This is a genomic window from Streptomyces violens, assembly GCF_000717745.1.
GTDB lineage: Bacteria > Actinomycetota > Actinomycetes > Streptomycetales > Streptomycetaceae > Streptomyces > Streptomyces violens.
On record NZ_JOBH01000011.1, the window covers coordinates 57,672 to 115,342 of the forward strand.

Annotated in this window: 42 protein-coding genes (2 of these 42 cut by a window edge); 27 read left to right on the plus strand and 15 right to left on the minus strand. The window is 72.2% G+C overall.

Translation table 11 applies throughout. The features are described from left to right. From IF04_RS0122320 to hflX, 3 genes are all read left to right on the plus strand, one after another. A protein-coding gene (locus tag IF04_RS0122320; RefSeq protein ID WP_030260710.1) for a RelA/SpoT family protein crosses the window boundary here: on the plus strand, window positions 1-655 show its final stretch. It extends 1,670 nt beyond the left edge of the window; 655 of the gene's 2,325 nt are visible here — the last part of the coding sequence; its start codon lies off the left edge, out of view; its stop codon occupies window positions 653-655. Window positions 656-818: 163 nt separating this feature from the next. Beyond that, window positions 819-2,366, plus strand: a complete 1,548-nt coding sequence (locus tag IF04_RS0122325; protein WP_078600633.1) for a M1 family metallopeptidase — start codon at window positions 819-821, stop codon at window positions 2,364-2,366. Window positions 2,367-2,571: 205 nt separating this feature from the next. After that, window positions 2,572-4,071: a GTPase HflX gene (gene hflX, locus IF04_RS0122330; RefSeq protein ID WP_030260714.1), complete on the plus strand. Its 1,500-nt coding sequence runs from the start codon at window positions 2,572-2,574 to the stop codon at window positions 4,069-4,071. Window positions 4,072-4,180: 109 nt separating this feature from the next. On the opposite strand, the gene IF04_RS0122335 is transcribed toward hflX, so the two are convergent. Next, window positions 4,181-5,395, minus strand: a complete 1,215-nt coding sequence (locus tag IF04_RS0122335) for a trypsin-like serine peptidase (protein ID WP_030260716.1) — start codon at window positions 5,393-5,395, stop codon at window positions 4,181-4,183. A 358-nt stretch (window positions 5,396-5,753) separates the two neighbouring features. Between IF04_RS0122335 and IF04_RS35965 the strand changes: the two genes are divergently transcribed. From IF04_RS35965 to IF04_RS0122365, 5 genes are all read left to right on the plus strand, one after another. Next, window positions 5,754-7,250, plus strand: a complete 1,497-nt coding sequence (locus tag IF04_RS35965; protein ID WP_037960372.1) for an aminotransferase class III-fold pyridoxal phosphate-dependent enzyme — start codon at window positions 5,754-5,756, stop codon at window positions 7,248-7,250. A gap of 419 nt (window positions 7,251-7,669) precedes the next feature. Then, complete coding sequence (locus IF04_RS0122350) at window positions 7,670-9,538, plus strand: IucA/IucC family protein (protein WP_245654478.1); 1,869 nt, start codon at window positions 7,670-7,672, stop codon at window positions 9,536-9,538. A gap of 54 nt (window positions 9,539-9,592) precedes the next feature. Then, window positions 9,593-10,399 (plus strand): GNAT family N-acetyltransferase, encoded by an 807-nt coding sequence (locus IF04_RS0122355; protein WP_030260723.1) that lies wholly within the window; start codon window positions 9,593-9,595, stop codon window positions 10,397-10,399. A gap of 103 nt (window positions 10,400-10,502) precedes the next feature. After that, window positions 10,503-12,395, plus strand: a complete 1,893-nt coding sequence (locus IF04_RS0122360) for an IucA/IucC family protein (protein ID WP_051831459.1) — start codon at window positions 10,503-10,505, stop codon at window positions 12,393-12,395. Window positions 12,396-12,471: 76 nt separating this feature from the next. Next, window positions 12,472-14,475 (plus strand): ATP-dependent DNA helicase, encoded by a 2,004-nt coding sequence (locus IF04_RS0122365; protein WP_037960325.1) that lies wholly within the window; start codon window positions 12,472-12,474, stop codon window positions 14,473-14,475. Window positions 14,476-14,628: 153 nt separating this feature from the next. Here IF04_RS0122365 and lexA read toward each other — a convergent pair whose 3' ends face one another. Then, on the minus strand, window positions 14,629-15,420 hold the full coding sequence (gene lexA / locus IF04_RS0122370) for a transcriptional repressor LexA (RefSeq protein WP_030260732.1): 792 nt from the start codon (window positions 15,418-15,420) through the stop codon (window positions 14,629-14,631). A 541-nt stretch (window positions 15,421-15,961) separates the two neighbouring features. Between lexA and nrdR the strand changes: the two genes are divergently transcribed. Both nrdR and IF04_RS0122380 read left to right on the plus strand, forming a co-directional pair. After that, complete coding sequence (gene nrdR, locus IF04_RS0122375) at window positions 15,962-16,483, plus strand: transcriptional regulator NrdR (RefSeq protein WP_030260734.1); 522 nt, start codon at window positions 15,962-15,964, stop codon at window positions 16,481-16,483. A gap of 120 nt (window positions 16,484-16,603) precedes the next feature. Further along, a complete protein-coding gene (locus tag IF04_RS0122380) occupies window positions 16,604-19,480 on the plus strand; it encodes a vitamin B12-dependent ribonucleotide reductase (RefSeq protein ID WP_030260736.1) in 2,877 nt (958 codons plus the stop codon). 134 nt (window positions 19,481-19,614) lie between these two features. Here the strand turns inward: IF04_RS0122380 and IF04_RS0122385 are convergent, their stop codons facing one another. Further along, entirely contained in the window at window positions 19,615-20,151 is a 537-nt protein-coding gene (locus IF04_RS0122385; protein ID WP_030260738.1) for a TerD family protein, read from the minus strand. Window positions 20,152-20,337: 186 nt separating this feature from the next. Between IF04_RS0122385 and IF04_RS0122390 the strand changes: the two genes are divergently transcribed. Further along, window positions 20,338-20,943 (plus strand): YdbC family protein, encoded by a 606-nt coding sequence (locus IF04_RS0122390; protein WP_030260740.1) that lies wholly within the window; start codon window positions 20,338-20,340, stop codon window positions 20,941-20,943. Window positions 20,944-20,998: 55 nt separating this feature from the next. Here IF04_RS0122390 and IF04_RS0122395 read toward each other — a convergent pair whose 3' ends face one another. Further along, a complete protein-coding gene (locus tag IF04_RS0122395) occupies window positions 20,999-21,655 on the minus strand; it encodes a TetR/AcrR family transcriptional regulator (RefSeq protein ID WP_051831460.1) in 657 nt (218 codons plus the stop codon). 214 nt (window positions 21,656-21,869) lie between these two features. Here IF04_RS0122395 and IF04_RS0122400 point away from each other — a divergent pair, with 214 nt between their 5' ends. The 4 genes from IF04_RS0122400 (at window position 21,870) to IF04_RS0122415 (ending at window position 25,313) form a co-directional block, all read left to right on the plus strand. Next, window positions 21,870-22,529: a histidine phosphatase family protein gene (locus tag IF04_RS0122400; protein WP_030260746.1), complete on the plus strand. Its 660-nt coding sequence runs from the start codon at window positions 21,870-21,872 to the stop codon at window positions 22,527-22,529. Between the two features lie 10 nt (window positions 22,530-22,539). Next, entirely contained in the window at window positions 22,540-23,454 is a 915-nt protein-coding gene (locus IF04_RS0122405; protein ID WP_030260749.1) for an ADP-ribosylglycohydrolase family protein, read from the plus strand. Between the two features lie 437 nt (window positions 23,455-23,891). Next, window positions 23,892-24,593, plus strand: coding sequence for a ribonuclease HII (locus IF04_RS0122410; RefSeq protein WP_030260753.1), 702 nt, complete (start codon window positions 23,892-23,894; stop codon window positions 24,591-24,593). 66 nt (window positions 24,594-24,659) lie between these two features. Then, window positions 24,660-25,313 carry a hypothetical protein gene (locus tag IF04_RS0122415; RefSeq protein WP_030260756.1) on the plus strand — a complete coding sequence of 218 codons (654 nt, stop codon included), beginning with the start codon at window positions 24,660-24,662 and terminating at the stop codon, window positions 25,311-25,313. A gap of 148 nt (window positions 25,314-25,461) precedes the next feature. Here the strand turns inward: IF04_RS0122415 and IF04_RS0122420 are convergent, their stop codons facing one another. The 5 genes from IF04_RS0122420 to IF04_RS35970 form a co-directional block, all read right to left on the minus strand. Continuing rightward, entirely contained in the window at window positions 25,462-26,115 is a 654-nt protein-coding gene (locus IF04_RS0122420; protein WP_030260759.1) for a hypothetical protein, read from the minus strand. 434 nt (window positions 26,116-26,549) lie between these two features. Next, complete coding sequence (locus IF04_RS0122425) at window positions 26,550-28,721, minus strand: RecQ family ATP-dependent DNA helicase (protein ID WP_030260763.1); 2,172 nt, start codon at window positions 28,719-28,721, stop codon at window positions 26,550-26,552. A gap of 609 nt (window positions 28,722-29,330) precedes the next feature. Beyond that, window positions 29,331-29,819 (minus strand): hypothetical protein, encoded by a 489-nt coding sequence (locus IF04_RS0122430; RefSeq protein ID WP_030260766.1) that lies wholly within the window; start codon window positions 29,817-29,819, stop codon window positions 29,331-29,333. Further along, window positions 29,816-30,691, minus strand: a complete 876-nt coding sequence (locus IF04_RS0122435; protein ID WP_037960332.1) for an isocitrate lyase/PEP mutase family protein — start codon at window positions 30,689-30,691, stop codon at window positions 29,816-29,818. Before IF04_RS0122435 ends, IF04_RS0122430 begins: the two co-directional genes overlap by 4 nt. A 68-nt stretch (window positions 30,692-30,759) precedes the next feature. Then, window positions 30,760-31,101 (minus strand): thioesterase II family protein, encoded by a 342-nt coding sequence (locus IF04_RS35970; protein WP_157847695.1) that lies wholly within the window; start codon window positions 31,099-31,101, stop codon window positions 30,760-30,762. A 378-nt stretch (window positions 31,102-31,479) separates the two neighbouring features. Here IF04_RS35970 and IF04_RS40415 point away from each other — a divergent pair, with 378 nt between their 5' ends. Beyond that, entirely contained in the window at window positions 31,480-31,638 is a 159-nt protein-coding gene (locus IF04_RS40415; protein WP_425428440.1) for a LuxR C-terminal-related transcriptional regulator, read from the plus strand. A gap of 104 nt (window positions 31,639-31,742) precedes the next feature. Here IF04_RS40415 and IF04_RS0122450 read toward each other — a convergent pair whose 3' ends face one another. Continuing rightward, complete coding sequence (locus IF04_RS0122450; RefSeq protein ID WP_051831483.1) at window positions 31,743-32,747, minus strand: DMT family transporter; 1,005 nt, start codon at window positions 32,745-32,747, stop codon at window positions 31,743-31,745. 327 nt (window positions 32,748-33,074) lie between these two features. Here IF04_RS0122450 and IF04_RS0122455 point away from each other — a divergent pair, with 327 nt between their 5' ends. From IF04_RS0122455 to IF04_RS0122485, 7 genes are all read left to right on the plus strand, one after another. Then, the gene (locus IF04_RS0122455; RefSeq protein ID WP_051831462.1) at window positions 33,075-34,604 is read left to right on the plus strand and encodes a DUF4192 domain-containing protein; all 1,530 of its coding nucleotides are present in this window, start codon (window positions 33,075-33,077) and stop codon (window positions 34,602-34,604) included. 104 nt (window positions 34,605-34,708) lie between these two features. Further along, window positions 34,709-36,796, plus strand: coding sequence for a glycogen debranching N-terminal domain-containing protein (locus IF04_RS0122460; protein WP_425428439.1), 2,088 nt, complete (start codon window positions 34,709-34,711; stop codon window positions 36,794-36,796). Window positions 36,797-36,844: 48 nt separating this feature from the next. After that, entirely contained in the window at window positions 36,845-37,609 is a 765-nt protein-coding gene (locus tag IF04_RS0122465) for an NUDIX hydrolase (RefSeq protein WP_030260778.1), read from the plus strand. A gap of 289 nt (window positions 37,610-37,898) precedes the next feature. Further along, window positions 37,899-40,133 carry an ABC transporter ATP-binding protein gene (locus IF04_RS0122470; protein WP_030260780.1) on the plus strand — a complete coding sequence of 745 codons (2,235 nt, stop codon included), beginning with the start codon at window positions 37,899-37,901 and terminating at the stop codon, window positions 40,131-40,133. A gap of 229 nt (window positions 40,134-40,362) precedes the next feature. Then, window positions 40,363-41,337, plus strand: a complete 975-nt coding sequence (locus tag IF04_RS0122475) for a FadR/GntR family transcriptional regulator (RefSeq protein ID WP_078600639.1) — start codon at window positions 40,363-40,365, stop codon at window positions 41,335-41,337. A 652-nt stretch (window positions 41,338-41,989) separates the two neighbouring features. Continuing rightward, window positions 41,990-43,549 (plus strand): RNA polymerase sigma factor, encoded by a 1,560-nt coding sequence (locus IF04_RS0122480; RefSeq protein ID WP_030260787.1) that lies wholly within the window; start codon window positions 41,990-41,992, stop codon window positions 43,547-43,549. Between the two features lie 136 nt (window positions 43,550-43,685). Continuing rightward, the gene (locus IF04_RS0122485) at window positions 43,686-44,513 is read left to right on the plus strand and encodes a S1 family serine peptidase (RefSeq protein ID WP_030260789.1); all 828 of its coding nucleotides are present in this window, start codon (window positions 43,686-43,688) and stop codon (window positions 44,511-44,513) included. Between the two features lie 248 nt (window positions 44,514-44,761). On the opposite strand, the gene IF04_RS0122490 is transcribed toward IF04_RS0122485, so the two are convergent. Next, the gene (locus tag IF04_RS0122490) at window positions 44,762-44,992 is read right to left on the minus strand and encodes a DUF7455 domain-containing protein (RefSeq protein ID WP_030260793.1); all 231 of its coding nucleotides are present in this window, start codon (window positions 44,990-44,992) and stop codon (window positions 44,762-44,764) included. 433 nt (window positions 44,993-45,425) lie between these two features. Here IF04_RS0122490 and IF04_RS0122495 point away from each other — a divergent pair, with 433 nt between their 5' ends. From IF04_RS0122495 to IF04_RS0122505, 3 genes are all read left to right on the plus strand, one after another. Beyond that, window positions 45,426-47,546 carry a DNA gyrase/topoisomerase IV subunit B gene (locus IF04_RS0122495; protein WP_030260797.1) on the plus strand — a complete coding sequence of 707 codons (2,121 nt, stop codon included), beginning with the start codon at window positions 45,426-45,428 and terminating at the stop codon, window positions 47,544-47,546. A 212-nt stretch (window positions 47,547-47,758) separates the two neighbouring features. After that, entirely contained in the window at window positions 47,759-48,295 is a 537-nt protein-coding gene (locus IF04_RS0122500) for a DUF485 domain-containing protein (protein ID WP_030260799.1), read from the plus strand. Next, window positions 48,292-49,956, plus strand: coding sequence for a solute symporter family protein (locus IF04_RS0122505; RefSeq protein ID WP_051831463.1), 1,665 nt, complete (start codon window positions 48,292-48,294; stop codon window positions 49,954-49,956). The genes IF04_RS0122500 and IF04_RS0122505 overlap by 4 nt, the downstream gene beginning before the upstream one ends. 34 nt (window positions 49,957-49,990) lie before the next feature. Here the strand turns inward: IF04_RS0122505 and IF04_RS0122510 are convergent, their stop codons facing one another. The 3 genes from IF04_RS0122510 to IF04_RS0122520 form a co-directional block, all read right to left on the minus strand. Further along, entirely contained in the window at window positions 49,991-50,665 is a 675-nt protein-coding gene (locus IF04_RS0122510) for a DUF7342 family protein (protein ID WP_030260805.1), read from the minus strand. Next, window positions 50,662-52,389: an ATP-binding protein gene (locus IF04_RS0122515; protein WP_078600642.1), complete on the minus strand. Its 1,728-nt coding sequence runs from the start codon at window positions 52,387-52,389 to the stop codon at window positions 50,662-50,664. Before IF04_RS0122515 ends, IF04_RS0122510 begins: the two co-directional genes overlap by 4 nt. A 147-nt stretch (window positions 52,390-52,536) precedes the next feature. Further along, window positions 52,537-53,475 (minus strand): ferredoxin family protein, encoded by a 939-nt coding sequence (locus tag IF04_RS0122520; RefSeq protein WP_030260811.1) that lies wholly within the window; start codon window positions 53,473-53,475, stop codon window positions 52,537-52,539. 571 nt (window positions 53,476-54,046) lie between these two features. Between IF04_RS0122520 and IF04_RS0122525 the strand changes: the two genes are divergently transcribed. After that, complete coding sequence (locus tag IF04_RS0122525; RefSeq protein WP_078600644.1) at window positions 54,047-55,225, plus strand: CobW family GTP-binding protein; 1,179 nt, start codon at window positions 54,047-54,049, stop codon at window positions 55,223-55,225. Between the two features lie 148 nt (window positions 55,226-55,373). Here IF04_RS0122525 and IF04_RS0122530 read toward each other — a convergent pair whose 3' ends face one another. After that, window positions 55,374-57,671, minus strand: partial view of a DNA gyrase/topoisomerase IV subunit A gene (locus IF04_RS0122530; protein ID WP_030260817.1) — the 3' portion only. It continues 171 nt past the right edge of the window; the window shows 2,298 of its 2,469 coding nt (coding positions 172-2,469); its start codon lies off the right edge, out of view; its stop codon occupies window positions 55,374-55,376.

Here is a 57,671-nt window from a genome sequence, read left to right on the forward strand (position 1 = left end):
CACCGCGCATCCGGGGGCGGAACGCGGGGAACGGGACGCCGGTACGGAGACCGTCGAGACTGCTGCGACGCCGGAGAGCGAGAACGACGGGACGGACGAGCGGAGCCCCGCCCTGGAGGCGGGCAACGCCGACCCCGTGGACGCCGACGAGGCCCCCGGGGCGCGCCGCCCCCGCCCGCCCGTCCCCGCCGTCGCCGACCTCCCCGACGCGACGGTCCGGCTGGCCGGCTGCTGCACCCCCGTGCCGCCCGACAAGGTCACCGGCTTCGCCGTACGGGGCGGCATCGTGACCGTGCACCGCGCCCTGTGTCCGGCCGTGGCCCGGATGGCGGCGGCCGGGCGGGCGCCCGTAGGAGTGCACTGGCAACGCTCGGCCGCGCCGGACCAGGGCTGCCGTGTCACGCTGCTCGCCGAGGCGTTCAGCAGGCCCCGGCTGCTGGCCGATCTCACCGAAGCCATCGCCACGCAGGGTGCCGCCGTCGTCTCCGCCGACGTGGAGCCGCCGCACGAGCAGCGCGTACGGCACACGTACACGCTGCACCTCCCGGACGCCGCCGAACTGCCGTCCCTGATGCGGGCGATGCGCCAGGTACCGGGCGTCTTCGACGTCCTGCGCGCGGGCCGCAGCCGCCCGGCCGCGACCATCCGCCTCTGAGGCGCGCGTGGACGAAGTGCCCTCGCTGAGGCGCGCGTCTCCGAGGGCGGCCCCCGGATGCGGCGTGCGGCGACGCGCCCGGGAAGCGACCGGAACCGCTCATTCGGGTGCCGCCCTGCCGTGCCGCCGTTCACAAGCGCGGCCGTACTGGTAGCGGTAACGCATGCCCTCTATGTCCCGCCGTACCGCGTCCCTCATTCGCCAGGCGCCGGACCTGCCGCGCCCCTCCGCGCCGCGCCGCCTCAAGGCCCACCGCCGCGCCGTCCCGGCGGTGCTGGCCGTCGGCGCCCTCCTGGCGGCGGGCGCGCCGGAGCCCGGCCCCCAGGGGCTCGGCGACCGCCTCTACCCGCACCTCGGCAACCCCGGCTACGACGTCGGCGCCTACGACATCGCCATGACGTACTCCGGACGCAACGACGCCCCGCTGGACGCCGTCACCACGATCACCGCCCGGGCCACCGGCCACCTGGACCGCGTCAACCTCGACTTCGCCCGCGGCACCGTGCGGTCGGTGCAGGTCAACGAGGCTCCGGCGCGGTACGCCACGCACGACGAGGACCTCGTGGTCACCCCGGCCCGCCCCGTCGAGCCGGGCCAGAGCATGCGGATCGTCGTCCGGCACACCAGCAACCCCAAGGGCGGCAAGGACGGCGGCTGGGTCCGTACGGGCGACGGACTGGTCATGGCCAACCAGGCGGACGCCGCGCACCGCGTCTTCCCCGGCAACGACCACCCCTCCGACAAGGCCGACTTCACCTTCCGGATCACCGCCCCTCGTGGCATCACTGCCGTCGCGAACGGCCTGCCCCTCGGGCGCAGCGCCCGTGGACCGGCCACCACCTGGACGTACCGTTCGCTGCACCCGATGGCCACCGAGCTGGTCCAGGTCTCCCTGGGGAAGTCCGCCGTCGTCCGGCGCCAGGGCCCGCACGGGCTGCCCCTGAGGGACGTCGTACCGGCCGCCGAGCGCAAGAAGCTGGAGCCCTGGCTCGCCAAGACGCCCGGGCAGATCGCCTGGCTGGAGCGCCAGGTGGGCCAGTACCCCTTCGAGACCTACGGGGTGCTGCTGGCCGATGCCTCGACCGGCTTCGAGCTGGAGACACAGACGCTCTCCCTGTTCGAGAAGCACCTCTTCACCATGGACCGGATCCCGTCCTGGTACGTGGAGTCACTGATGGTGCACGAGCTGGCACACCAGTGGTTCGGCGACAGCGTCAGCCCGCGCACCTGGTCCGACCTGTGGCTGAACGAGTCGCACGCCACCTGGTACGAAGCGCTCTACGCGGACCGCGCCAGCAAGGGCAAGGCGTCCATGGAGGACCGCATGAAGCGCGCCTACCAGGAGTCCGACGGCTGGCGCGCGGCCGGCGGGCCCCCGGCGGCCCCCAAGCCCCCCGAGAAGGGCCAGAAGATCGGCATCTTCCGGCCGGTGGTCTACGACGGCAGCGCGCTGGTCCTGTATGCGCTGCGCGAGCGGATGGGTGCCGCCGCCTTCGACCGCCTGGAGCGCGCCTGGTACGAGCAGCACCGCGACGGCGTCGCCGGCACCGCCGAATTCGTGGCGCTGGCCTCCCGCATCCACGGCAAGGACCTCTCCGGCTTCCTGCACGCCTGGCTGTACGACACCCGTACGCCGCCGATGCCCGGCCACCCGGACTGGCACGTCAAGAAGGCGCAGGCGAAGCCGGACCCGAAAGGCCGCGCATCCTGACCCCGGGCCCACCTCCGCCGCGCTCACCAGGGACAATGAGAGGGCAGGAAAACTCGCGTGACGGGCGTCACCGGCCGTGCGACCATCGACGGACCGACGCCGGGACCGCCGGGAATCTCCCGGGGCGTCCGGACGTTGTCACGATCGAGAGTCCCGAGGCCCTTGAAGGGCCTTCGAGGGACGTCCCAACGACACAAAGGATCAAATGACCTCCTCTTCTTCCCTTCCTCAGCAGGACCGACAGCGCCTCCACGAGAGCCTTCGGGCCGACGCCCTGATGGAAGAGGACGTCGCCTGGAGCCACGAGATCGACGGGGCGCGTGACGGCGACCAGTACGACCGTTCCGAGCGCGCGGCCCTGCGCCGCGTGGCGGGCCTGTCCACCGAGCTCGAGGACGTCACCGAGGTCGAGTACCGGCAGCTGCGCCTGGAGCGCGTGGTGCTGGTGGGCGTATGGACCTCCGGGACGGTCCTCGACGCGGAGAATTCCCTCGCGGAGCTGGCCGCACTGGCCGAGACCGCGGGCGCGCTGGTGCTGGACGGTGTGATCCAGCGCCGTGACAAGCCGGACCCGGCGACGTACATCGGCTCCGGCAAGGCCCAGGAGCTGCGCGACATCGTGCTGGAGTCCGGCGCCGACACCGTCGTCTGCGACGGTGAGCTGAGCCCCGGCCAGCTGATCCACCTGGAAGACGTCGTCAAGGTCAAGGTGGTCGACCGGACCGCCCTGATCCTCGACATCTTCGCCCAGCACGCCAAGTCCCGGGAGGGCAAGGCGCAGGTCGCGCTGGCACAGATGCAGTACATGCTGCCTCGGCTGCGCGGCTGGGGTCAGTCGCTGTCCCGGCAGATGGGTGGCGGTGGCTCCGGTTCTGCGGGCGGCGGCATGGCCACCCGTGGTCCCGGTGAGACCAAGATCGAGACGGACCGGCGGCGGATCCGCGAGAAGATGGCGAAGATGCGCCGGGAGATCGCGGAGATGAAGACCGGGCGCGACATCAAGCGCCAGGAACGCCGGCGCAACAAGGTCCCCTCGGTAGCCATCGCGGGATACACGAACGCGGGCAAGTCCTCGCTGCTCAACCGCCTCACCGGCGCCGGTGTCCTGGTGGAGAACGCCCTGTTCGCCACCCTGGACCCGACCGTCCGGCGGGCCGAGACGCCCAGCGGGCGGCTCTACACCCTGGCCGACACGGTCGGATTCGTCCGGCACCTCCCGCACCACCTCGTCGAGGCGTTCCGCTCCACGATGGAGGAGGTCGGCGACTCCGACCTCATCCTGCACGTGGTCGACGGCTCGCACCCGGTGCCCGAGGAGCAGCTGGCGGCCGTCCGCGAGGTGATCCGTGACGTCGGTGCGACCGACGTGCCGGAGATCGTGGTCGTCAACAAGGCGGACGCGGCCGATCCGCTGGTGCTGCAGCGCCTGCTGCGCCAGGAGAAGCACGCCATGCTGGTGTCGGCCCGTACGGGCCAGGGCATCGAAGAGCTGCTCGCCCTGCTCGACGAGGAGCTGCCGCGGCCCAGCGTCGAGATCGAGGCGCTGGTCCCGTACACCCACGGCCAGCTGGTCTCGCGGGCGCACGCCGAGGGCGAGGTGATCTCCGAGGAGCACACCGCGGAGGGCACGGTCCTCAAGGCCCGCGTCCACGAAGAGCTGGCGGCGGAGCTGCAGCCGTACGTACCGGCGGCCGCGGGCGGCTGATCCGCACGCGCCCGCGCTCGGAGGGCCGTACGACCGACGCACGAGGGCCCGCTCCCCACCAAGGGGAGCGGGCCCTCACGCATGTCCGTTACGGGGACTGTCGCACCGGCTACTGGTTCGCGAACTTCTCGCTGACGCCCTCGTACACGCCCTTGGCCTCCGCGCCCAGGTGCGGCCCGGCCAGCCAGTCGGCGGTCACCGGCCCGATCGAGGTGTTGGACACCAGCGCAGTCCGGCCCTGCTGGTCCTTGGCGAACCACGGCCCGCCGGACGAACCGGCCGTCATCGTGCAGCCGATGCGGTACATCGTGGGCTGCGCGGTGTCCAGCGAGAGCCGGCCGGGCCTCCCGGGGCACTGCTGCAGCGTCTGCCCGTCGAACGGCTTGGCGGCCGGGTAGCCCTGCGCGGTCAGCGACGCGATCTTCGGCACGGCCGGCGCGTTGAACTGCACCGGGTAGGCCGTCCCGACCGTCTCCTCCAGCGACTTGGTGTTGCCCGCCTCCGGCTTCACGTGCAGCACGGCGAAGTCGTACGGCGCGCCCTGGCCACCGGTCTTCGCGCCCTCGTCGATCCACTGCTGCGAGGTCTGCGCCGCGTCGGCCCAGAACACGCCCTTCGGGGCCAGCTGCTCCTTCGTCGCGCCCTGCAGCTCGGCGGCGGACCTGCCGCTGTCGTTGTACGAGGGCACGAAGGCGATGTTGCGGTACCAGCCGCCGCTCTTGCCGGCGTGCACGCAGTGGCCCGCCGTCCACACCATGTTCGACTTGCCCGGGTGCGCCGGGTCCTCGACCACCGCGCCCGAGCAGACCATCGAGCCCTCGGGGCTGTCGAAGAACACCTTGCCGACGCCGGGCGCGCTCTCGCTGTACGGGGCGCTCACCGGCTGCGCCCGCACGGGTGCCGGCTCGGGATCGGTGACGCCCTGGTCACCGGAGATGTCCTCCGGCTCGACCGGCTCGGTGGGCTGCTCGGCGTCCTTCATCCGGTCCGGGTCCCACAGCCCCTTGATGTAGGGGTTCACGAACTGGCCGGCCTCACGCAGCCACTTCTTCTTGTCCCAGTTCTTCCACTCGCCGTGCTTCCAGTCGTCCAGGTTCACGCCGAGGTCCTTGAGCTTGTCCTGCAGCTCCTTGGGGATCTTCAGCTCGCCGCCGCCCGGCTGGTCCACGGCCGACTGGTCCGGCTGCGAACCGGCGCTGTCGTCCGAGGGGCCGCAGGCGGTGGCGGTCAGCGCCAGCGCGCCGACCAGCGCGGCCGCGGCGACACCGCGCGTGGTTCGGCGTCCGGCACGTGGCCGGGCGGCGGACAGGCGGATGGATCGCATGACTGGATTCCCCCTGGGTGTGTTCGTCGACCGCTGCGACGATCGTCCGGCGAGCGCATTCGCGACCGTCCGGCGACTGTTGGCGATCGGTATGGACTTGTTCGGACCGATCCGTCGGTTCTGGTGGCCGGTCCGGAATGCAGAGCCCCACTATGCCGGTGCCGTGGGGGACGGCACCGGGCGGGTCCGCGGTTCCGGTCGCCAAGGATCTTTGGTGAGGCCGTGATCCGGTGCTCGTGACGTCGTTGGTACGTACGGGGGACGGCCGGTCCGTGTTCACGGGGCGGCTGACAGAGCCGGTGACCGGCGCCGACGAGCGCGCCGGGAGCCCGTGGAACAGCAGGAGGACAACACCGCCGTGGCCCTGACTCAGCCTCCGCCGATGGCACCGCCGCTGGACCGTGAACAGATCCTGCGGAGGCAGTCGCTCCGCGAGTCCGCCGCCCGCACGTATGCGCGTTCGCTGCCCGTCGTCCCGGTCCGCGCCCGCGGGCTGACGATCGAGGGGGCGGACGGCCGCCGTTACCTCGACTGCCTCTCCGGCGCCGGCACGCTCGCGCTCGGGCACAACCACCCCGTTGTGCTCGAAGCGATTCGCGCCGTCCTGGACTCCGGTGCGCCCCTGCACGTCCTGGACCTCGCCACCCCCGTCAAGGACGCCTTCACCACCGAGCTGTTCGCCACCCTGCCGCGGGAGCTGGCCGAGCACGGGAAGGTGCAGTTCTGCGGCCCGGCCGGCACGGACGCGGTCGAGGCCGCGCTGACGCTCGTACGGACAGCGACCGGACGCGACGGCCTGATGGCCTTCACCGGCGCGTACCACGGCATGACGGCGGGGGCGCTCGCCGCGTCCGGGGGCGCGCGGGACACCTCCGTGACCCGGCTGCCGTATCCGTACGCCTATCGCTGCCCGTTCGGGACCGGCGGAGGAGGCGTCGGGGACGGCGTCGGCGTCGGGCAGGAGGCCGGGAGCGCGGGCGCCGGGATCGGGGGCGCAGGCGGGCACGCCGCAGGGGGCGCGCACGCCGCAGAGCGCGGCGCGGAACTGGCCGCGCGCTGGGCGGAGAACGCCCTCACCGACCCCAAGAGCGGGGTGCCGTGCCCGGCCGGCATGATCCTTGAGCCCGTCCAGGGCGAGGGCGGGGTGATTCCCGCGCCCGACAGCTGGCTGCGCCGGATGCGTGAGCTCACCGCGGCGCACGACGTCCCGCTCGTCGTCGACGAGGTGCAGACCGGCGTCGGCCGCACCGGCGCCTTCTGGGCGATCGACCACAGCGGCATCGTCCCGGACGTCCTCGTCCTCTCCAAGGCCATCGGCGGCAGCCTGCCGCTCGCGGTGATCGTCTACCGCGAGGAGCTGGACACCTGGCGCCCCGGCGCGCACGCCGGCACCTTCCGCGGCAACCAGCTCGCGATGGCGGCCGGCGCCGCGACGCTCGCGTACGTACGCGAGAACGGCCTCGCCGCACACGCCGCCGAGCTGGGCGCACGGATGCTCGCACGGTTGCGCGGCCTGGCCGCGCACCACGACTGCATCGGCGACGTCCGCGGCCGCGGCCTGATGCTCGGCGTCGAACTGGTCGATCCGGAAGGGCCGGTGGGACCGGACGGCGCCCCGCCGCCCGGCTCCCGGCTGGCCGCCGAGGTCCAGCAGCAGTGCCTGGACCGCGGGCTGATCGTGGAGCTCGGTGGCCGCGGCTCCGCCGTCGTCCGCCTGCTCCCGCCGCTCACGCTCACCGACGAACAGGCCGACGCCGTACTCGACCGCCTCGCCGACGCCATCGCGGCGGCGGTCCGCCCCACCCCCGGACCGACGGGTTCGCCCCTCCCCACCATGCGAGGCACCACCCCATGACCGAACGCCTTGGCCCTGCGACGAACGGGCCGGCCGGCCCCGCCCCGGACGCCTCACCCGCGGCGCAGCCCCCGTCCGACGGACCGCGCGCGAGCGTGTCGCGGACGGAAATGCCCGGCGGGGGCACGGAGTTCCCCGGCGAGGGCGTCTCTTCGGAGCGCGGGGCGCCGGCTGCGCCGTCGGGGGGCGGCGCAGCCGGCGGCGCGACCGACGACGCGGCGAGCGCGTTGGCCCCCGAAATTCCTGAAACAGCGGAGCCGTCGGAGGTATCAGAAGAGCCGTCCGGGGCGTCCGAACCGTCCGAGTCGGCCGACGAACCCAGCGTCCCGCGCCAGGCGCGTCGTATCGGCCACGTGTGTGAGCCGGGGACGCTCGGTTCCCGGGCGGGCGTCGGGATGGCCTTCGGTGTCGGGGCGGCGATGCGGGACAGGCGGCAGCCGCCCGGTACGGAGCGGGACGCCGACCTCGATCCGTCGAAGTGCCCCGACCCGTTGGAGCACCCCGACCCGGCGGTGGCCGCGGACGCGGCGGGCGTCGAGAACCTGCTGCGCTGCTGGGTCCGGGAGAGCGGCACGCCGCGCCCGCCCGGCGACCGTCTCCGGCTCCCGCTCGACGCCATCGGCAACGCCCTGCGCGTCCCCGTCCGTTACTGGTCGGCCACCGGCTGCCACCGCTTCGGCCTGCCTGTACTGGAGCAGGCTCCGGCGGATGCGCCCTCTGTGGACGCCGTCACCTTGGCCGCTCTGCTGCGCCGAGAGACGGCGTTCGCGGACAGGGCCGCGGAGGCGACTACGGAGGAGGCCGCAGAGGGGAGTGCAGAAGGGGCCGCCGAAGGATCCCCCGAAGGCGCCGCCGAGCTGGTCGGCCGCGTGGCCAACTCCGTACGCTGCACCGCCGCCATCCTCGCCGACCGGCGGGCCCGTCCCGCCGGCCCGCACGGCGACCGCTTCCTCGAAGGCGAGCAGTCCCTGATCCTGGGGCACCCGCTGCACCCCACACCGAAGAGCCGCGAGGGCCTGTCCGAGGGGGACCTCCGCGCGTACTCCCCGGAGCTGCGCGGCTCCTTCCCGCTGCACTGGCTGGCCGTGCACCGCTCCGTACTGGCCGGGGACTCGGCGTGGACCGCGCGCGGCCGCACCGTACCGTCCGGCCGGCTCGCCGCCGATCTCGCCGGTGACGGCCTCGAACTACCCGCCGATACCGTCCCGTTGCCGCTGCACCCGTGGCAGGCCCGCGAGGTACGGCACCGCCCCGATGTCGCCGCGCTCCTGGACGCCGGCCTGCTGCACGACCTCGGCCCGCACGGCAAGCACTGGCACCCCACCTCCTCCGTACGGACGGTCCACTGCCCCGGCGCGAACGCCATGCTCAAGCTCTCCCTCGGGCTTCGGATCACCAACTCGCGCCGGGAGAACCTCCGCAAGGAGCTGCAGCGCGGCGTCGAGGCCCACCGCCTCCTCCGCAGCGGCCTCTCCGCACAGTGGCGCGCGGCCCACCCGGGCTTCGACATCGTCCGCGACCCGGCCTGGCTCGCCGTCACGGGCACCGACGGCGAGCCGGTCCGCGGTCTCGACGTCGTCTTCCGGCACAACCCCTTCGGGCCGGACGACGACGCCGTGTGCGTCGCCGGCCTCACCTCGCCGCGGCCGTGGCCCGGCCATGAGGGGCTGCGCTCCCGCCTCGCCGACCTCATCGGCACACTGACGGCGCGCACCGGCCGGCCCGCCGGAGCGGTCGCCGCCGAGTGGTTCCTGCGGTACCTCCACGCCGTCGTACGTCCCGTCCTGTGGCTCGACGGCACCGCGGGCGTCGCACTGGAGGCCCACCAGCAGAACACCCTCGTCCTGATCGACGCGGACGGCTGGCCGAGCGGCGGCCGGTACCGCGACAACCAGGGCTACTACTTCCGCGAGTCCCGGCGCGCGGAGCTGGACCGGCGGCTGCCCGGCATCGGCGTCGAGAGCGACACGTTCGTGCCCGACGACGTCACCGACGAGCGCTTCGCCTACTACCTCGGCATCAACAACGTCCTCGGGCTGATCGGCGCGTTCGGCGCGCAGGGGCTCGCCGACGAGGGGGTACTCCTCGCCGCCTTCCGGCGGTTCCTGACCGGAGCCGCCGCCGAGCCCGCCGCCCACCGCTCGCCGCTCCCCGAACTCCTCCTCACCGCCCGGACCCTGCGATGCAAGGCCAACCTCCTCACCCGGCTGCACGGCCTGGACGAGCTCGTCGGCCCGGTCGACACCCAGTCCGTTTACGTCACCCTCCCCAACCCCCTCAACCCGTGAGCCATGAGGCCACCGACCCGTGCCCCCTTGAGCCCACGAGAGGAGCACCCCGCCGTGCCCCCCACCGAACCACCGGCGTCTCTGACCACCGCTCCGGGCCCGGACCCGGCCCTCGCCCCGGCCTCCGAGGGGAGCGTTCAGGCCCTCGCTCCCGAGGCGAGCGTCCCGAGCGCCGCCACTCCCTGCGACGCTCTCCGTGACACCGTCGACCTCCGGCTGCCCGCCGAACTGACCGTCCTCGGGGCCGAGGACACCGTGCCGCAGCTCCGCCCCGGTGACCCGGCGGCCGGCCCGCTCCTCGACGCGCTCGCCGGATGGGGACCCGCCGAGACCCCGGCCGGGCCGTTCCAGCTCGTACCTGTCCGGCTGGAGCGCGACCTCGCGCTGGTCGCCGGCTGGATGAACGACCCGGCCGTGGCCGCTTTCTGGGAGCTGGCCGGGCCGCCCGGTATCACCGAAGCGCATCTGCGGACCCAGCTCGACGGCGACGGCCGCAGCGTGCCCTGCCTGGGCGTGCTGGCCGGTGTCCCCATGAGCTACTGGGAGATCTACCGCGCCGACCTCGACCCGCTCGCCCGCTACTACCCGGCCCGCCCGCACGACACCGGCATCCACCTCCTCATCGGCGGCGTCGCCGACCGCGGCCGCGGCCTGGGGAGCACCCTCCTGCGGGCCACCGCCGACCTCGTCCTGGACCACCGCCCCCAGTGCGGCCGGGTCGTCGCCGAGCCCGACCTGCGCAATACCCCCTCCATCGCCGCCTTCCTCAGCGCCGGCTTCCGCTTCGCCGCGGAGACCGACCTGCCCGACAAGCGCGCCGCCCTGATGATCCGCGACCGCGCCCTGCGCACCGTCCTGTGATCCGCCACCGGCCCCGGACCCCGGCCCGCCCCGGTCACGCCCTCCCCGTATCCCCTCCTCCTCTCCACTCCCTTCCCCTCGACAATCCGCTGCTCATTCCCTTATGCCGCTCACCCCGAGCACCAAGGAGTCAGCCTTGCCTCCCTCCTCCTCCGCCCAGCCCGCCCATACCGCCGGCCCCTCCGACCCGAGCGGCCCGGCCGACACCGCCGTCCCGGCCGGCCCGGACCCCACGCCCCCCTGCGGCCCGGACGCCGCAGCCTGGCAGCGCGCCGCCCGCCGCCTCCTCGCCAAGACCCTCGCGGAGCTGGCCTACGAGGAGGTCATCGCCCCCGAGCCGGACGGCACCGCCCCCTGCGGCACCCCCCGCTACCGCCTTCCCCTCACCCCCGATATCACCTACCGCTTCCACGCCCGCCGCGGCGCATACGGGCACTGGCGCGTTGACCCGGACTCCGTCACGCCCACCGGCGACCCTCTGCACTTCCTCTTCCACGCCCACGACACCGTCCTGGGCCTGAGCGGCGACACCACCGGCCACCTCATCCGCGAGCTCACCGCCACGCTCGCCGCCGACACCCGGCTGGACGCCACCGCCCTCACCGCCGCCGAGCTTGCCGACCTCGACTACGCGGCCCTCGAAGGCCACCAGACCGGTCACCCCTGGCTGATCGCCAACAAAGGGCGGCTCGGCTTCTCCGCCGCCGACGCCGAGCGCTGGGCCCCCGAAGCCCGCACGCCCTGCCGGCTGCCCTGGATCGCCGCCCACCGCGACCTCGCCCGCTACCGCGGCACCGGCCCGCTGGCCACCCCCGACCGCCTGTACTCCGAAGAACTCACCCCCGAACTCCGCGACACTTTCGCCCGCACCCTCACCGACCGGGGCCTCGACCCCGCCGACTACCTCTACCTCCCCGTCCACCCCTGGCAGTGGGACGAGACCATCGCCCCGCTCTACGCCCCGCAAATCGCCGCCGAATTCATCGTCCCACTCACCACTGACAACGACCTCCGGCTGCCGCAGCAGTCGATCCGCACCTTCCTCAACACCAGCCGCCCGCACGCCCGCACGGTCAAGCTCCCGCTGTCCGTACTGAACACGCTCGTCTGGCGCGGTCTGCCCACCGAGCGCACCCTCGCGGCCCCCGCCGTCACCGCCTGGGTCCAGGGCCTGCGCGACGCCGACCCGTACCTCCGCGACGAGACCCGCGTGATCCTCCTCGGCGAGACCGCGTCCGTCACCGTCGAACACCCCCTGTACGACCGCATCCCCGGCGTCCCGTACCAGTACAAGGAGCTGCTCGGCTGCATCTGGCGCGAGCCGGTCGCCCCGCTGCTCGACCCTGGAGAGCGCGCCCGCACCCTCGCCTCGCTCCTGCAGACCGACCCGCACGGCCGCGCGCTGACCGCCGAGCTGGTCCACCGCTCCGGGCTCGCGCCGCACACCTGGCTGCGCTACCTCTTCGCCGCCCTGCTGCCACCGCTGCTGCACTTCCTCTACCAGTACGGCACCGTCTTCTCCCCGCACGGCGAGAACGCCATCGTCTGCTTCGACGCGCACGACGTCCCCACCCGCCTCGCGGTCAAGGACTTCGTGGACGACGTCAACACCACGGACGGTCCGCTGCGCGAACTGGCCGCCATGCCCGAGGACGTACGCGAGGTCCTGCTCACCGAACCGCCCGCGTTCCTGACCCAGTTCATCCATTCCGGGCTGTTCGTCGGCGTGTTCCGCTATCTGGCGCCGCTGTGCGAGGAGCAACTGGGCGTCCCCGAGGGCGACTTCTGGTCACTCGTACGGGCCGAGATCCTGCGCCACCACGAGCGCTTCCCGCACCTCAAGGAGCGCCACACGATGTTCGACCTGCTCACCCCGCAGATCGAGCGCCTCTGCCTCAACCGCAACCGTCTCCACATGGACGGTTACCGTGATCGCCCGGAGCGCCCGCACGCCGCCGTGCACGGCATGATCCCGAACCCGCTGCACGCCCCCTGACGCGCCCGTACGACCGGCCACGGACCGGCCGGGACGCGGCGGAGTGTCAGTGGGCCCGCGTAGGGTGGCAAACGCTATGACGAAGCCCTCCCTCCCCGAACTGCTCCATGCCGCCGTCACCGCCGTCGGCGGCACCGAGCGCCCCGGCCAGGTCGCCATGGCCGAGGCGGTCGCCGCGGCCGTCGACGACGGCACCCACCTGCTCGCCCAGGCCGGCACCGGTACCGGAAAGTCGCTCGGCTATCTGGTCCCGGCGCTGGCGCACGGCGAGCGGGTGGTGATCGCGACGGCCACCCTGGCGCTCCAGCGTCAGCTGGTCGAGCGCGACCTGCCGCGTACGGTCGAGTCGCTGCATCCGCTGCTCCGCCGCCGGCCGCAGTTCGCCATGCTCAAGGGCCGGTCGAACTATCTCTGCCTGCACCGCCTCCACGAGGGCGTGCCGCAGGAAGAGGAGGAGGGGCTGTTCGATCCGTTTGAGCAGGCCACGGCGACGAGCAAGCTCGGCAAGGACCTGCTGCGGCTGCGGGACTGGGCGGACGAGACGGAGACGGGTGACCGGGACGCGCTGACGCCGGGCGTCTCCGACCGGGCGTGGGGCCAGGTCTCGGTGACCTCCCGGGAGTGTCTGGGCGCATCGAAGTGCGCGTACGGCGCGGAGTGCTTCGCGGAAGCCGCCCGGGAGCGGGCCAAGCTCGCCGACGTGGTCGTCACGAACCACGCGCTGCTCGCGATCGACGCCATCGAGGGCGCGCCGGTCCTGCCGCAGCACGAGGTGCTGATCATCGACGAGGCGCACGAGCTGGTCTCCCGGGTCACCGGCGTGGCCACGGGGGAGCTCACTCCGGGCCAGGTCAACCGCGCGGTGCGGCGGGCCGCCAAGCTGGTCAACGAAAAGGCCGCCGATCAGCTGCAGACCGCCTCCGAGACCTTCGAGCGGCTGATGGAGCTGGCGCTGCCGGGCCGCCTGGAGGAGATCCCGGAGGACCTGGGGTACTGCCTGATGGCGCTGCGCGACGCCGCCCGTACGGTGATCTCCGCGCTCGGTTCGACCCGCGACAAGTCCGTCCAGGACGAGGACGCCGTCCGCAAGCAGGCGCTGGCCTCCGTGGAGAACGTGCACGCGGTCGCCGAGCGGATCGCGAACGGCTCCGAGTACGACGTGGTCTGGTACGAGCGGCACGACCGCTTCGGTGCCTCGCTGCGCGTCGCCCCGCTGTCGGTGTCCGGGCTGCTGCGGGAGAAGCTCTTCGAGGACCGCTCGGTCGTGCTGACCTCCGCGACCCTCAAGCTGGGCGGCGACTTCAACGGCGTGGCGGCCTCGCTGGGGCTGGCCCCCGAGGGCACGCAGGGGGAGGACGTGCCCCCGTGGAAGGGCCTGGACGTCGGCTCGCCGTTCGATTACGGGAAACAGGGCATTCTGTATGTCGCCAAGCATCTGAACCAGCCGGGGCGCGAGGGCACCCGCACGGACATGCTGGACGAGCTGGCGGAGCTGGTGGAGGCGGCCGGCGGGCGCACGCTGGGGCTGTTCTCCTCGATGCGGGCCGCGCAGGCGGCCGCCGAGGAGCTGCGCGGCCGGCTGGACGTGCCGATCCTGCTGCAGGGCGAGGAGACGCTCGGCGAGCTGATCCGGGCGTTCGCGGCGGATCCGCGTACGTGCCTGTTCGGGACGCTGTCGCTGTGGCAGGGCGTGGACGTACCGGGGGCGAGCTGCCAGCTGGTGGTCATGGACCGGGTGCCGTTCCCACGCCCCGACGACCCGCTGATGAGCGCCCGCCAGAAGGCCGTGGAGGAGGCCGGCGGCAATGGCTTCATGGCGGTCGCGGCGACGCATGCGGCGCTGCTGATGGCTCAGGGCGCGGGCCGACTGATCCGCGCCTCCGGGGACCGCGGCGTGGTCGCCTGCCTGGATCCGCGGGTCGAGCGGGCACGGTACGGCTCGTTCCTGCGCGCGTCGATGCCCGGCTTCTGGTACACCACCGACCGCAACCAGGTCCGCCGCTCCCTGGCGGCGATCGACGCGGCCGCTCAGGCGGCCGAGAAGGCTGCTGAGGAGCCGGAGACGGCGGACGCGCAGTAGTCCGCCAGGGCCCCGGTGGCGGGCCGCTACGGACCCACACACGTGCGCGGGCCTCGTATACCGATCGGCATACGAGGCCCGTAGCGTGTGACCGCGGTCGGCTCCTCGGGAGCGGTGGCTCCGTGCGGGGCGCCGCCGGGCCGGCCGTGGCACTCAGACCCGGCGGAGCACCGCCACCACCTTGCCGAGGATGGTCGCCTCGTCGCCGGGGATGGGCTGGTACGCGGCGTTGTGCGGGAGCAGCCAGACGTGGCCGTCCTCGCGCTTGAAGCGCTTCACCGTGGCTTCGCCGTCGAGCATGGCGGCGACGATGTCGCCGTTCTCCGCGACGGGCTGGCGGCGGACCGTGACCCAGTCGCCGTCGCAGATCGCGGCCTCGACCATGGAGTCACCGACGACCTTCAGCACGAACAGCTCGCCGTCGCCCACCAGCTGCCGGGGCAGCGGGAAGACGTCCTCGACGGACTCCTCGGCGAGGATCGGGCCGCCGGCGGCGATCCGGCCCACCAGCGGGACGTACGACGCCGCGGGCTTGCCCGTGGTGTCCGCGGGGGCCGAGGCGGGCTGGTCGGAGCCGCGCACCTCGTACGCGCGGGGGCGGTGCGGGTCGCGGCGCAGGAAGCCCTTGCGCTCCAGGGCCATCAGCTGGTGTGCCACCGACGACGTGCTCGACAGACCCACCGCCTGGCCGATCTCGCGCATGGACGGGGGGTACCCGCGCCGCTGGACGGAGTCCCGGATGACCTCGATGACCCGCCGCTGCCGGTCCGTGAGGCCCGAGCTGTCCGCACGGATTCCTGGAGGGCGCCCGGGCAGCGAGCGTGCCGGCTTCTGGCCCTCCGGGCTCACCGTGGTGTCGTCCATCGGCGGTTTCTGGGTCGGCTCGAAGCGGCCCTGGGAGTGGCTCTGTGCGGCAATGATCGCGCTGTCTGCGGTGGTGGTCACGTCGGCTGCCCCTCTCGGAATGTTCTCCCTAGTTAGCCAACGGTAGTTGCTTTCGAAAGGTTGCGCCAAACACACGTTCGAGTGAAAATCCGCGGATTAGCTGACCTGATCAGGGCATCGGGTGTATGGCCACGGGCGGGCGAAAGGCGATAACGGGCATTACGGTACCGTTCCCGCCGGGAAATTCCCGGCGCCGGGTCCGCGTTCTGCCGCGCTTCCGCGACGATCTCGGCGCGCCCGCCGTGACCTGCCCAAGTCTGTCATTGCCGCCCCTCCGCAACGGTCACCGGGGGGTCTCACGTAGTCTCGTGGCTGCTGCGCCGCCGCGACACGCGGTGGGTGCATTTTCTCGCCCGGCACCACATGTAGTGCTTGGATGGGCGACAGCCACCAGACGTTGTGGTCCATGGTCTTCTTCGGTCCGTGGATCGCCTATGCTTGTGGTCGCTCCGGAGGCCCCGTTCGGGCCCTGTCCGGGCTATCAGCCGTACGCCGGAACGGGTTGGCGTACGTCCGTTTTCGAGGGTGAGGAGGGCAAGCCATGCACTGCCCCTTCTGCAGGCACCCCGACAGCCGGGTGGTGGACAGCCGCACCACCGACGACGGCACCTCGATCCGCCGCCGCCGGCAGTGCCCCGACTGCTCCCGGCGGTTCACGACGATCGAGACGGCGTCACTCACGGTGATCAAGCGGAGCGGGGTCACCGAGCCCTTCAGCCGTGACAAGGTCATCGCCGGCGTGCGCAAGGCGTGCCAGGGCCGGCCGGTCACCGAGGACGCGCTCGCCAAGCTCGGCCAGCGGGTCGAGGAGGCGGTCCGCGCGACCGGCAGCGCCGAGCTGTCCACCCATGACGTCGGGCTCGCCATACTGGGCCCGCTCCAGGAGCTGGACCTCGTGGCGTACCTGCGCTTCGCGAGCGTGTACCGGGCGTTCGACTCGCTCGAAGATTTTGAGGCGGCCATCGCGGAGCTGCGTGAGCAGCGGCCGCCCTCGCATCACTGCGGGAACTGCGGGGAGGCCGAGAATTCGGCGGTCCCCGTGCCCGCCCCCGCCGCCGACTAGCTCGGCGCGCGACCCAGACCTCGCCGGAGCTGAGCAGGAGCCCCGGCGCAGCAAGACATACACCGTGCCACGGGAAGATGTGTGCACATCAGGGCGTTTACGCCCGTACAGGGAGGCGGCATGACAGAGACGACGAGCGGCCCGGCGCGAGGCTCCCGAAAGGGCAGCAAGGCGAGCAAGGGTCTGCGTATCGAGCGCATCCACACCACCCCCGGCGTGCATCCGTACGACGAGGTGGCGTGGGAGAGCCGAGACGTCGTCATGACCAATTGGCGCGACGGCTCGGTCAATTTCGAGCAGCGTGGCGTCGAGTTCCCCGACTTCTGGTCGGTGAACGCGGTCAACATCGTCACAAGCAAGTACTTCCGTGGCGCGGTCGGCTCCCCGGAGCGGGAGAAGAGCCTCAAGCAGCTCATCGACCGCGTGGTGAAGACGTACCGGAAGTCCGGTGAGGAGAACGGTTACTTCGCCTCCCCGGCCGACGCGGAGATCTTTGAACACGAGCTGGCGTACGCGCTGCTCCACCAGGTCTTCAGCTTCAACTCGCCGGTCTGGTTCAACGTCGGCACCAAGCAGCCGCAGCAGGTCAGCGCCTGCTTCATCCTCTCCGTCGACGACTCCATGGAGTCGATCCTGGACTGGTACAAGGAAGAGGGGATGATCTTCAAGGGCGGCTCCGGCGCCGGCCTGAACCTCTCCCGCATCCGCTCCTCCAAGGAGCTGCTGTCCTCCGGCGGCAACGCCTCCGGACCGGTCTCCTTCATGCGCGGCGCCGACGCGTCCGCCGGCACCATCAAGTCGGGCGGCGCCACCCGCCGCGCCGCCAAGATGGTCGTCCTGGACGTGGACCACCCGGACGTCGAGGCGTTCATCGAGACCAAGGTCTCCGAGGAGGAGAAGATCCGCGCGCTGCGCGACGCGGGCTTCGACATGGACCTGGGCGGCGACGACATCGCTTCCGTCCAGTACCAGAACGCCAACAACTCGGTCCGCGTGAACGACGAGTTCATGAAGGCCGTGGAGTCCGGCTCGAAGTTCGGCCTGCGCGGCCGGCTGAACGGCGAGGTCATCGAGGAGGTCGACGCCAAGGGCCTGTTCCGCAAGATGGCCGAGGCCGCCTGGGCCTGCGCCGACCCCGGCATCCAGTACGACGACACCATCAACCACTGGCACACCTCGCCGGAGTCGGGCCGGATCACCGCCTCGAACCCGTGCAGCGAGTACATGCACCTGGACAACTCCTCGTGCAACCTCGCCTCGCTCAACCTCATGAAGTTCCTGCGCGACGACGACAAGGGCAACCAGTCGTTCGACGCGGAGCGCTTCGCCAAGGTCGTCGAGCTGGTCATCACCGCGATGGACATCTCCATCTGCTTTGCGGACTTCCCGACCGAGAAGATCGGTGAGACCACCCGCGCCTTCCGTCAGCTGGGCATCGGTTACGCCAACCTCGGCGCCCTGCTCATGGCCACGGGCCACGCGTACGACTCCGACGGCGGCCGCGCGCTCGCCGGCGCCATCACCTCCCTGATGACCGGTACCTCGTACAAGCGCTCCGCCGAGCTGGCCTCGGTCGTCGGCCCGTACGACGGTTACGCCCGCAACGCCGACGCCCACAAGCGCGTCATGAAGCAGCACGCGGACGCCAACGGTGCCGCCACGCGCATGGACGACCTGGACACCCCGGTGTGGGCCGCGGCCACCGAGGCGTGGCAGGACGTCATCCGCCTCGGCGAGAAGAACGGCTTCCGCAACGCGCAGGCTTCGGTGCTGGCCCCCACCGGCACCATCGGCCTGATGATGGACTGCGACACCACGGGCGTCGAGCCGGACCTGGCCCTGGTCAAGTTCAAGAAGCTCGTCGGCGGCGGCTCGATGCAGATCGTGAACAACACGGTCCCGAAGGCCCTGAAGCGCCTGGGCTACCAGCCCGAGCAGGTCGAGGCGATCGTCGCCCACATCGCCGAGCACGGCAATGTGATCGACGCCCCGGCCCTGAAGACCGAGCACTACGAGGTCTTCGACTGCGCCATGGGCGAGCGTGCCATCTCCCCGATGGGCCACGTCCGCATGATGGCCGCAGCGCAGCCGTTCCTCTCCGGCGCGATCTCCAAGACGGTCAACGTCCCGGAGACCGCCACGGTCGAGGAGATCGAGGACGTCTACTTCCAGGGCTGGAAGCTCGGCCTGAAGGCGCTCGCGATCTACCGCGACAACTGCAAGGTCGGCCAGCCGCTCTCCGCCAAGAAGAAGGAGGAGGAGAAGAAGGCCGAGCCGGTCGCCGAGAAGAAGGTCGTCGAGTACCGCCCGGTCCGCAAGCGTCTCCCGAAGGGCCGTCCCGGCATCACCACCTCCTTCACCGTCGGCGGCGCCGAGGGTTACATGACGGCCAACTCCTACCCGGACGACGGCCTGGGCGAGGTCTTCCTGAAGATGTCCAAGCAGGGCTCGACCCTCGCGGGCATGATGGACGCCTTCTCCATCGCGGTCTCGGTCGGCCTCCAGTACGGCGTGCCGCTGGAGACCTACGTCTCGAAGTTCACCAACATGCGCTTCGAGCCGGCCGGCATGACGGACGACCCGGACGTGCGGATGGCGCAGTCGATCGTCGACTACATCTTCCGTCGCCTGGCGCTGGACTTCCTGCCCTTCGAGACCCGCTCGGCGCTCGGCATCCACTCCGTCGAGGAGCGTCAGCGCCACCTGGAGACCGGTTCGTACGAGCCGGCCGAGGACGAGGTCGACATCCAGGGCCTGGCCCAGTCGGCCCCGCTGACCCCGGCGACCCAGCAGTCCGCGCCGGCCTCCACCGAAGAGGTCGTCGAGGAGACCGCGGCGCCGGCCCCGAAGCAGGCGCACACCAACGCGGAGCTGGTCGAGATGCAGCTCGGCATCAACGCCGACGCACCGCTGTGCTTCTCCTGCGGCACGAAGATGCAGCGCGCCGGCAGCTGCTACCTCTGCGAGGGCTGCGGCTCCACGAGCGGCTGCAGCTGACAGTGCGCCCCTCGGGGCGTGAATGAACCGCTCAGGGCGGTGGAGGCGGGGTCCCGCTTCCACCGCCCTCGGCGTTGACTGCCGGCCTTGCGCCCGGTGGGCTTCCGGTCCGCGTCGCGTCCGTGTCGTGGTTGTCAGCCGGCGGCGGGCCGTCGTCCCATCCACGTGGCGAAGTCGTCGGCGTCGCCCTCGAAACCGCGGACCTCGCTCACGAACTGCCACTCGCCGTCGCCGTCCCGGACGAACTCCGCGACCACCGCGGCCGTGGCGCCGGGAAGACGGCCGAAGTCGTCCTCCGCCAGCAACTCGTAGCCCTCCAGGATGCGCACCAGGGTGTGCGGTATGTCGCTGAAGGTCCGGCGTCCGCCCCGCTGCTGGATGGTGACGCCCACCACCACCCGGCCGTACCTCTCCGCCAGCCGCGAGAACTCCAGCGTCATCGCCTCGTCGACGCCGAATCCCTGGCCGGTCCTGCTGTCCCGGTTCAGCGTGATGGTGCCGTCGGGGGAGCGGCTGTCGAAGTGCACGAGGTAGTCGGGCTCGCCGTACAGCGCGTCCGTGGTGTACGTCGCGGCGATGATGTCGAGGTCGTTGGCGGGCTCGCCCTGGGGGCTCGGGTCCCATTTCAGCGTGACCTCGGCCTTGTCGATCCCCTTGTTGAGACTGCTCACCAGACTTCCCTTCTTCGGCCCCGGAGCACCGTGGCCGGGCGCTTCCCGTGAATCACCCATGCTGCCACGAGGGTGTGACATGCGGTGTCTGCCCGCCCTCATCCGCCGTATACAGCACATGAGTTGAAGTGTGCGTACTGTGACGCGCAGTGACGCGAGGGGCGCCAGGGGCCGTACGATGGCGCGGTGCTGGTCAAATGGATTCGCTGCACTGTTGTGGACCGCGGGGGGTTCGAACGGGGGCAGCGCAAATGGGCGGGGCTGCCCGGGGAGCCGGGCTTCCGGGGGCAAGGAGGCGGCTGGAGCCGCACCCGACCCGGTGTCGCGCATCTCGTGGCCTTCTGGGAGAGCAGGGCGTTCTACGACTCGTTCATGGCGAGATCGCACGACCGCCTGGCCGCCGCGCAGACCGGCACGTACAAGAACGGCCAGACCCGTCTCTTCGAACACGAGCTGGACGTGAAGGTCGGCTTCCGCCCCGTCTTCACGGACGCCGATGTGCTGCGACTGGCGTACTGCCAGGTCAAGTCGGACCGCGTCGACCACTACAAGCTGATGCAGGAGAAGGTCTGGAACCCCGCGATGGCGGGCTCCCCGGGGATGCTGCGCGGCATGCTGGGGCGCGCCCCGGGGGAGGAGTTCCTGGTCCTCTCGATGTGGCAGTCGGCGGCCGAACGCGGCAAGTACCGCCCGGAACGCCTCGAACGGCTGGCCCTACGGGCGCAGACGGCGGCGGACATCATGGGCGTCACGGGCGACGTGGTCGACCTGGAGCCTTCGTGGACGGTGTGACGGCCTCACGGTGTGAGATGTGACCGTCCAACGGCGTGCGGGGCCCCGTTCGCGGTCAGGTGCTCCTCGTGAACGTTCCTGCGTGTGCTGCCGCGAGGGCGACGGCGACGGCCTGGTCAGCGGCCGGCTCGTCCAGGCCCTCGCGGGTGATGAACAGGCGGAAGAACAGCGGTGCCGCCGCCGCGCGTACCAGTGCTCCGCCGTCGATGGCCGACCGCGGGCCGGGCAGCTCGCCGCGGGCGACGGCGCGGTCCACGATCACCTCGCAGCGCGTGAACCGTTCGGCGTAGTACGCGCGCAGCGCCTGCGCGGCCGGTTCGGACTGGAAGGCGGCGGCAATGACCGCCGAGCTGGGCGCGGCGGTCGCGGGGTCGGCGAAGGAGTGCACGACCTCCAGCGCGAGCGCGTGCAGGTCGCCGTGGAGCGAGCCGGTGTCGGGCGGTGTCCAGCTGTCCTCGCCGGCCAGGTCGAGGGTGTCGGCGACCAGCCCGTCGACGCCGCCCCAGCGGCGGTAGAGCGTCGTCTTGTGCACGCCGGAGTGCTCGGCGACGTACTCGACCGTCAGGCCGGAGTAGCCGTGCTCGGTGAGGCCGGTCAGGACGGCGTCGCGGACGGCTGCCCGCGTGCGTGCGGTACGGCCGCCGGGCCGGCGGGTGCCCGGGCGGGCGGCGCCGGTTCCGCCTGCGACCTGCGCGGTCTGCTCGTTGTCCACAGGCAAATGCAACTCCACTTGCGTTAGGTACGGGGTCGTGTCATCATCGTCAGCGTAACGCAACAACCGTCGCGTTTTGGTTCGGTCGGTCGCTGGTGCGGCCGCGGGGGAGGTGACCAGTGTCCACTCAGGTCTTTCAGGTCTTCCAGGCCTTCGGGTCCGGCGTCCGGGAGCGCCCCGGGCAGGGGGTGGCGGCTCGTTCTAGGCTGGCGGCATGGCACGCCCCCGACGCATCGTCCTCATCAGGCACGGAGAGTCCGACGGAAATATCGATGACACGGTGTACGAGAGGGAGCCGGACCACGCCCTGAGTCTGACGGAGCGCGGCGTCAAGCAGGCCGAGGAGGCCGGTGCGCAGCTGCGGAGGATGTTCGGGGACGAGCGAATATCCGCGTACGTCTCTCCGTACCGCCGCACGCACCAGACGTTCCAGGCGCTCGGTCTGGACAAGGAGCGGGTCCGGGTCCGCGAGGAGCCGCGGCTGCGCGAGCAGGACTGGGGGAACTGGCAGGACCGGGACGACGTACGGCTCCAGAAGGCGTACCGCGACGCCTACGGCCACTTCTTCTACCGCTTCGCCCAGGGGGAGTCGGGTGCGGACGTCTACGACCGGGTGGGCGCGTTCCTGGAGAGCCTGTGGCGCAGCTTCGAGGCCCCCGACCATCCGCCGAACGTTCTGATCGTCACGCACGGGCTGACCATGCGGTTGTTCTGTATGAGGTGGTTCCACTGGACCGTTGCCGAATTTGAATCGCTGTCCAATCCCCACAACGCCGATCACCGCACTCTGCTGCTCGGTCCGGACGGGAGGTACCGCCTTGACCGGCCGTTCGAGAGCTGGTGTACACCGCAGTCCTACGGGGCCACCGGTTAGAGTGCAACCGATGACCGCCGATCACCGTGACAGTGACGCACAGCGCTTCGCGCGGGCCCTGGAGAGCCTGCGGGGGCTTGCCGTGGGCGACGCCCTGGGATCCCAGTTCTTCGTGCCCGCCCATTACCCCGCGCTGAAGAGCCGCGCCCTGCCGCCGGCGCCCTGGCGGTGGACCGACGACACCGAGATGGCCGCCTCTGTACTGGCCGTACTGACCGAGCACGGCCGGATCGACCAGGACGCGCTCGCCCGCTCCTTCGCGGAGCACCACGATGTGGACCGCGCCTACGGCCCCGCCGTGGACCGTCTGCTCCGGCAGGTGCGGGAGGGGAGGGACTGGCGCGAGCTGGCCTCGGCGCTCTTCAAGGGGCAGGGCTCGTGGGGCAACGGTGCCGCCATGCGCATCGCCCCGCTGGGCGCCTGGTACGCCGACGATCCCGAGCAGGCCACGCACCAGGCGGAGATCTCGGCGTACGTCACGCACCAGCACCGGGAGGCGGTCGTCGGGGCGATGGCGGTGGCGGCCGCGGCCGCGCTCGTCGCCGCGCCGGACCGTGTCACCGGCCCGGAAGCGCTGCTGGACGCCGTCATGGAGCTCATCCCGCGCAGCGCGGTCCAGGCGGGGCTGCGCCGTGCCCGCGACATGCTCGACTACGCGGACGCGAGCACGGTCGCGGCGGTGCTCGGCTGTGGTCGGCGGACCACCGCCCACGACACCGTGCCGTTCACGCTGTGGGCCGCCGCGCGCAACCTGGGCAGCTATGAGCAGGCGTTCTGGACCACGGCCCGGGCGGGTGGCGACGTGGACACCACGTGCGCGATCGTCGGCGCCATCGTCGCGGCCGGCCCGGAGGGCGCACCGCCGGAGGAATGGCTGGCCGGGACGGAGGACCTCCCGGCCTGGATGCCGGGCGGGGTGAGCTGAGGGGCGTAGGGGGCGCCTGAGGTGGGTGGCCTCGGCTGCGTGTGGTGTTGCTCAAGGCTCGTCGCCTGAGGGCGTGTGGCGTTGCCTGGGGCGCCTCGGCCTGGGCTGCGTGCGGCGTAGCCTTGGTATTGGGCCCTGCGGGGTGTTGCTGGGGGCTTGAAGTGTTGGGTCGCTCGGTGAAGGTCGGGAGCATGCGTAGCGCCAGGTCTCAGGGGGCGCGGCTCGGAAGGGGCCACGCGCGTCACCTTCCGGACGGTGGGCCGGACCGCGCTTCGGACGGCCCGGACGGCTCGGACGGTGCATCGCATGACCGCGCTTCGGGCCGTGTTTCGCGTCCCGTTCCGAGGGGTGACAACACCGGCTGCGGGGGACGAATCGAGCGTAGGGGACCCGCGGTGCGAGGTGGGGGAGGGCGGGGGCGTACTCTGTCTGGCGCCATGCCCTACGAGCCCCCTACTCATACCGTCGAGCGATCGCTGCGCGCCACGACGGGCGCCAAGATCATCGCAGGAGTGGACGAGGTCGGGCGCGGAGCCTGGGCCGGCCCGGTGAGCGTCTGCGCCGCCGTGACCGGACTGCGCCGCCCGCCCGCCGGACTCACCGACTCCAAGCTGCTGACCCCCAAGCGCCGCGACGAACTTGCCGCCGTGCTCAGCGACTGGGTCACCTGTCACGCCCTCGGCCACGCCGGCCCCGAGGAGATCGACGAACTGGGCATGACCGCCGCCCTCCGGCTGGCCGCCGTCCGAGCGCTGGAAGCCCTTCCGGTCCGCCCCGACGCGGTCATCCTCGACGGCAAGCACGACTACCTCGGTGCCCCTTGGAGGGTCCGTACGGTCATCAAGGGCGACCAGTCCTGTGTCGCCGTCGCCGCCGCCTCGGTCATAGCGAAGGTGCGGCGTGACGCGATGATGGCCGAACTGGGCCTGGAACACGAGCACTTCGGCTTCGCGGACAACGCCGGCTACCCCTCGCCGGTGCACCGCGCGGCCCTCGAGGAGTGGGGTCCGACCCCGTACCACCGGGTGTCGTGGTCCTACATGGACGCGCTGCCCCGCTGGCAGCACCTGAAGAAGGTGCGCCTCACCCCAGAATCAGCCGCTCTGGAGGCCGGTGGCCAACTCGGCTTCGACTTCTGAGCGGTACGGATGTGAATCCGGTACCCGCTGACATGTCCCGTACCTACGTTTGATAGACATCACTTCATGCCTCTCATCCCCGAGGAGCCTCAGATTCACGAGAGTGTCCCGGGTCCCCGCGCAACTCCGGCCGCCGGCCGTACCGCGCCGACCCCTCGTCCCGTACCTGGTCCCGGTCCCCGCCCCGCGCCTCCGCGCGGCGCCCCCGCGTCCAGCGCCCGTCCCGGCAAGCCCGGCCCGTCCCGCGGACCGGCTCCCACCCCGCCCGCGCAGCGCACGGCTCCCAAGCCGTCCGCGGCGGCCGGTGCCGGCACCGCCTCCGCCGCTGCCTCCGAAGCGCAGCTGCAGCTGATCCCCGCGCCGGCCGACGGTGCCGTGGACGCCGCCGACGAGGCGGTCGACCTGCTGCTGGACTCCGGGCGTGCCCCGAGCGAGGTGCTCGTCCTGACCACCGGCGAACAGCACCCGTGGGCCGCGCACGAGCTGTCCTTCGGTGAGGCGTCCTACTGGGCGCAGCACGACGCCGCGGACGACGTCTTCTACGCGGATGCCAACGCCGAGCGCGCCAAGGGCCGCCCCGTGGTGGTCGTCGCGGTCAACGGCGGCTCGGACGAGTCCGTCGCCAAGGCCCTGCCCGCCGCCATGGCCCGGGCCGGCGCCCTGCTGATCGTCTGCGGCGACCCGGAGCGGATCAACGCCCTCATCGGGGCCAAGGCGTAAGCGAGCCGGCTCGGAGGGGCCCGGCCCGGCCATGACGGCCGCCGGGCTCGCTCCGTACCGCCCGCCCGGCCACTACGGCCGCCCCGGACATCCGTGGCGGTGTCCCCGCTGCTCCGTGCCGCCGTGCCTCTGTGCCGGTCGGCGCCGGTCAGCGGGCCGCGGTGCGTCGGCGGGCCTCCGGTGCTCCGCCGCCCGTACGGCGCGGTGCTCCCGCGGCCATGCCGCCGTTGTGCCGTTCGCGGGTCGCGTCCGAGAGCTGAGGACGTTCCGGGCGCGCGCCGGTGTACGGCCGGCGTCCGCCGCGGCCTTCCCCGAGCACCTGCCAGCCGTCGGGCGTCAGCGTGATGTACGCACCGCAGCGCAGCCCGTGCAAGGTGCAGGCGTCGCGCAGCCCCCACATCCACGCGCCGTCCGCCTCCGTCCACAGCGGCCCGCCGTCGCGGCAGTAAAGCAGCACGGCCGTCCGCACGGGGGCGCGCAGCCGCAGATCGTGCGGGGTCACCCGGCGCAGCTGCGACAGCAGTGCGTTGCGGAAGTCCCAGCCGTCGGGCGCGTCCGTACGCAGCGTGAAGGACGCGCTGGCGGTCACCCGCTCCTCCGGATCGAGCACCGCGACGACAGCGGTGGACGGGCCGGGCAGATGCCGGTCGTGGAGACCGGTGACGACCTCACGAGGGTTGCTCAGCAGGGGAATTCCCGCCGAGGCCCACTCGGAGGGCTCCAGCATCCGGCCCAGCCTGGCGGCCGACGCGGTGGCGGAGGGCTGGGACGCGGTCAGGGGCGGAGTGATGCCGAAGGTCACGGTCCTCCCTTCGTCGACGCGGCGAAGGCCGGGGCGGCGGGCGCAGCGTCGCACCACGACACACCCCTGCTGAGCCGCGGACGGCTGGAATGGGGAAGCACTACGATTCTCGCGGTCGTACACGCTTGCGGCAATGAGCAATTCGCCGCGGCGTTCCGGAATCGATGGGTGCGTCGTTCTTTTCCTTCCCGCTCAACCGCCCGCCGAAGCGCGTCCCACCGCACGGGTCCGCCCCGCACGGCAGGGACCAGCGGAAACTCTCCTCCCGTTCCACCCCGCGCCGACTCTGGGCGCCGCACCGCCCGTTGAACACCCCACGACGCGCGCCTGCACAGCCCGACGACGCGCGCCTGCACAGCCCCGCGACGCGCGCCCGCATAGACCGACGACGCGCCCCCGCCCGCGAAGCCCTCGGTCGGCCCCCCGCGCCGCGATCAGCTCTGTACCGCCAGCACCAGCGGCAGTACACCCCCCGCCCCCGCCCGGCGCAGCAGCCGCGCGGCCACCGCGAGCGTCCATCCGGTCTCGGTCGCGTCGTCCACCAGGAGGACCGGGCCGTCCGCGGTGCGCAACGCCTCGGCCAGAGGCGGCGGCACCGTCAGTGCCCCGTCGAGGGCGCGCAGCCGCTGCGCGCTGTTGGACCGCGGCAGATGCGTCTCGTCAGCCCCCGTCGCATACGCGATCGACCCCAGCAGCGGCATCCTGCCGATCTCGGCGACCCGGGCACCGAGGGACTGGACCAGCTGGGGGCGCGTGTGGGACGCCATGGTGACGACGCCGACCGGCCGGGCGGGCGCCTCCGGATCACCGCTCGCCCAGCCGCCCGGCCCCTTCGCCCAGTCGGCCAGCACCCCGACCACGGCGTCGAGCACGTCGGCCGGCACCGGACCGTCCGGGGCCTGCGGCGTCAGGAGCGGGCGCAGCCGATTGCCCCAGCCGATGTCCGAGAGCCGGCCGAGGGCCCGTCCCGCACTCGCCTGCTCGCCCGCCGGGATGCGGCCCTTGAGATCGACCCCGATGGCGGGCAGGCCCGTCGGCCACATCCGGCGCGGCTCCACGACGACGCCCGCGCGGCCCAGCTCGCCGCGCGCCGCGTCCAGCGCGGCGGGGGAGACCTCGGCGGTGAAGCGCGCTCCCGCGCAGTTGTCGCAGCGGCCGCACGGCGCCGCGCCCTCGTCGTCCAGCTGCCGCTGCAGGAACTCCATCCGGCAGCCGTCCGTCGTGGCGTACTCGCGCATCGCCTGCTGCTCGGCCTCGCGCTGCTTCGCCACCCAGGCGTACCGCTCCGCGTCGTACGTCCACGGCTGCCCCGTGGCGGTCCAGCCGCCCTTCACCCGCCGGACCGCGCCGTCCACGTCCAGGACCTTGAGCATCGTCTCCAGTCGGGAGCGGCGCAGCTCCACGAGAGGCTCCAGCGCGGGCAGCGACAGCGGCCGCTCCGCACCGGCGAGCACGTCGATCGTCCGGCGCACGAGCTCCTCGGGCGGGAAGGCGATGGAGGCGAAGTACGCCCAGATCGCCTCGTCCTCCCGGCCGGGCAGCAGGAGCACCTCGGCGTGCTCCACACCACGGCCGGCACGTCCCACCTGCTGGTAGTACGCGATGGGGGAAGAGGGCGAGCCGAGGTGGACGACGAAGCCGAGGTCGGGCTTGTCGAAGCCCATACCGAGCGCGGAGGTGGCGACCAGCGCCTTGACGCGGTTGCCGAGGAGGTCCTCCTCGGCCTGCTGGCGGTCGGCGTTCTCGGTCTTGCCCGTGTACGAGGCGACCGTGTGCCCGCACTGCCGCAGGAACGCCGTGACCTCCTCGGCGGCGGCCACCGTGAGGGTGTAGATGATCCCGGAGCCCGGGAGATCGTTCAGATGCTCGGCGAGCCAGGCCATGCGGTGCGCGGCGTCGGGCAGCCGGAGCACGCCGAGGCTCAGGCTCTCCCGGTCCAGCGGGCCGCGCAGCACCAGCGCGTCCGAGCTGCCGCCGGTGCCGAGCTGCTCGGCGACATCGGCCGTCACCCGTGCGTTGGCCGTCGCCGTCGTGGCCAGTACGGGCACGCCCGGCGGCAGGTCGGCGAGCATCGTGCGGAGCCGGCGGTAGTCGGGCCGGAAGTCGTGGCCCCAGTCCGAGATGCAGTGCGCCTCGTCCACCACCAGCAGGCCGGTCGCCGCGGCGAGCTTGGGCAGCACCTGGTCACGGAAGTCCGGGTTGTTCAGCCGCTCCGGGCTGACCAGCAGCACGTCCACCTCGCCGGCCGCCACTTCGGCCTGGACGGTGTCCCACTCCTCGGTGTTCGAGGAGTTGATCGTGCGGGCGCGGATGCCCGCCCGGGCTGCCGCCTCGACCTGGTTCCGCATCAGCGCGAGCAGCGGCGAGACGATCACCGTCGGGCCGCTGCCGCGCTCCCGCAGCAGGGCGGTCGCGACGAAGTACACGGCCGACTTGCCCCAGCCCGTGCGCTGCACCACCAGCGCCCGGCGGTGCTCGGCGACCAGCGCCTCGATCGCCCGCCACTGGTCCTCGCGCAGCCGGGCCGTGCCCGCCGGGGCGCCGACGAGGCGGGCCAGCACCGCGTCGGCCGCCTGCCGCAGGGTTCCGTCGTTCGTGTCGTCCATGCACCCATGCAAGCGCATCCCACTGACAACCGGCGAACCGGCGGCCGGCAAAAGCGCGGCACGGGCCCTCGATCCCCGAGGGCGAGCCTCCGTCTCCGAGGACGAGCCGCCGCCGAACTGGCTGCCTCCCCCGGCCTGCCCCTCTCCGGAGGGCCCACGTGGTCGAAGACGAAGACCGGCTCCTCGGGGGAGCCCACGAGGAGACCCGGGGATGTGATCTCCGCGCGTGCGCCGTCGGCGACCTGCCAGTGCGCCATGAGGGCCTGCCATGCGCGGTACGGGATGCGGGCGTCCGGGGGTCGGTGTGCGGACCCGCGCCCACGCCGGCGTGCGGCTCCGCGGGCGCCCCCGAAGAGCAGCCCGCCACCTCGGCGATCTCCCTCAACAGCCGCCGGGCTCCCGGGGCGACCGCCCGTGCGTCCTCGCAGGACAGCCGCAGTTCCGGCCCGTCCCAGGCGTCGGTCACCTCGGCGCTGACGCCTGCGTGCCGCGTGGCCCGGCCGGTCAGCGCCCGAGGGACGGCGGCGGCCAGGTCGGCGGCGGTGACGTTCAGGGCGAGTACGTGCAGACGGAGCCGTCCGGAGCGGACACTCCCGGGTGCTGCGGTCATTACTCGTCCTTCCTGAGCCGCTCGTCCGTCCTGAGCCGGCTGACGACGGCCGTCACGGCCCCGGGAAGCCCGTCGCGCGCCGGCAACACTTCCGTACGGCCGTACCAGCCTCCCGGCTCGTGCCCCGAGATGCCGCGCAAGGTGACCTCGCTCCCGGGGCCGAGCGCGAGGCCGACCTCCGCGGGGTTGGCGGTGGCCGGCAGGGCCGGATATACCGCCACGAGTACGTCCAGCGCCGCGGGGGCGGGCCGGTTGAGGGCGATGCCGGTGAAGGCGACGGCGGTCAGCGCCGTCGCGCCGCTCTCCACGGCCAGGGCCTCCAGGCTCTTCGCCGTGCGCCGGACCGTTCCCCAGCCCCACAGCGCGGCTTTCGGGGGCATGCCGAACTCGCGGGCGCGCGCGGTGAGATTGGCGATCGACGTGTGGTCTGCCTCGGTCTCTCCCAGGACGTAGCGGGGAGCGGACAGGTATGCCGGTGCGGTGTTCACGGTGTGGGATCACTCTCCGGGCCGGTCGGCCGGCCCGGAGCCATCATCGCGTTGGCCTCGGCATACGGGACGGCGTCCGCCCCGAAGCCGAAGGTGCCGTGGTCACGGATTTCCTGGGCCGCGCGGACGATGGCGCCGAGCGAGGCCCTGGAGAGCGCCGAACCGACGCTGATCCGTCGTACGCCCAGGTCACCCAGCTCGGGGACGGAAAGCCGCAGCCCGGGCGAGCCCATCAGGACGTTGACGGGCGCCGAGACGGCGGAGCACACCGCGCGGATGGCGTCCGCGTCCGGCAGGGCCGGCGCGTAGAGGACATCGGCGCCCGCGGCCTCGTACGCCTGCAGGCGGCGGATGGTGTCGTCCAGGTCCGGCCTGCCCTGGAAGAAGTTCTCCGCGCGTGCGGTCACTGTGAAAGGGAAGTCGAGCTCCTTGGCCGCGGCGACGGCCGCCGCCACGCGCTCCACTGCCTCCTCGAGCGGGCGTACGGGGTCCTCGGCCCGGCCCGTGGAATCCTCGACCGACCCGCCGACCAGCCCCACCGCGGCGGCGCGCCGGATGGTCTCGGCGACCTCCTCCGGGCTGTCGCCGAAGCCGCTCTCCAAGTCGGCGGTGACCGGCAGCGGGGTCGCGGCGATGATCTCCGCCGCGTTGTCCAGGATCTCCGTCCGGCCGATGGGGTCGGCGCCGTCGGGCAGGCCCAACGCGTACGCCATGCCTGCGCCGGTGGTGGCAAGCGCAGCGAACCCCAGCCCGGTCAGGATGCGGGCGGTCCCGGCGTCCCACGGGTTGGGCACGACGAAGGGCTGCGGCCCCTCGTGGAGCTGCTGGAACGCGACGGCGCGGCGGTGCTGTGCTGCGGTGGACGGATTCATTCCGGTGTCTCCTCTGTGGCGCTCGGAACATGGGAGTAAAGCACTGTCAGAAAAGCTCAATGTGCTCGTCAACCGGCGCGTTCGCGCCAGGTACCCCTGTCCCTCGAACGAGCGATCGCACCAGATCGGTGACGGGCGCCCGGGTTGCCGCCGAAGTAGAAGTGGCCGCCCTCTGCCCGGTGTTGGGCGAGCCCGCCGGCGCACTCGCGCTTCCAGGGGGCGAGGCCGGCCTCCGTGACATGCGGACCGTCGTGCCCATTGATCAGGTTGACGGGCACGTCCAGCGGCGGTGCCGGGCGGTAGGCGTACTCCGCGTCCATGCGGAACTCCGACCGCAGATGCGGGAGCAGCAGCTCCTGGAGCGCCTCGTCGGCCACGATCTCCGGTGGCAGACCGCGGAATAGGCCCACGGCCTCGGTGAGTTCCGTCCCTCCAGCCGCGCGGTCTCTACGACGCGCCGCGCGAGCCCGGCCTGGATGTCATAGAGGGCGCAATCAACGAGGCGTCGGCCGGGGCCCGCAGGGAAATTCTCATCGCGCAGCCGGACGGGCCACGACCGGGCCCGGTTCTGGAAAAGGCACTGGAAGCCGTGCGCCGCCATATCGAGGCGGGGGTGGCGACGCGCACGCCATTGCGATCAGTGAGCCGGCGGTATCGTGCGTTTCCTAAAGGGCGCTTTCGAGCGTTCCTGGGACCGCGCGAAATAATTCCCGTTCGTTCCGCTGCACGCTGCGAAGGCGGCCGGCGAAGTCATTCCGTCACTCTGCGAATCCATCAGCAGGCTGCTCATCGGGGGGTACTCGGACAAGCGGATCGCGCGGCGGCTCGGTATCAGTGAAAGGTCGCTGCAGGGGCACATCGCGGCCATGAAGCAGGAACTCGGCGCGCACACCCGGGTGCAGCTCGGCTATCTCCTGGCCAGGAACGAGACCACGTTCGTGCCGTGAGTCCCGCGCTCCACGAAGAGCCGTTGTGCGGCGGCCACATGTACGGAGAGTCTGAGGGAGTACCTACTCCCTCAGACCCTCCGTGTGGAGCGCGGCGCCCGTGGTCAGTGCCTCGTCTCCGCCGCGGGTGTTCCTGAATCGGCTGGGGGAGCGGAATCGGCCGGGGCGCCGGGTTCGGCCGTAGCCGACGGCTCGGCCACGGGGGCCGATGACGCCTGGGGCGCGCGGATGCCGCGCCTCCGGGAGACCGCGACCCCGCCGAGGCAGATGGCACCTCCGAGGAGGGTGAGCCAACCCGGCACCTCCCGCAGGAAGATCCAGGAAATGAGGACCACCACGGCGGGCACCGCGTACGTGGTCGCCCCCAACTTGCCCGCGGTCGTCCGGGACAGCGCGTAGGCCCAGGTGCTGAAGGCCAGTGCGGTCGGGAAGAGCCCCAGGTAAACGACGTTGAGGGTCGCGGAGAGCGGCGCCTCGGAGAGCTGCGATACGAGCTGCCCGCTGAACGGGAGGCAGGCGACCGTACCGATGAGACAGCCGAACGTCGTCGTCTGCATCGGGGTCGCGTACCGCAGGGCGGGTTTCTGCGACACCACCCCCGCCCCGTAGGTCACCGCGGCCAGCAGGCAGAGCAGCACGCCCAGTACGGAGGACGAGCCCTCGCCGGACGTGGAGAAGCCCACCACGATCGCGCCCACGAACGACACCGCCATGCCGAGCATCAGCAGGGGCGGGAAGCCCTCCTTGAGCAGCCAGCCGCCGAGCAGCGCGATCACCATCGGTCCGACGTTGACCACCATGGACGCGGTGCCGGCGTCGACTTTCTGTTCCCCCCAGTTCAGGGCCACCATGTAGACCCCGAACCACAGCACTCCGGATACCACAATGCCCGGCCATGCCTTACGTGGCGGTAAACCGCCCCGTTTGACCAGCAGTACACAGACCAATGCGATGGAACCGGTCGCGAGCCGGCCGAGCGCGAGCGCCCCGGGGCTGAAGTGGTCGGCCGAGGCGCGAATGGAGACGAACGCCGAAGCCCAGAGAACAACGGTGACCGATGCCGCGATGAGCGCACTACGGTCGGTTCCGGAATTATTTGTCGATCGAATCACGCAGGCAATCTAATCACCCGCATACCTGGTGAACAGGCTGCCACACAGTTCGTCACCTTCCAATTCACCCTGCTCTCAAGGTATTTGACGGGGCATGCCGATGCCGCTTCCCGGGGCCGCCCCAGGTGCCTCCGGGGCGGCCCCGGCGCCTCACGGCCGACGGGAACCGCTCCCCACCTGCACGGCCGGACACCGGCCCAGAACGCGTGCGCCGCTACTGTCCGCCGCGGCCCGGCCGCCCGCCGCGGATGTGTAAAAACTCCGTCACCCGGGAGATATCCACAGGGGTCGCGGCGGCCGGCCGGACCGCGGGATCTTCGAGCCATGAACCCGCACATCGAGCCGGCGAACCCGGCAGAGCACCCGTCCACCACGTCCCCGAAGACCCCCGAAGCCCAGGTCACCCTGCGCAGCCCCGCCGAACTGGCGGACGCCCTGCCGTACTTGCTCGGCTTCTACCCCGACGACAGCATCGTCCTCGTCACCCTCCACGGCGAGCGGGGACGCTTCGGCGGCCGGGTCCGGCTCGGCATCCCCGCCGACACCGCCCAGTGGCCCGCCGTCGCCGACCAGCTCGCCGACTGTCTGATCACCTCGGGCCGGGAGCGCGGCACACCGCCCCGCGGCATCATCGCCTTCCTCTGCCAGGACCCCTCGGCCGCCGAAACCGGCCGGGAGGTGAAGGACCGCCTCAGGCCGCTCGCCCAGCGGCTGCGCACGGCCTGCGGCAGCCGGGACGTCCCCGTCATGGAAGCCCTGTGCCTCTCCAACGGGCGGTACTGGTCCTACGTCTGCCCGGACGAGCGCTGCTGTCCGGCCGACGGCACCCCGCTCGTCCTGCCCGGCACGTCGGTCATGGCGGCGGCCGCCGCCTACGCCGGCGTCCAGGTCCGCGGATCGCTCAGGGAGATGGAGGCCCGGCTGGCCCCGCTCACCGGCCCCCGCGCCGACGACCAGATCAAGGCCCTCGACGCGGCGGCGGCCGCCCTCGTCCCGCGCATGCTGTCCGGTCAGGATCCCCATACGGTCCGCGAGGAGACCTGCGCCCTCCTGACCCGCACGCTCCATACCTTCAAGGACGACCCGCCCTCCGGCAGTCACCGCGCCAAGGACGCCTGCGACGACGCGCTCCTCGGCAATGGCGAGGCCGCCGAGCTGATCCTCGGCCTCCAGGACCGTCTCACCCGAGACCGCGCCGCCGCGTGGCTGGAGGGTCCCGACGCCGCACCGGCGCTGCGGCTGTGGCGCGCACTGGCCCGCCGCTGCCCCGGGGCGTACGAGAGTCACGCCGCCGCACCGCTCACGCTGGCCGGCTGGGTCGCCTGGGCGAGCGGTGACACCGCGTCCGCCCGCGTGGCCCTGGGCCGTGCGCTCACCCTCGATCCCGACTACCTCTTCGCGCAGCTCCTCCACCGCGGCCTCAACGAGGGACTCGACCCGGAAAAGCTCCGCGACTGCCTCCGCTCCACACCCAACCCGGCTGCGAGGTTCGTGACCTCTGCGAACTCCGTGACCTCTGTGGGTTCCGCGACCTCTGCGAGTTCCGCGGCCTCAGAGGACGCCCACTCGGTGGACACGGCGTCTGTTCCGGAGCAGCCGACGGCGTGCGCCCCGGCCGCCCCTGACGAAGCGCCCCCGCTCCCTGCCCAAGCGCCGCCGCTCCCCGCTGAAGCCCCGGCCGAGACCGCCGCGAACGCCTCGCGCACCGGCCGGGTGCCGAGCCGCCGCCCCCGCGCCGACCGGCCCGCAGGCCCCCGGGCACGCACCCGCCGGGCAGCGCGCCCGCGCACGGGGCGACCCCACCCGCGTACGGGCCCCACGGGCGGTCGCCGGGACGACCGGAGCCCCCGATGAGCACACCCCTGCTGACATTCCGGCGTTACCTGCGCATCATGCGCGGCGTTCCCCTAGGTGGCGCAGACCGTACGGAATCCCCATTACGTCAGGGAGCACTCCCCATGGCAGGCATGTTCCCCACCACCCCGCAAGCCCACCCGGCCCCCGCACGGCAGCGCGCCGCGCCCTCTCCCCGGCCTCCCGGGCCGCAACCCGTCCACACGGCCCTGATCTGCGTCGCGCTGCCCGCGCTCGCGATCTCCGCCACCGCCGACGGCCAGCTCACCGGCCGGGGCATGGAGGGCTTCTACCGCTCCGGCAGACGCGTGCTCGCCCGCTGCGTCCTGCGGGTGGCCGGCGCTCAGCCGCTGACCGTGCAGGCCAGGCCGCTCGCCGCCGACCGCGCCCGCTTCACCGGCACGCTCCGCACGCCGCACGACCCCGGACCCGACCCCGGCCTCCTGGTCGAGCGCCTCCGGAACGCCGACGGCACCGAACGCATCACGCTGCACAACCACACCCGCCGGGCGCTGCGGCTCCCCCTCGAAATCACCTTCGCCACCGACCTCGCCGAACTGGGCGCCGTCGCCGGCGGACTCCCCGGGCCCGATCTGCCCGCCTCCGTCCACGACGCCGGCCTCCGCTGGGCCACGGACACGGTCCACGCCACCGTGACCGCGGACCCGCCGCCCGACGATGCGCTCGCGGCGGCCGGGCTGCTGCGCTGGGGACTGCAGCTGCCGCCCGGCGCCCACCGCACCATCGAGCTCCGCATCCGCAGCGGCACCACCGCACCGGCGCGGCCCGCTTCCCGCGGCAGCGCCGTCCCCGCCGTTACCGGACCGAGCGCCGGCCGCCCGCCGCGCCCCTGGTCCCTGGCCCGGCTCCAGTGCGACGACCCACGAGCCGGTGCGTTGCTCGCCACCGCTCTCGACGATCTCCACGGCCTCCTGATCCGGGACCCCGCGGTGCCCGCCGACGCCTGCCTCGCCGCCGGCGTCCCCTGGCGCTGCACCCTGGCACCGGCCGAGTCCCTGTCCGCCGCCCGCATGCTCCTCCCGCTGGGTACCGGACTGGCGGCGAGCACCCTCCGTATCCTCGCCCGCAGCCAGCACGCCGACCCAGGACCGGAATTCGGACGAATTCCCGGCCCGTTGCGCGACGCAGGCCCTCATTCGCCACCCAGTTGCACCGGTGTCGAGGCGACCCTGTTGTTCCCCACCGTTCTCGCCGAGGCCCGTCGGTGGGGCCTGCCGGCGCCCGAAGTGGAACGCCTGCTGCCCGCCGCTGAACGGTGTCTCACATGGCTGTGCCGTACGACGGAGCCGGCCGCCGAGTCCCCGGCCACGGGCGGTTGCGTACCGGATCCGGCCCCGACCGGCCCGTACCGATGCGAAACACAGGCCCACGCCCACCGCGCCGCACTGCTGGGCGCCGATCTCCTCGACGCCTGCAACCGCCCCGGAGCCGACGCGCTCCGCGAATGGGCCGCCGCGCTGCGCCGGCGCTTCCGCGACGGGTTCTGGATCGACGATGCGGGCGGCGGCCGCCCCGCGGCCCTGTGCGCCCCCGACGGCCGGCCGCTCACGCGCCTCGTCGCCGGTGCGGCGCACCTTCTCGACACCGGCCTGCTCGGCGCGGGCAGCTTCGCGCCCGGCCTGCTCGACAGCACCCGCGCGGAACACGTGGCCAGACTGCTGAACAGCCCTGCGCTGGACACCGGGTGGGGCCTGCGCGGCCTCGGCGGCAAGGAGGACGGCTACAACCCCTTCGGCCACCGCAGCGGCGCGGTCCGCGTGCAGGACACCGCCGTCGCCGCCTCGGCCCTGGCCGCCGCCGGCCACGAAGCGGCGGCGTCCTCCTTGATCCGAGGACTGCTGGACGCCGCGGAGACCTTCGGGTATCGCCTCCCGGAGATGTACTCGGGACAGCAGCGCACGGGCGACGGCGCTCCCGTGACCCATCCCACGGCCTGCCGCCCGACGGCGGTGGCGGCGGCCGGCGCGGTGCACGCCCTGGTCGCGCTCGCGGGCATCCGCCCCGATGTCCCGGGCGGCACGCTCTCCGTGCGGCCCGTCGCCGGCATGCCCCTGGGTGCCCTGCACCTCACCGGACTGACCGTCGCGGAGCAGCCTTTCGCGGTACATGTCAGCGGCCGTGGCCTGGGAATGGTGGAGGAGGCGGCGGATGGCCTGCAACTGGGGGCGTGAAGCAGTGGACTGCCTGTTTATCGTCAGGCGGACGACTATGATCGCGGCATGCCTCCCTACGACCCGTCGGCCTTCCCTCCGTTCGCCGTCACCGTCGACCTGGTCGTGCTCACCGTGCGCAGGCACGCGTTGTGCGCGTTGGCCGTGCGTCGCGGTGAGCCACCGTTCCCGGGCAGGTGGGCCCTGCCCGGCGGATTCGTACGGGCCGACGAGGACCTGGAGACCGCGGCGGCCAGGGAGCTCGCCGAGGAGACCGGCCTGCACGCCCACGGTCCGGCGGGCCCGCAGCTGTTCCCCGGTGCCCACCTCGAACAGCTCGCCACGTACGGAGACCCCAAGCGGGACCCGCGGATGCGGGTGGTCAGCGTGGCCCACCTGGTGCTCGCCCCCGACCTGCCGGCGCCGCGCGCGGGCGGCGACGCGCACAGCGCGCGTTGGGCCCCGGTCGAGACCCTTCTCGGGCAGGAGAACGGTCTCGCCCGCGACGGCGAGCCGACCGCCTCCCTGGCCTTCGACCACGCGCGCATTCTCGGCGACGGCGTGGAGCGGGCCCGCTCCAAGATCGAGTACTCCTCGCTCGCCACCGCGTTCTGCCCGCCGGAGTTCACGGTGGGGGAGCTGCGCCGGGTGTACGAGGCGGTCTGGGGCGTGGCCCTGGACCCGCGCAACTTCCACCGCAAGGTGACCGGCACCCCCGGCTTCCTCGTCCCGACCGGCGGCACGACGACCCGTCAGGGCGGCCGCCCGGCCCAACTCTTCAGGGCAGGCGGCGCGACCCTCCTGAACCCGCCGATGCTCCGCCCGGAGGTGTAACTCCGGGCGTCTGACGCCGGGCGTACGCCTCGCCCGCCCTGGACCCCGGGCCGTTGGGCCCGTCCGCTCCCGGAGCGGACGGCGTTCCCGCGCCGTGAGGACACGAGCAGCACGGAGGACTCGGAATTGCGGGCAAAACGGACATTGCGCGTTACCTTGGCGGGGTGAGTCCTTCAGTCCCCGCGGCACTCGCAACTGCCACCGCCGACGCCCCCGCGTACCCCCGCGCCGTCACGCCCCGCCGCGCTCCTGCCGCCCCCCGCGCCGCGGTTTCCCCGCGAGGCACGCGATGATCCAGGCCGTCGGACTGACCAGCGAGACCCGGCGCGGGCTGCCGCCGGCCGTGGACGATCTGACCTTCGAGGCGCCGGCCGGTGCGGTCACCGTGCTTCTCGGCGCCCGGGGTGCGGGCAAGACGACGGCCCTGCGTCTGATGCTGCGGCTGGAGCGCGGGCGGGGCATCACCCTCTTCCGCGGCCGCCCCCTGCACCGCCTGCCGAACCCGGCGCGGGAACTGGGCGTGCTGCTCGGCGACGTACCCGGTCACCCCGCCCGTACGGCCCGCTCGCACCTGCGGATGCTCACCGCCGCGGCCGGAGTCTCCCCGGACCGTGCCGAGGACGTCCTGGAGGCCGTCGGCCTCAGCGGCCTGGCGGAACAGCGCCTGGGCGAGTTCTCGCGCGGCATGGACCGCCGGCTGGGCATGGCGGCCGCCCTGCTCGGTGACCCGTACGCGCTGCTTCTCGACGAGCCGGACGACGGCCTGTCACCGCGCGAGAGGGCCTGGCTGTACGGGCTGCTGCGAGGGTTCGCCGAGCGCGGCGGCAGCGTGCTCGTCACGGCCTCCGACCCCAAGGCGGCCGCCCGGCTGGGCGACCGGATCGTCACGATCGAGGACGGCAGGCTGCTCGCCGACCAGGAGGCCGGGGACTTCACGCACACGCGACTGCGGCCCCGGGTCAGCGTGCGGTCGCCGCACGCCGATCGGCTGGCGGCGCTCCTGGTAGACGAGTGGCAGCGCGCCGACCCCGCGGTGGACCCGCGCGCGGAACAGCCGCTGGAGGTCGTACGGGAGAGCGGCAACCGCCTCGCCGTGTACGGGAGCAGCTGTGCCCTGGTGGGCGATACGGCGTTCCGGCACGGCATCCTGGTGCACCAGCTCGCGGAGGAGACGGGCGATGCCCGGCCGGCCGTGCCGCTCAACCGGGCCGACGGCCGGGCGGCGGCGAGGCTGACGGCCGGTCAGGGCGCGGTGGTGGCCGCGGAACCGGCCAAGGCCGAGGCGGACACCGAGAAGGACGACGCCCGGTACGCCGTCGCCGCGCGCGGAGAACGGGACGAGTCGCACGCCGACGAGGAGCACGCACACGCCGGCGAAGAGCGCACGCACGCCGGCGAACTGGTGCGCAAGGACGCCGGAGGGCACTGCGCCGTGATCTCCGGCCCCGTCGTCACGGGGAGTACGGACGCGGCCGACGGCCTCCCGGCGTCAGGCCGGACGGTCGCCGCGTCATCGTCTCCCCGGCCTCTTTCGCTCGCAAAGGACCCCGACGGCGCGCTCGCGTCCACCCTCGAACTCGAACTCACCCCCGTGCCCGCCGCCAACGGGAACAGCGGGACGGTTGCGGTCGGCCCGACCGGCACCCCGCCCCATGGCACAGCGGTCCCCCTCGCGGCCCCTCGTACGCCGCGTACCTCCCCGTCCCCTCGCGGCAAGGTGCCGGCGGCTCAGTTGATGCTGCCGAGACTGTCCGCCCCGGGGCCCGCCTGGCCGGTCCGTTATGAGCTGCGGCGAGCGGCCAGTGACCGTACGGGAATCGTCGTAGGTGTGCTCGTACTGGCGATCTCGCTCGTCCTGACGTGGGTACTGGCGCGCACCGGTGGCGCGCCGGCGGCCCGCGTACTGATGGGCTGGCCGGACCGGCTGCCCTTCCCGCCCGCCGCGGTGGGGGCGGGACTGATCGGCGCGCTCGCCTTCGGACAGGAGTTCCGGTACCCGGCGCTCGCGCCCGAGCAGGGCTCCGTGCCTCGCCGGTTGCGGCTGTTGGCCGCCAAGTTGCTGGTCAGCGCGGCGAGCACGGGCATGCTGGCGCTGGCCTCGCTCGTCATCGACGGCGTACTCGTGGGCTATGTCTTCGGTGTGCAGGCGTTGCCCGCGGTCGCCGACTGGCCGCTGCTGTCCCTCGGTTGGGGCGCGCTGCTCATCGGGTCCGCATGGGCCGGCCTCCTGGCGGCGGGCATCTTCCGGTCGACGGCGATGGGACTGGCGACGGTACTGGCGGTACCTGTCGCCGTGGCCCCGCTGATCCAGGGATTGTTGAGCGATCCGGCTGCGCGTTCGATGGTCGGCTTCCCGGGGCGGGTACGGACGACGGCCGCGGTCGACTGGCCCTCCGGCGTCGACCGGCTGACCGACACCGCCTGGCTGCTGGCGACGCACCCGGTGGCCGGCGCGCTGACGCTGTCGCTCGCGGCCCTGCTGTGCGCGTACACCCTGACCGCCCTGAACAGAAGGGCCCGTTGAGGGCACGAACGACCCATGAACGAAGAGGTGAAAGAGAGGGAAGGCTGATGGGGCAGGTGAGGGAGCAGCGAAAGACGAGGTGAGCGGAGGGACGGAGCGGCGCGGTACTCACGAGGCTCCATCGCTTGCCGCATCCCGGGCAGCGTGAACTGTCCAGAACTCCGCGCGATGCGTCTGCTTCCTTCCGATAAAGCGTCAATTGTAGGGTGATGGGCGATCACCCTTTCGTGTGCTTTTCACCAAAGACCTCAAGGCGCTCCGGCACGTCGCCGACAAAGGATGCGTGAGTACCCTTGCGCACACCATGATGACCGCGACTCGCCCCGCCGACACCGGCCTGACCGGCCCGGGCGAGCTCGACCGCTACCCCTACGCCGACGCCGTCGGAGGCGAGCGCACCGACCGCGTGGCTCCCGTGTGGGACGGCCACGAAAGCGAGCTGGGCCGGGTCGGCCGCCGCGCAGCCGGCAGCCGGGGCCGTGGCCTGCACGGCCAACTCGTCCAGCAGCTCGGGCAGATGATCGTCTCCGGTGACCTCGGGGCCGACCGTCCGCTCGTCCCCGAAGAGATCGGCCAGCGCTTCGAGGTCTCCCGCACCGTCGTCCGCGAATCTCTGCGTGTCCTGGAGGCCAAGGGCCTGGTCAGCGCGCGCCCGAACGTCGGCACCCGGGTCCGCCCGGTCAGCGACTGGAACCTCCTCGACCCCGACATCATCGAGTGGCGGGCGTACGGCCCCCAGCGCGACGACCAGCGCCGCGAGCTGTGCGAGCTGCGCTGGACCATCGAGCCCCTCGCCGCGCGCCTCGCCGCGGGGCACGGCCGCGAGGACGTGCAGCAGCGTCTCGCCGACATGGCCGAGATCATGGGCCACTCCGCGGCCCAGGGCGACTCGCTGACCTTCGCCCGCGCCGACGCCGAGTTCCACTCGCTGCTCCTCCAGCTCACCGGCAACCGCATGCTGGAGCACCTCTCCGGCATCGTCTCCGCAGCGCTCCAGGTCTCCGGCGGCTCGTCCCTCGGCTGCGAGCACCCCGCCGAGACGTCCGTCGGCCAGCACATGAAGATCGTCGACGCGATCGGCGCGGGCGACGCGGCAGGCGCCGAGGTCGCGATGCGTCAGCTCCTCGCGACCGACGGTGAGGCCGGGGGACCCGTCGGGAGCGGCGCGGCGGACCGCGTGGTGCCCGCGCCCCGCGAGCACTGACAGCCCCCCCGAAACCGCCTCACTCCCAGGCGCCCCGCCCTGAAGAAACCGTACGCCGCACCCCTGCGCGACCGGCCGCCTCCCGGGGACGGCGCACCCGTCTCCGTGAAGAGGGCGGCGAGGCGGCGCAGGCAAGGTGCGCACCTGTACGCGCACACCAAGGAACGCAACCCACGCAGTCGACGCAACCGAGGCAGCGCATGCGGCCGACGCGGCCGACGCGACGAATACCGCGACGAAGCAACGCAGCGAACGCAAGGAAGAGGACCCCGTACGCGCCGGCGGGCCGTACGGGCCAGAGGGGCGGTCGCCGAGCCGCACGTCTCCGTGCGGGGCGGCCGCCTGGTCGGCCGAGCCCCCGTGGCCGCCGGGGCTCCCTTCTCGCCTCCTTCTCTCCGGTACGCCCCCAGATCGAGCAAAATGTGACGTTATGGGGTGTGACTCGGGCCACGCGGATTGGGCGTAACGCTCTGCGGGGAAGCGCGATGACTTAAGAGGTGATAGCCGAGGAGGGAATACGGCGGCCGCTTGCGGCGCTGTCCCAACTCCCTGGTTGCCCCTGCGCCGTCGGCCCACCCCCGTCGACGGTCGTCGGCTCCGGTCCACAGTGGACGGAGCCGGAAGCCGTTTCCATCGTTCCGAGAGGTTGTTCGTGTCGGCCAGCACATCCCGTACGCTCCCGCCGGAGATCGCCGAGTCCGAGTCTGTGATGGCGCTCATCGAGCGGGGAAAGGCTGATGGGCAGATCGCCGGCGATGACGTGCGTCGGGCCTTCGAGGCTGACCAGATTCCGCCAACCCAGTGGAAGAACGTTCTGCGCAGCCTCAACCAGATCCTCGACGAGGAGGGTGTGACGCTGATGGTCAGTGCCGCAGAGGCGCCCAAGCGCACCCGCAAGAGCGTCGCAGCGAAGAGTCCGGCGAAGCGCACCGCCACCAAGACCGTCGCGGCCAAGGCCGCCGCGGTCAAGAAGACCACCGCGGCAGCGGCCGCGTCCGTCTCCCCGGCGTCGGACGGCCCGGGCGCCGAGGCGGAGCCCTCGCCGGCGAAGAAGGCGGCGGCCAAGAAGGCCACCGCGAAGAAGGCCACGGCCAAGAAGACGGCCGCCAAGAAGACCACGGCCAAGAAGACCAAGAAGGACGCCGTCGACGAGATCCTCGAAGAGGACACCGTCGAGGAGACCCCGGCGGCGCCGGGCAAGGGCGATGCGCCCGAGGCGGCCGAGGGCACCGAGGCCGCGGGCTTCGTGCTGTCGGACGAGGACGAGGACGACGCCCCGGCGCAGCAGGTCGCCGCGGCCGGCGCCACCGCCGACCCGGTCAAGGACTACCTCAAGCAGATCGGCAAGGTCCCGCTGCTCAACGCCGAGCAGGAGGTCGAGCTCGCGAAGCGCATCGAGGCCGGCCTGTTCGCCGAGGACAAGCTGGCGAACTCCGACAAGCTCGCGCCGAAGCTCAAGCGTGAGCTGGAGATCATCGCCGAGGACGGCCGCCGCGCCAAGAACCACCTGCTGGAGGCCAACCTCCGCCTCGTGGTCTCGCTGGCCAAGCGCTACACCGGCCGCGGCATGCTCTTCCTGGACCTGATCCAGGAGGGCAACCTCGGTCTGATCCGTGCGGTCGAGAAGTTCGACTACACCAAGGGGTACAAGTTCTCCACGTACGCGACGTGGTGGATCCGTCAGGCGATCACCCGCGCCATGGCCGACCAGGCCCGTACGATCCGTATCCCTGTCCACATGGTCGAGGTCATCAACAAGCTCGCCCGAGTGCAGCGCCAGATGCTCCAGGACCTGGGCCGCGAGCCCACTCCGGAGGAGCTGGCCAAGGAGCTCGACATGACCCCCGAGAAGGTCATCGAGGTCCAGAAGTACGGCCGCGAGCCCATCTCGCTGCACACCCCGCTGGGCGAGGACGGCGACAGCGAGTTCGGTGACCTCATCGAGGACTCCGAGGCCGTCGTGCCGGCCGACGCGGTCAGCTTCACTCTTCTGCAGGAACAGCTCCACTCGGTCCTTGACACGCTCTCGGAGCGTGAGGCGGGCGTCGTCTCGATGCGCTTCGGCCTCACGGACGGCCAGCCCAAGACGCTGGACGAGATCGGCAAGGTCTACGGCGTCACGCGCGAGCGTATCCGCCAGATCGAGTCCAAGACGATGTCCAAGCTGCGGCACCCCTCGCGTTCTCAGGTGCTGCGCGACTACCTGGACTGACATCCCAGGTCAGCGGGCATGTGGGCCCGGTCACTCCGTCCGTGGAGTGGCCGGGCTCCGGCGTGTCCGGGGTGCGGCACTCGGCCAACTGACTCACTGTGGGTGTACGAATGCTCCCCCAGAGTCAGGAGTCGGTATGGGCATCCGCACCCGCGCTGTCACCACGGTCCTCGCCGCCCTCGCGCCGGCCGTCGCCGCACTCGGAGTGCCGGGGCCGGCCGCCGCCGACAGCGTCATCGTCGGGGGACGGCAGGTGCAGAGCTCTTCCAGCCCCTGGGTCGTCGCGCTGGCGAGCCGCGAGCGCTTCGGGAACGAACGCTCCGGGCAGTTCTGCGGGGGCGTCCTGGTGGGCCCCTCGACGGTCCTCACGGCCGCGCACTGCATGGGCAAGGACGTGCTGGGCGCGTCCCCGGCCGAGGTGAAGGACCTGCGCGTGATCGTCGGGCGCACCGACCTGCGCGGCCGAGCGGGCAGGGAAATGGCGACGAGCAAGGTCTGGATCAACCCCGAGTACGACGCCACGACGAATGCCGGGGACTTCGCCATCCTGAAGCTGCGCGGCATGACGCCGAGCAGTTACGTGCTGCCGATGGCGGGCCTGGGCGATCGCGCGTACCAGCCGGGCACCGGCGCCTCGGTCTACGGCTGGGGCGACACGACCGGCAACGGTACGTATTCGTCGGTGCTGCGCGCGGCACGGGTGCAGGTCATGCAGGACTCCGCCTGCAAGCGTGCGTACCCGAAGAGCGTGGACGGCACGTACGACGGCGGCTCGATGCTCTGCGCGGGCACGCGGCAGGGCGGGCACGACGCCTGCCAGGGGGACAGCGGTGGACCGCTCGTGGCGAACGGGCGGCTCGTGGGGCTGGTCTCCTGGGGTACCGGCTGCGGGGAGCCGGGGAAGCCGGGCGTGTACACGCGTGTCTCGGCCGCCGAGCAGGCGGTGATGGCCCAGGGCGGCTGAGAGCGGCCGCGGCGGGCGGCCGCGACGCAGGGGCGGGGGAGCGGCTCAAGAGCCGCGCAGCGCCCCGGGAAATCCTCTGTGGGGGCAGTGTCGGACGGGGCGTGCCGGTCCTCGTGACGGATCACGAAGGCCGGACGCCGAAGGACACCGATGTGAGTACGAGTGCGGGCGGTCTCCCCGGTGGGTACCGGGTGAAACCGCCCGCGCACGGCTCGTAGCCGCTACTCGCTCGTCGTCGGTGCGATGTGTCAGCGGTCCTCATCGGACGCAGACGCCGGAGAGGCGGTCAGCCGCTCCGTCTCGTCCTGTATCTCCGCGGCGATCTTCTTGAGTTCTGGCTCGAACTTGCGCCCGTGGTGGGCGCAGAAGAGCAGTTCGCCGCCGGACATCAGGACGACGCGCAGGTATGCCTGTGCGCCGCAGCGGTCGCAGCGGTCAGCGGCCGTCAGCGGGCTCGCGGGGGTCAGAACAGTAGTCACGTCGCCTCTTCTCTAGCTCGACGAGCTGTCGTACCAGGGTCAACATCCAACCAGGCCGAAAACGTTCCCGCTCGTGGCTTTTCCTCGAAAAATTTTTTCCGAGGTGGCCGGGTGCTGCCGGGTGGCGGCGAATGAGCCGTAGTGCGTGGTGGTCTGATTCAAGTGTCGGTCGGGCCTGTCCTCCCGGCTGGGTTGCCGGTCGTTGATGAGGACGTGCCCGGAGCCTAAATGGTTCATGCCTCGAAGGGAACGTGATGTTCACGTCACCCACACGAGGAATAGAACGTACGAACGAAACTCTACTAGCATGGGCCCGCTTACGGGTGGCGTCACATCGGCTCTACCTGGCCTCGGTACCCTCTGACCGGCGACACCGCCACATACAGGGTCCGCGGAACGCGGACCACCAGAAATTCAGCGAGGAGCGAACCGCGTGACCGCCGAGATGTCCGTGCCGTCCACCGCCGTGCTGACCGGGGCAGACCGGGACGGATCCAACTACACCGCGCGGCATCTGCTCGTCCTGGAGGGCCTGGAGGCCGTCCGCAAGCGCCCCGGCATGTACATCGGGTCCACCGACAGCCGCGGCCTGATGCACTGCCTGTGGGAAATCATCGACAACTCCGTCGACGAGGCGCTGGGCGGCTACTGCGACCGCATCGAGGTCGTCCTGCACGAGGACGGCTCCGTCGAGGTCCAGGACAACGGCCGCGGCATCCCCGTCGATGTCGAGCCCAAAACCGGCCTCAGCGGCGTCGAGGTCGTCATGACCAAGCTGCACGCCGGCGGCAAGTTCGGCGGCGGCTCCTACGCGGCCTCCGGCGGCCTGCACGGTGTCGGCGCCTCCGTGGTCAACGCCCTCTCCGCCCGCCTGGACGTCGAGGTCGACCGCAACTCCAAGACGCACTCCATCAGCTTCCGGCGCGGCGTCCCCGGCATCTTCACCGAGTCGGGCCCCGAGGCCCCCTTCGACCCCACCGGCGGCCTCGTCAAGGGCAAGCGCATCCCGAAGACCCGCACGGGCACCCGGGTGCGCTACTGGGCGGACCGCCAGATCTTCCTGAAGGACGCCAAGCTCTCCCTGGAGACGCTGCACGCCCGCGCCCGCCAGACCGCCTTCCTCGTGCCCGGCCTCACGCTCGTCGTACGGGACGAGCGCGGCATCGAGACCGAGGGGACGAGCGAGGAGACCTTCCACTACGACGGCGGCATCAGCGAGTTCTGCGAGTACCTCGCCCAGGACAAGGCCGTCTGTGACGTGCTGCGCCTCTCGGGGCAGGGCACCTTCAAGGAGACGGTGCCGGTCCTGGACGACCGCGGGCACATGACGCCCACCGAGGTCACCCGCGAGCTGGGCGTGGACATCGCGCTGCGCTGGGGCACCGGGTACGACACGACGGTCAAGTCGTTCGTGAACATCATCGCCACCCCGAAGGGCGGCACCCACGTCAGCGGCTTCGAACGCTCCGTGACCAAGACGGTCAATGAAGTGCTGCGCTCGGCCAAGCTGCTGCGCGTCGCCGAGGACGACATCGTCAAGGACGACGCCCTCGAAGGGCTCACGGCGGTCGTCACCGTAAGACTGGCCGAGCCCCAGTTCGAGGGCCAGACCAAGGAAGTACTCGGTACGTCGGCGGCCAACCGCATCGTCGCCAACGTGGTGGCCAAGGAGCTCAAGGCGTTCCTGACCTCCACCAAGCGCGACGCGAAGGCGCAGGCCCGCGCCGTACTGGACAAGGCCGTCGCGGCCGCCCGTACGCGCATCGCCGCCCGGCAGCACAAGGAAGCGCAGCGCAGGAAGACCGCGCTGGAGTCCTCCTCGCTGCCCGCGAAGCTCGCCGACTGCCGCAGCGACAACGTGGACCGCAGCGAACTGTTCATCGTCGAGGGCGACTCGGCGCTCGGTACGGCCAAGCTCGCGCGCAATTCCGAGTTCCAGGCGCTGCTGCCGATCCGCGGAAAGATCCTGAACGTTCAGAAGTCCTCCGTCTCGGACATGCTGAAGAACGCCGAATGCGGCGCGATCATCCAGGTCATAGGGGCCGGTTCGGGCCGCACCTTCGACATCGACGCGGCCCGCTACGGCAAGGTCATCTTCCTCGCCGACGCCGATGTCGACGGCGCGCACATCCGTACGCTGCTGCTCACGCTCTTCCAGCGGTACATGCGCCCGATGATCGAGCAGGGCCGGGTCTTCTCCGCCGTGCCGCCGCTGCACCGCGTGGAGCTGATCAACCCCAAGAAGGGCCAGGACAAGTACATCTACACGTACTCGGACAACGAGCTGCGGCAGACCCTGCTGGAACTCCAGCGCAAGAACGTCCGTTTCAAGGACAGCATCCAGCGCTACAAGGGCCTGGGCGAGATGGACGCCGACCAGCTCGCCGAGACCACGATGGACCCGCGCCACCGCACCCTGCGCCGGATCAACATCAGTGACCTCGAGGCCGCCGAGAAGGCGTTCGACCTGCTCATGGGCAATGAGGTCGCGCCGCGCAAGGGGTTCATCACCGACTCCGCCGCGTCCCTGGACCGCTCGCGCATCGACACCTGATCCCTGCTGTTGATCCCTGCTGTCGCGTGAGGGCCGTCCACCTCTGGGTGGGCGGCCCTCCGCGCATCTCCATGCCGCGCGGCCGGCCCCGCTCCTCCCGGTTCGTCCGTCACCTGATGGGGTGAAGGATTCGCAATGGATGTCCGGGAACAGCCGAGTCTGTCCATCCTTGGGCGCACGGCCAGACAGGCCGCGGAACAAGGAGATGCCCGGTGGAGAAGCGCGACGGCCGCCCGGCCGGAGCCGTACGGCTCGACGACCCCTGGTACGACACCCCCGCCTCCGGACGGGGCGATCAGGGAGCGGCCGGGTGGGCGGATGCGGACGATACGGCCGACGCCGCGGTACAGGACGGCCCCGACCTGTCGTGGCCGAGCCTCCCGGCGCAGCGCACGGACGCACCCGGGGAGCCGGGGGAGCCGACGCACGCCGAGGTGTATCTCACCGTCCAGCGCAGCGCCGCCTTCCAGGAAGTGCGCCGCCGCTACCGCAGCTTCGTCCTGCCCGCCACGGCCCTCTTCCTGACCTGGTACCTCGCGTACGTCATCGCGGCCGTCACGGCCCCCGGTCTGATGGCCCGCCAGGTGATCGGCCCGCTCAATGTCGCGATGTTCGCCGGACTCGGACAGTTCGTCACGACCTTCGTCCTGACCTGGGCGTACGCCCGCCACGCTCGCCTGCGCCGGGACCGGGCCGCGCTCGATCTGCGCTGGGAGACCCAGGAGATGACAGGAGGCAACGTCCGTTGACCGGCCGCCCGTCCGCCCTCGCCGCCTCCGCGGCGACCGATGACCACCAGATCCTGACGCTCGTCCTCTTCAGCGCCTTCGTGGCCGCGACCCTCGCGGTCACGGCCTGGGCCGGCCGCCGACGGCACGGTTCCGCAGAGGAGTTCTACGCCGGTGGTCGGCTCTTCTCGCCCATGGAGAACGGTTTCGCCATCGCCGGTGACTACATGTCGGCGGCGTCCTTCCTCGGCATCTCCGGACTCATCGCCCTCTTCGGGTACGACGGCCTGCTGTACTCCGTGGGCTTCCTCGTCGCCTGGCTCCTCGTGCTCTTCCTCGTCGCCGAACTGGTGCGCAACTGCGGCCGCTTCACCCTCGCCGACGTGGTCGCCGCCCGTATGCGCCGCCGCCCCGTCCGGATCGCCGCAGGCGTCTCGTCCGTCACCGTCTCCGTGCTGTACCTCGTCGCCCAGATGGTCGGTGCGGGCAGCCTGGTCGCCCTCCTGCTCGGCGGGACGAGCCAAGTGGCCCGTACGTGGACGGTCGTCGGCGTCGGCGCCCTGATGGTCTTTTACGTCATCTGCGGAGGCATGCGGGCCACGACCTGGATCCAGATCATCAAGGCCGTGCTCCTCATGGGCGGCGCCATCGCGCTGACCGTCCTCGTGCTGCTCCGCTTCCACGGGGACCTCGGCACGCTGCTCACCACCGCGGCGCAACGGAGCGGCCACGGCACGGACTTCCTCGCCCCGGGCCTCAAGTACGGCGGCAGCTGGACCGCTCAGCTGGACTTCCTCAGTCTCGGGCTCGCGCTGGTCCTCGGTACCGCGGGCCTGCCGCACATCCTGTCGCGCTTCTACACCGTGCCCACTGCCCGCGCCGCCCGCCGCTCCGTCGTGTGGTCCATCGGGCTCATCGGCGGCTTCTACCTGATGACGATCGTGCTCGGCTTCGGAGCGGCGGCCGTCCTCGGGACCGACGCGGTACGGGCCGCCAACCCGGCCGGCAACACCGCCGTACCGCTGCTCGCCCTCGACCTGGGAGGCGGCCCCGACTCCACTGGCGGAACGATCCTTTTCGCCGTGGTCGCGGCGGTCGCCTTCGCCACGATCCTGGCTGTCGTCGCGGGCATCACCCTCGCCTCCTCGGCCTCGGTCGCGCACGACCTGTACGGCGCGCTGCGGCGGGGCGGCCGCGCCGGACGGGGCGCGGCTTCTCCGGAGCGGGGCGCGGCCTTCCGCGAGGTCGCCGTCGCCCGGATCGCCGCGATCTGCGTCGGGGCGGTGGCCATCGCGCTCGCCCTGCTCGCCCAGGAGCTGAACGTCGCCTTCCTGGTGGGCCTCGCCTTCGCGGTCGCCGCCTCCGCCAACCTTCCCGTCCTGCTCTACTCCCTGTTCTGGCGCCGCTTCACCACCCGGGGCGCCGTCTGGTCCGTCTACGGAGGACTGCTCCCTGCGATCGCCCTTGTAGTGCTCTCACCGGTCGTCTCCGGCAGCCCCACGGCGCTCTTCCCCGGCGCGGACTTCCAGCTTTTCCCGCTGGAGAATCCGGGCCTCGTCTCCATCCCCCTGGGCTTCGCGCTCGGCTGGCTCGGTACCGTCACCTCCCGCCAGGCCCCCGACGCCGCCGCCCGGCACGCGGAGACCGAGGTACGGGCGCTGACGGGCGCGGGGGCGGCGTGAGGGCCGCACAGGACGCGTAGCGGGCCCGGCCGGCTCAGACCCAGTCGTACCGGTGCTCGGGCCGGCCCGTCTCGCCGTACCGGAGCGTCAGCTTGACCCGGCCGGCCCGCTCCAGGAGCTTCAGGTACCGCTGTGCGGTCTGCCGGCTGAGGCCGGCCCGCTGGGCCACCTCCTGTGCAGACAACGGGGTCTCGGCGGAGCGCAGGACGGACCGTACGCGGTCGGCCGTCGCCGTGGAGTGTCCCTTGGGCAGCTCGGCAGGCCCGGCGTTGGCGGCACCCAGCGCCCCGAAGATCCGGTCCACCTCGGACTGTTCGGCCTGCCCGCCGTCCTCGAAGGTCCGGCGCAGCGCCGCGTACCCCTCCAGCTTCGAACGCAGTCCGGCGAACGTGAACGGCTTCACCAAGTACTGGAGCGCACCGTGCCGCATCGCGGCGCGTACGGTGGCGACGTCGCGCGCCGCCGTCACCATGATCACGTCCGTGTGCAGGCCGCGCTGCCGCAGCCGGGCCACGAGCTGCAGGCCCGTCTCGTCCGGGAGGTAGTGATCCAGCAGGACGAGGTCGACGGCCGTGCTCTCCAGCACGGTCAGCGCCTCGGCGGCGGTGTGCGCCTGCGCGACGACCCGGAAACCGGCGATCTTCGCGACGTACGCCGCGTTGATCCCGGCCACCTGGACGTCGTCGTCGACGACGAGTACGTCGATCATCGGGCACCCCCGAGAGGATCCGGCAGCGTTTCCCCGTCGACACCGGGGACATGCGTCTCGGACAGGGCGTCCGCGAGCGCGTCGGGGAGCGTCACGGTGAACCGTGCGCCGCCGCCCGGCCGGTCGTCCACCTCGGCGCTGCCCCCGTAGCGCTCGGCCAGTCGCCGCACGAGGACCAGCCCGATACCGCGCTGCCCGTGTGCCGGCGGCTCCTTCGTGGTCCAGCCCTCCGTGAAGATCTCCTGGCGCCGCTCGCGCGGCACACCGGGGCCGTTGTCACTGACCCGCACGGTCGCCGTGCGGCCCTCGGCGCGCACCTTCACCTCGACCTGCCCGTCCCGCCCGCCGGCCGCCGCGTCCAGCGCGTTGTCGACCAGATTGCCGACCACCGTGACGAGGCCGTGCGGGTCGACCACCCGGTCCGGCAGCCGGGTCGCCGTCGCGATGCTCAGCGAGACGCCGCGCTCGGCGGCGACGGTCGCCTTCCCCACCAGCAGCGCCGCCAGCAACGGATCGTGCACGCGCTCGGTGACCTGCTCGGCGGTCGCCCGGTGCACGCCGACCGCGTGCGTCACGAACTCCACCGCTTCCTCGTACAACCCCAGTTCCAGCAGCCCGAGGAGCGTGTGCAGCCGGTTGGCGTGCTCATGGTCCTGGGCGCGCAACGCGTCGATCAGACCCCGCGTACCGTCCAGCTCGCGGCCCAGCCGCTCCAGCTCCGTACGGTCCCGCAGGGTGACCACGGCGCCGCCGTCGTCGGTCGGCATCCGGTTGGCCACCAGGACCCGCTGTCCGCTGACGGTGAGCAGGTCGGCGCCGGAGGCCCGGCCCGCCAGCACGTCCGTCGTCCGGCCCGGGGGCAGCACGGTGTCCAGGGGGCGGCCGGTGTCCTCCGCGCGCAGGTCGAGCAGCCGCTGCGCCTCGTCGTTCATCAGCCGGATGCGCCCGTGCCGGTCCAGCGCGACGAACCCCTCGCGGATCCCGTGCAGCATCGCCTCCCGCTCGGCGAGCAGCGCGGAGATGTCAGAGAAGGCCAGGTCGTGGGTGCGGCGCTGGAGCCGGCGCGCGACGAGGTACGAGGCCAGCGCGCCCACGGCGAGCGCCCCGCCGGCGTACGCCAGCAGGTCGGGCACGGTCGACAGCAGCCGTTGCTGCACGCTCTCGTACGCGATGCCGACCGAGACGGCGCCGACGATGCCGCCGCGGTCGTCCCGCAGCGGGACCTTGCCCCGTGCCGAGCGGCCGAGGGTGCCCTCGTCGATCTGCATGACTTCCCGGCCGGAGAGGGCGGCGCTGGGGTCGGTGGAGACGTGCCGGCCGATCTCGTCCGGGTCGGTGTGCGACCAGCGCACGCCGTGCTCGTCCATGATCACGATGTACTCGGCGCCGGTGGCCCGGCGGATCCGCTCGGCGGCCGCCTGTACCGGGCCGCCGGGGGAGGGGCGGGACGCCTCCAGCGCCGCGCCCAGGCGCGGCTGAGCGGCGGTGGTCTGCGCGATGGCCAGGGCGCGGCGCATGGCCTGGTCGTCCAGCTGCGCGCTGAGCGGCGCGAGGAAGAGGCCGGTCGCCAGCGCGGTCACGCCGGCGGCGATCGTCAGCTGTACGAGCAGGACCTGCGCGAATACGCGGCGCGGCCAGCGCAGCCGCAGCCGGGCCCGGCCGCCGCCGCGCGGTTCACCTGCCGCGCCGGGGCCGCTCGCCCTCTCCTCGCCGTTGTCGCCCATACGAACGAACAGTAAGCGGGGTGGCGGGGGCTCGGGTAATCGCCGGGCTCGCGCGGTCGCCGGCGGTCCCGCCGAAAGTTATCCACAGGCCCGCCACGGCCGGGCGGAATCGCTCTAATCTTCAGCCATGGTCACAGTACGTGACGATCATGTGACGGTGATGGCGGGGGTGAGGGCAGTGATGTCCGTGACGGACATGAGTGCGGGAGGAATGGCGGAGGCTCCGCAGCTGGCCGGGGCGGCGGTGTCGCCGGCGCGCTGCTCGACGGTGACGCGCCAGGCGCGGCCGTCGGCGTGGGCGAGCGTGAGGAGCCAGGAGGGTGGCGTTCCCTCGCCGGAGGAGGTGCTCTCGGTCCCGGTGACGTCGAGGGCGTCGGCGCGGTCCTCGCCGATCAGCTCGCGGACCGCGAGATCGGCGGCCTGCGCCGGGCGGTCCCAGGTGGAGCGGCCTCGGCAGTGGTCGGTGACCACCCGGCCCTGGCGCGCAGCGACGACGGCGTCCTTGACGAGCGGCGCCTCCGCCCGGCCGTATGCGTATCCGTACGGCAGCACGAAGAGCGTGGGGGAGAAGCGATGACCACCGATGTGCGTGACCTCCCATGCCTCCATGCCGTCCGCCGCAAGCTCCGCGGCGAGCGGCCGGCCCAGCACGGCACAGCAGCGGTCGCGCTTGCCGTTGGTGCACACGAGGACCGGCGGCCGACCCGCGTACGGCTCCCAGAGACCGCCGTGTGCGCCCGCGCCCAGCGCCGCGAAGTCCAGGTGGAGGAGCGTGCCGGGGTCGGCGATCCGGGCCGTGCGGATCCAGGAGCGGCCGGGGGCGGTGTGTGCGACGAAGACCCGGCGCGGCGCGCTCGCCCCGCGGTCGGCGTGCCGGCCGGGACGGCGGATCAGGGCGACGCGTACGCCGGTGTCCGCGGCGGCGGTCTCCAGGGCGCGGCCGACGGCCGGATCGAGATGGCTGTCGGTGAGTGCTTGGGCACCCCAGGGGCCGCTCTGCTCGACGAGCAGCCAGGTCCGGGCGGTGGCCGCCGTGCCGGCCAGGGGTTCGGCCGCCATGCGGGAAGCGGTTGCGCAGGTACTCACATAGGTGACCCTAACCTGCGGACCGCGACGCCGACGGGCAGCGGGGCAGCAATGGCCTGTCCTCGCCGGAGCGCTCCGAAATTTTCCCGCCGTCGGGCCCCTGCCGGGCACCCAGGAGGCGGAGCCGATGCTTGCCGCGCATCCGGGGAGGACCGGCGTGGCTCGGGAGCCGGACGTGGCGCCAATATCCTGGAGCCGGCGACGGGCCTGAAGATCGTCCAGATCCTCCGGACAGCAATCCGCTCCGTAGCGACCGCTGCCTGCCGGGTCCGTGCCCGCCACGCTCGATCGATGTACGCCGCGGCCGGGGCCGGCAGGCGTACGCGGACCGACCGGACACGCTGGAGGCGCCCCCTTGACCAGTACGCAGCACTCGGCCACTCCTGGCCCGGCCACTCCCGCCGCGGCCACCGGTGCCTCGGATGGCCGCGCTTCGGATGCCCGTGCCTCGGATGTCCGTGCTTCGGATGGCCGGGACCAGGAGGCCGTCCGGGAGGCGGCGGGCCCGAGCCCGGAGCCGGGTCCGAGCCGGGGGCCGAGCCCGGACCCGGTCCCGACCGCCGGGGACTCCGTGCCGCGGCAGATCCCGGTCGTCGTGCTCGCCGGGTTCCTCGGGTCCGGCAAGACCACCCTGCTCAATCACCTGCTGAGCCGGAGCGGCGGCACCCGGATCGGGGCGGTCGTCAACGACTTCGGGGCGATCGAGATCGACGCGATGCTGGTCGCGGGCCAGGTCGACTCGATGGTGTCGCTGGGGAACGGGTGCCTGTGCTGCGCGGTCGACACGAGCGAGCTGGACACATACCTGGAGCGGCTGGCGCGCCCGTCCTCCCACATCGACGTCATCGTCATCGAAGCCAGTGGCCTGGCCGAGCCGCAGGAGCTGATCCGGATGATCCTGGCGAGCGAGAGCGACCGGATCGTGTACGGCGGACTGGTCGAGGTGGTCGACGCGGCGGAGTTCGAGGGCACGCGCGCCCGCCACCCGGAGCTGGACCGGCATCTGGGCATCGCGGACCTGGTGGTGCTCAACAAGGCCGACCGGATCGGCGACGCGCGGCGAGCGGAGCTGCTGGGCACCCTCGGCGAGCTGGCGCCCGGTACGCCCGTCGTGCCCGCGGCGTACGGGCGCGTCGATCCGGAGCTGCTCTTCGAGCGACGGCCCCGGGAAGGCGTGGCCGAGGGCCAGCTGTCCTTCGAGGACCTGCTCAGGGAGGAGGTCGAGCACGAGGAACACGACGAGCACGAGGAGTGTGCCGGCGGCGAGAGCTGTAAGGGACATGGGCACCGGCGTCATCTGCACGCCGGGTACGAGACCGTGGAGTTCGCCTCGGCCGAGCCGATGCACCCGCGGCGGTTGATGGAGTTCCTGGACGCGCGGCCGGCCGGGATGTACCGCATCAAGGGGTTCGTGCACTTCGGGGTGGCGGGGAGCGAGCAGAAGTTCACCGTGCACGCGGTGGGTGGTTTTCTGCGGTTCTACCCAGGGGCGTGGGCCGAGGGGGAGGAGCGGCTGACGCAGCTCGTGCTCATCGGGTCCGGTATCGACGCGCCGGAGCTGCGGAAGGAGCTGGACGCCTGCCGCGACACCACGCCCGAGGAGACCGACCCGCACACGATGTGGGGGGTGCTGCGGTACGTACCGTCGACCGCGTCCGATGAGGAACCGGACACGACGGAGGAAGACGAGGCGTTCGCGGTGCACGTCAGGGAGGAGTTCACGACAGAGGCGCACGCGGAGGAGGCGTAAGCGACAACCCGAGCGACGAACACCAAGCTCCCGGGGCCACGAACGCCAAGCCCCCGGCCCCGGCGCCGCACGCCACCGAAGTGCCGTACGGCGTCGAGAACCGGACCAGGCCCGAGGCGCCCCCAGCGGGCGCCCCGGCAAACCGTCCCTAAACCGGACCGGCCACCGTAGCCACCCGCTTGGTGAGCGGGACGCCCGAGCCGTCGCGGCGCGGGTCCGGGTCCGGGAGGGGGACCGGGCTGCCCTTCGCGTCCGCGGCGCGGGCCGGGGCGGCGCCGGCCCAGGCAAAGGTGAGATGGTCCTCGCCCTTCAGGAAGCGCTGGCAGCGGACGCCGCCGGTCGCCCGGCCCTTGCGCGGGTACTGGTCGAAGGGGGTGAGCTTGGCGGTACTGATGGAGTCGTCCAGCGTGCCGTGCGAGCCGGAGACGGTGAAGACCACCGCGTCGGCGGCCGGGTCGACGGCGGTGAAGGAGATGACCTTCGCGCCGTCGGCGAGCTTGATGCCGGCCATGCCGCCGGCGGCTCGGCCCTGCGGACGTACCTGCGCGGCCGGGTAACGGAGCAGTTGGGCCTCGTCGCTGACGAAGACCAGGTCCTCCTCGCCGGTGCGCAGCTCGACCGCGCCGACGACACGGTCACCGTCCCTGAGGGAGATGACCTCCAACTCCTCCTTGTTCGCCGGGTAGTCCGGCACCACTCTCTTGACCACGCCCTGTTCCGTGCCGAGGGCGAGGCCGGGTGAGGACTCGTCGAGGGTGGTCAGACAGACCAGCTCCTCACCGTCGTCGAGGGTGAGGAACTCGGAGATCTTCGCGCCGCCGGACAGACTGGGGGTGGCGGCCGTCTCCGGCAGTTGCGGCAGGTCGATGACCGACAGCCGCAGCAGCCGCCCGGCGGAGGTGACCGCGCCGACCTCGGCGCGGGCCGTGGCCGGGACGGCGGAGACGATGACGTCGTGCTTGGCACGCTTGGCGTCGGTGTCGAAGGAGCCCTCGCCGCCCGCCGTGCGCGCCAGCAGCCCCGTGGAGGACAGCAGGACGCGGCAGGGGTCGTCGGCGACCTCCAGCGGCACCGCGGCCGCGGCGGTCGCGCCGGAGGACTCCAGCAGGACCGTGCGGCGCTCGCTGCCGTACTTCTTGGCGACCGAGGCGAGTTCGGAGGAGACCAGCTTGCGCAGCTCAGCGTCGGAATCGAGGATCTTGGTCAGCTTCTCGATGTCGGCGCGGAGGGTGTCGCGCTCGGACTCCAGCTCGATGCGGTCGAACTTGGTGAGGCGGCGCAGCGGGGTGTCGAGGATGTACTGCGTCTGGATCTCGCTCAGCCCGAAGCGCTCGATCAGCCGCTGCTTGGCCTCCGCGCTGTTCTCGCTGGAGCGGATGAGGCGGATGACCTCGTCGATGTCGACCAGCGCGGTGAGCAGGCCCTCGACGAGGTGCAGCCGGTCGCTCTTCTTGCCGCGGCGGAACTCGCTGCGCCGGCGCACCACGTTGAAGCGGTGGTCGACGTAGACCTCCAGGAGCTCCTTCAGGCCCAGCGTCAGCGGCTGGCCGTCGACCAGCGCGACGTTGTTGATGCCGAAGGACTCCTCCATGGGAGTGAGCTTGTACAGCGTCTCCAGGACGGCTTCGGGGTTGAAGCCGTTCTTGATCTCGATGACCAGGCGGAGGCCGTGCTCGCGGTCGGTGAGGTCCTTGACGTCCGCGATGCCCTGCAGCTTCTTCGAGCCGACCAGGTCCTTGATCTTGGAGATGACCTTCTCGGGGCCGACCGTGAAGGGCAGTTCGGTGACGACCAGGCCCTTGCGGCGCGCCGTGACGTTCTCGACCGAGACGGTGGCGCGGATCTTGAAGGTGCCGCGGCCCTTCTCGTACGCGTCGCGGACGCCGGAGAGGCCGACGATGCGGCCGCCCGTGGGCAGGTCGGGGCCCGGGACGTACCGCATCAGCGTTTCGAGGTCGGCGTTCGGGTGCTTGATGAGGTGCCGGGCGGCGGCGATGACCTCGCCGAGGTTGTGCGGCGGCATGTTCGTCGCCATGCCCACCGCGATGCCGGAGGCGCCGTTGACGAGGAGGTTCGGATACGCCGCCGGGAGAGCGACGGGCTCCTGCTCCTGGCCGTCGTAGTTCGGTTGGAAGTCGACGGTGTCCTCGTCGATGGACTCCGTCATCAGCGACGTCGCGGAGTCCATCCTGCACTCGGTGTACCGCATGGCCGCCGGCGGGTCGTCGTTCCCCAGCGAGCCGAAGTTGCCGTGGCCGTCGACCAGCGGCAGCCGCATGGAGAAGGGCTGCGCCATGCGCACCAGCGCGTCGTAGATCGACGCGTCGCCGTGCGGGTGGAGCTTACCCATGACCTCGCCGACGACGCGGGCGCACTTCACGTATCCGCGGTCGGGGCGCAGGCCCATCTCGTTCATTTGGTACAGGATGCGGCGGTGTACGGGCTT

Excerpts from the sequence above, each read along its gene's own strand:
- IF04_RS0122405 (WP_030260749.1), top strand. The coding sequence starts at position 22,540 with ATGACCGCCGATCACCGTGACAGTGACGCACAGCGCTTCGCGCGGGCC.
- IF04_RS0122400 (WP_030260746.1), top strand. The coding sequence starts at position 21,870 with ATGGCACGCCCCCGACGCATCGTCCTCATCAGGCACGGAGAGTCCGAC.
- IF04_RS0122515 (WP_078600642.1), bottom strand. The coding sequence starts at position 52,389 with ATGGGCGACAACGGCGAGGAGAGGGCGAGCGGCCCCGGCGCGGCAGGT.
- IF04_RS0122470 (WP_030260780.1), top strand. The coding sequence starts at position 37,899 with ATGATCCAGGCCGTCGGACTGACCAGCGAGACCCGGCGCGGGCTGCCG.
- nrdR (WP_030260734.1), top strand. The coding sequence starts at position 15,962 with ATGCACTGCCCCTTCTGCAGGCACCCCGACAGCCGGGTGGTGGACAGC.
- IF04_RS0122415 (WP_030260756.1), top strand. The coding sequence starts at position 24,660 with ATGCCTCTCATCCCCGAGGAGCCTCAGATTCACGAGAGTGTCCCGGGT.
- IF04_RS0122410 (WP_030260753.1), top strand. The coding sequence starts at position 23,892 with ATGCCCTACGAGCCCCCTACTCATACCGTCGAGCGATCGCTGCGCGCC.
- IF04_RS0122335 (WP_030260716.1), bottom strand. The coding sequence starts at position 5,395 with ATGCGATCCATCCGCCTGTCCGCCGCCCGGCCACGTGCCGGACGCCGA.
- IF04_RS0122425 (WP_030260763.1), bottom strand. The coding sequence starts at position 28,721 with ATGGACGACACGAACGACGGAACCCTGCGGCAGGCGGCCGACGCGGTG.
- IF04_RS0122435 (WP_037960332.1), bottom strand. The coding sequence starts at position 30,691 with ATGAATCCGTCCACCGCAGCACAGCACCGCCGCGCCGTCGCGTTCCAG.
- hflX (WP_030260714.1), top strand. The coding sequence starts at position 2,572 with ATGACCTCCTCTTCTTCCCTTCCTCAGCAGGACCGACAGCGCCTCCAC.
- IF04_RS0122455 (WP_051831462.1), top strand. The coding sequence starts at position 33,075 with ATGAACCCGCACATCGAGCCGGCGAACCCGGCAGAGCACCCGTCCACC.
- IF04_RS0122485 (WP_030260789.1), top strand. The coding sequence starts at position 43,686 with ATGGGCATCCGCACCCGCGCTGTCACCACGGTCCTCGCCGCCCTCGCG.
- IF04_RS0122325 (WP_078600633.1), top strand. The coding sequence starts at position 819 with ATGCCCTCTATGTCCCGCCGTACCGCGTCCCTCATTCGCCAGGCGCCG.
- IF04_RS0122460 (WP_425428439.1), top strand. The coding sequence starts at position 34,709 with ATGGCAGGCATGTTCCCCACCACCCCGCAAGCCCACCCGGCCCCCGCA.
- IF04_RS0122510 (WP_030260805.1), bottom strand. The coding sequence starts at position 50,665 with ATGATCGACGTACTCGTCGTCGACGACGACGTCCAGGTGGCCGGGATC.
- IF04_RS0122350 (WP_245654478.1), top strand. The coding sequence starts at position 7,670 with ATGCGGGACAGGCGGCAGCCGCCCGGTACGGAGCGGGACGCCGACCTC.
- IF04_RS0122380 (WP_030260736.1), top strand. The coding sequence starts at position 16,604 with ATGACAGAGACGACGAGCGGCCCGGCGCGAGGCTCCCGAAAGGGCAGC.
- IF04_RS0122365 (WP_037960325.1), top strand. The coding sequence starts at position 12,472 with ATGACGAAGCCCTCCCTCCCCGAACTGCTCCATGCCGCCGTCACCGCC.
- IF04_RS0122360 (WP_051831459.1), top strand. The coding sequence starts at position 10,503 with ATGCCGCTCACCCCGAGCACCAAGGAGTCAGCCTTGCCTCCCTCCTCC.
- IF04_RS0122465 (WP_030260778.1), top strand. The coding sequence starts at position 36,845 with ATGCCTCCCTACGACCCGTCGGCCTTCCCTCCGTTCGCCGTCACCGTC.